We start from the raw sequence: 56,187 nt of genomic DNA, 5'->3' as shown, positions 1-56,187 counted from the left end.
GGGCGGCGAACGCCTGGGCGACGGCACCTCGGGCCTGGCCGAGGAGCTTGCCGGCGGCGGCCTTCTGGTTGCCCGGCACGCTGCGCATCAGCGCGTTGAGTCGGGCCAGCGGGGAGGCCTCGCCGGTGTGCTCGGTGCGCACGGTTTTCAGGGCCGCGGAGTCGTTCGCGGCGTCAATGGCGGCGAGTGCGGCGTCGACGGCCGCGCTCACGACTGGTTCAGAGATCTCAGTGGGGTCAGACACAAGGCATAAGTTTAGTGCCGCTAAAGCCCCCGGGCGCCCATCTGGTTGCCGAGCGCAGCGGGGTAGACCACCTCGGGATCGAGGGGCTTCTCAGGCGGCGCCTTCGTGTCCGTGGTGACGCCGCCGGACTTGGAACCGGTGCGGCGGGCGATGACGCGGGCCAGCCAGGAGAGCAGTAGGTTCATCGTCAGGTAGATCGCGAGCACGACGAGGAAGAAGGAGAAGGAGTACCGGCTGCCGAAAAAGTTCGTCAGGTTGTACAGCCCGCTGCGGAGGAGCTCCTCGTAGCCGACCACGAACGCCAGGGACGTGTCCTTGAGGAGCACGACGAGCTGCGCGATGATGATCGGCAGCATCTGCCGGAACGCCTGCGGGAACTCGATCCGGAACCGGGTTGCCACGGGCGTGAGCCCGATGGCCAGCCCAGCCTCGCGCTGGCCGCGAGGCAGGCTTTTGATGCCGGCCCGCAGCGCCTCGCCGATGATCGCGCCGTTATAGACGGAGAGGGCGGCGACACCGGCCCAGAAGGAGCCGGTGGAGAAGACGAGGAGGATGAAAAGCATCATCAGCAGTACGGGCATGCCGCGCACGAATTCGAGCACGACCGTGGTCGGGATCCGAATCCATTTAGTGTCGGAGACGCGCCCGAAGGAGAACAGCACACCGAGCACCAGGGCGAACGCGGCGGCGACGCCGGCCATTCGGAGGGTGTTCAGCGCTCCGCGGCCGAGCGTGCGCCAGACCTCGCGGTCGGCGAAGACGTCCCACCGGGAGACGTCCCAGAGGCCCGGCTGAACGGCGCCGTTGGCGCTGGTCTTGGGCGCACCCAGCGCCAGGATCAGCCAGACCAGGCCGGCGGCGATGACAAGGCCGGCCACCACGGAGAACAGCCGGGAACGGAAGATGGCCTTGGGGCCCGGAGCGTCGTAAAGCACGGAAGTCATCGGAGAACCGCCACCTTCTTCTCGACCCGACCGGCGATCAGGCCGAGCGAGATGGTGACCAGGAGGTAGAAGACTGCGACGGCGAGCAAGATCGCGAGCACCTCATCGCCGCGATCGTTGGTGATCTTACGGGCGGCGCCGAAGAGTTCGAAGACGAAGAAGGCACCGGCGACCGAGGTGTTCTTCGTCAGGGCGATGAACACATTGATGAGCGGCGGGATGACCATGCGCACCGCCTGGGGCATGACGACGAACGAGAGGGTCTGCGTGAAGGTCAGACCCACGCTGCGGGCGGCCTCGGCCTGACCCACGTGCACACCGTTGACGCCCGAGCGCAGGGCTTCGGCGACGAACGGCGAGGTGTAGACGGTGAGTCCGATCGTGGCGAGCACGAAGTAGCCTGGGCTGAACTGGAGGTAGGGCAGGATGTAGGCGCAGAAGAACAGCACCAGCGTGAGCGGGGTGTTGCGCACGATCTCGGTGTAGACGGTGGCGAATCCGCGCAGGGATGCGACGGGCGAGATGCGCATGGCAGCGATGATGATGCCGAACACGAGCGCTCCCGTGCCGGCCAGAAGCAGAAGGCCCAATGTATTTCTGAAGCCCTCCAGAAACAGGGGCAGGTTTTCGATGACTGCTTCCACAACTCACCTCCTCTTCTGTAGTGACTATCTGGATGTCGTGCGGGTGGGTCGTGCGGGTACCAGGAAAAAGGTGCTGGTCGAGGCGGCCGCCTGTGCGGCGCGGCCGCCCCGATCAGCAGGTGCTGCTTTCGGCGACTAGTACCGGTCGACTGCCGGCGGGGTCGGGGTCTCGAGCACGGTACCGGCGGTCGCTTCCCAGGCTTCGGCCCACGTGCCATCCTCGTACGCCTCATCGAGCACATCGTTGATGAAGGTGCGGAACTCGGTGTCGTCCTTCTTCAGGCCGATGCCGTAGGGCTCCTTGGTGAAGGGGTTGTCGACAACCTCGAACTCACCGGCGTTCTGGTCGGCGAGGCCGGCCAGGATAACGTTGTCCGTGGTCACGGCGACAACCTCGCCGCTGCGGAGCGGGCCCAAGCAGTTGGAGTAGGTGTCGGTCGCGATCACGTTGTCGGAGTACGCGGCGATGTTCTTCTCCGACGTCGAGCCGCTCACGGTGCAGACGGGCTTGCCGGCGAGGTCCTCCGGGCCGGTGATCTTGTCGGGGTTGCCGGCGAGCACAAGCAGGTCCTGGCCGGCCTGGTAGTACGGTCCGGCGAAGTCGACGACCTCCTTGCGGGTGTCGTTGATCGTGTAGGTCGCGACGACAAGGTCAACCTGGCCGTTCTGGAGGAAGGGCTCGCGGTTGGCCGAGACGGTCTCGGTCCACTTGATCTTGTCGGCGGAGATGCCGAGTTTCGCGGCGATGAGCTTGCCGATCTCGACGTCGAAGCCGACCGGGTTGTTGTCCGGGCCCTTGAGGCCGAACAGCGGCTGGTCGAACTTGGTGCCGATGGTGATCGCCCCGGCCTCGTTCAACGCGGCCATGGAGGTGCCGGCTTCGAACTCAACCGTTTCCTCGACCGGTGCGGCCTCGGGCGTCTGGGCGGAATCGGTACATCCGCTCAACGTGAGAACGCTCGCGAGGGCAATGGCCGAAATCATTAGACCTTTAGTGAGTCTCATGGGTATCTCCTGATTGCTGTGTCGTCCTGCACACCGGTTAGTGGGCAAGTATTTTGGAGAGGAAGTCCTTCGCTCTCGAGCTCTGTGGGTTGGTGAAGAACTGCTCGGGCGTGGTCTCCTCGACGATCTCGCCCTCGGCCATGAAGATGACCCGGTCGGCGGCGCGGCGGGCGAAGCCCATCTCATGCGTGACGACGATCATGGTCATGCCGTCGTTAGCCAGGTTGATCATGACCTCGAGCACCTCGTTGATCATCTCGGGGTCGAGCGCACTGGTGGGCTCGTCGAGCAGGATGACCTTCGGGTCCATGGCGAGAGCCCGTGCGATCGCGACCCTCTGCTGCTGTCCACCGGAGAGCTGGGCAGGCATCTTCTTGGCCTGGTTGGCCACGCCGACGCGCTCGAGGAGGACCATGGCCTTTTTCTCGGCCTCGGCCTTCGACAGGCCGCGCACCTTGATCGGCCCGAGGGTGACGTTCTCGAGGACGGTCTTGTGGGCAAAGAGGTTGAACGCCTGGAACACCATTCCGACGTCCGCGCGCAGCTTGGCCAGCGCCTTGCCCTCGGCCGGCAGCTTGACGCCGTCGATCGTGATGACGCCCGCGTCGATGGTCTCGAGCCGGTTGATGGCCCGGCAGAGGGTGGACTTGCCGGAGCCACTCGGCCCGATCACCACCACGACCTCGCCGCGGTTGACCACGGCGTTGATCTTCTTCAGCACGTGAAGGTCACCGTAGTGCTTGTCCACGTCACTGATCACGACGAGAGGCTCACCGCGCAACACCGTGATGTTGGACGTCGCCGGCGCAGATTCTGTAGGCTCCATGTCCCAAACCTAGGCTAGAACAGGGTTTCTCAGAACCACCAAGCCGGTGGTTACCGAGCTGTGATAATCAGCTGCGCTGAGCAAATGCGCTTTCATACAGGCAAACACTGGCGGCCGTCGCCAAGTTCATCGATTCGGCGTGACCGTAGATGGGAACAGAAATGGACCGGTCGACCACGGCGAGATCTTCGTCGGTCAGTCCGCGGGCTTCGTTGCCGAACAGCCACGCCGTCGGAGCGACCAGAAGCCCCTCGGTGCGGGCAGCGAGCAAATCGGTGCCCTTGACGTCGGCGGCGAAGATCTGCAGGCCGGCGGACCGGGCCCGTTCGCGCACGTCGGAGAGCGTCGCGCTGACGGCGACGGGGAGGTGGAAGATCGAGCCGGTCGAGGAGCGCACGACCTTCGGGTTGTACAGGTCCACGCTGCGGCCGGTGAGGATCACGGCGTCGGCGCCGGCGGCATCCGCGGCACGGATGATGGTGCCGGCGTTTCCGGGGTCGCGCACCTCTTCGAGGATGGCGATGAGCTTGGGCTCGTTGGCGAAGATGTCCTTGACCGAGGTGGGAAACTGACGGCACACCGCGATGAAACCCTGCGGCGTGACCGTGTCGGCCATCGTTTCGAGCACCTGCTCGGTGACGAATTCGAGCTCGGCGCCCACCTCTTGGGCGACCTGGGCGATCTCGGGGTGCCGCTCGAGGGCGGTGGGGGTCACGAAGAGCTCCACAACAAGGTCGGGCCGGAAGTTGAGGGCCTCGGAGACCGACTGGGGGCCTTCCAGGAGGAACAGCCCCGCCTCGGAGCGAGCGGCTCGATTCGCCAGTTTCGCGACAGCCCGCACGCGCGGAGAACGGGGATTATCTAACATGCCTCCAGCTTACTTGCCGGGGCGGGGCGGCTGTGTTCCCGCTCGGGGCACACGCGGCGACCCGGCGAACCGGCCCCGGGCACGCAAAACGGGAGCGGGCGCGGGGCCCGCTCCCGTGGAGAGTGCGTGATAGTGCTGGTGCCGGCTGACAGCTACGCGGCGACCCGGGGTGCCGACGTGTCGGCGGGCAGTGCTGCCTTGGCGCTCTCGACGATGGCCGCGAACGTGGCGGGCTCGTTGACGGCCAGCTCGGCCAGGATGCGACGGTCGACCTGAATGCCGGCCAGGGCGAGACCCTGGATCAGACGGTTGTAGGTCAGGCCGTTCGCGCGGGACGCAGCGTTGATCCGCTGGATCCACAGGCGACGGAAGTCACCCTTGCGTGCACGACGGTCACGGTAGCTATAGGTAAAGGAGTGAGTGAGCTGCTCCTTGGCCTTGGTGACCAGACGCGAGCGCTGACCGCGGTAACCCTTGGCGCGCTCGAGAATAACGCGACGGCTCTTATGGGCGTTTACGGCCCTCTTGACTCTTGCCATTTTCTTAGTTCCTTACGGGGTACGGGTCTAGCGACCGAGAAGCTTCTTGATGACCTTGGTGTCGGCCTTGGCGAGCACCTGGTCGTGGTTCAGGCGGGACTTGCGCTGGGTGCTCTTGACCTCGAGGTTGTGGCGCAGGCCGGCCTGCTGCTTCATGATCTTGCCGGAACCGGTGACCTTGAAGCGTTTCTTCGTCCCGGAGTGGGTCTTCATCTTAGGCATCTTTTTCCTCCAGTTTCGCTGCCTTATCAGCAACTTTGTCAGCCTTGTCGGCAACCTTTTCTGCCCGATCGGCAGCCTTGTGTGCGTTGATCTCGGCCTTGGCTTCCGCTTTGTTCTTCAGCGGGCCAACGACCATGACCATGTTTCGACCGTCAATGGTCGGGCTCGATTCCACGGAACCGAACTCGGCGACATCCTCGGCAAATTTTTGGAGCAGACGTACGCCCTGGTCGGGACGGGACTGTTCGCGGCCACGGAACAGAATCATGGCCTTGACCTTGTCACCGGCCTTCAGGAAGCCCTCGGCGCGCTTGCGCTTGGTCTCGTAGTCGTGCTTATCAATCTTGAGACGGAAACGAACCTCTTTCAGGATCGTGTTCGCCTGGTTGCGCCGGGCCTCCTTGGCCTTCTGCGCAGCCTCGTACTTGAACTTGCCGTAGTCCATGATCTTGGCAACGGGCGGCTTCGAGGTCGGTGCAACCTCGACGAGGTCAAGATCGGCCTCCTGTGCAAGGCGCAGCGCAACATCGATGGCCACGACCCCAACCTGCTCGCCGTTAGGACCAACGAGACGGACTTCGGGGACGCGGATACGGTCATTTGTACGGGGATCGCTGATGCGTCTCTCCTCTTCTCATGCATCGTGGCTACAGCCAGGAGACGGATGTCGCCCGGAGACGAAGAGAGGAAAAACGCGTCTGGATTGTCGGAGAAAACTGCCCGAATACCACAGACGACACCCTGTCTACCCACGTGGAGCGGATTCCTGTTGGAGTCCAGCGCCGCGAAGGCGGAGTGCAACTACCCGGTAACCTATATGAAGCGGTATGCGCGGGTGGGAGATTATCCACTTTCGTACCGAGACTTGCATCTCGGAGCCCGGTCGAGTCTAACAGAGGAATGCAGTGACCAACAGCAACGAGCAGGATGCAGCCCAGGCAACACGCGATATCGCCGACGTGCCGGCCGTGGAGATCATCACGACGGCATCCGTTCACCTGATGAGCGCCGCCGCGGTCAAGGTGGGCCTGGCCGACGACCCGGAGAACCAGACCGACCTCGACGAGGCGCGCAAGCTGATCACGGCCCTCGCCGGCCTGATCACCGCCGCGGCCCCCGACATCGCCGACATGCACGCGCGCAGCCTGCGCGACGGTCTGCGATCGCTGCAGCTGGCCTTCCGGGAGGCCTCGGCCATCCCCGACGCGATCGGCCAGGGTCCGGGAGAAAAGTTCACCGGGCCGGTCAACTAGGGACGAACAGCCGGCTCGGATGGGTCGCGGTGCGGCTCCCTGAAGTGACCTAGCACCGTAGAAAACCCGTCGACTCCGGCGGGGGTTTCTGTGGTCGAATTGGTTCGGGCCAGAGCCGCTACGGGGCCACGACCTCAGGTCTGGCAGCGCGGGCACCAGTAGGTGACCCGCAATTCGAGCTCGGTGCGGCCGAGCCGGCCCTGCTCGACCGCGGTACCGCAGCGCCTGCAGGGCTGGCCGGCGCGGCCGTAGACCCAGCTCTGCATGCCGCGCCGGGCATTGCCGGTCGTGATCCGCTCCGTGCGGTCACGGTTCGCCAGGATCAGGCGGCGGGCGAGGGCGACGAGGCCCAGGACATCCGTCACCTCGGCCACCGGCCGGGACGGCAGCAGGCCGCGAAGAAAACCCAGCTCGTTCACGTAAACGTTGCCGAGCCCGGCGAGGTTGCCCTGGTCGGCGAGCGCCACCGCGATGGGTTGCGCGGGACGTGATTCGAGGCGACGCACGGCTTCGGCCGCATCCCAGTCGGGGCCGAGGAGGTCAGGTCCGAGGTAGTCGAGGAGCGCGGCCTCCTGATTGAGCGGCACCACCTCGAGCAGCCCGAGTTCGAAGCCCACAGCCACCCACTCCACCGTCTCGAGAACGATGCGCGCCTGGAACGCGGGGCGGCGCCAGGCGCTCCCATGACGGTAGAGGTGCCACGACCCCTCCATTTTCAGGTGAGAGTGGATGCTGGCCTCCCCTACGCGCATCAGCAGGTGCTTCCCGCGACTGAGAACCTCGTGCACGGTCTGCCCGGTCAGGTCGACGGTGGCGAACGCCGGCACCCGCACGTCGCAGCGGGTGAGCCGGGCTCCGTGCAGGGCCTGGTCGAGGTTCCACGCGGTGCGGTAGACGGTGTCACCCTCAGGCATGCAGCTTCACTCCCCGCGGGGTTACGCCGAATCCGGCCGCGAGCAGGGCGGTGCCCACCGCTGTTCCGATCACGAACACGCCGTTGACGGTCTCCACGCCGAGCTTCGGAACCCGCCCAGCGGTGACCGTGCCGGCAAGGGTCGCCGCGGCGAGGGTCAGGACCGCAGTCGGTCCGCCATTTTCGACGGCGGGTTCACGGTTCCCGTCGGCACGGTTCCCGTCGGCACCGTTCCCGTCGGCACCGTTCCCGGCCGCTTTGTTCCCGGCCGCTCCGTCGAACGCGAGCACGGTCTTGCCGCCGCGTTCGACGTAGAGCACCAGGGCCCCGTCGACGAGCACGACCAGCGCGCCGGCCTTCCGTCCGGGGCGGTGCCCGGTGCCCTCGGGCAGCGGAGGCCAGGGCAGCACCGAGCCGTAGGGGTTCGCCGGGTCGGTGGCGGCGAGGGTGATCGCCACCGGTTCCGGATGCTGTGCCTCGGCGACGTAGGAGCGCAGCCGGTCGATCGTGCCGACCGTGGCGAACTGGGCGGCCCCGAGACCCTCGATGAAGTAGCCGCGCCGGCACCGCCCCATCTCCTCGAAGCCGCTGAGGGTGCGGTAGACGAGGGCGAAGCCGCCCGTCACGCCCTCCCCCATCACCGCGCCCCGGGTGACGATGCCGTAGCGTTCGAGCAGGGTCTCGCCAAGGGCGTGCGCCCGACGGGTGGGCGAGTCATCGGCGACCGGAACGATCGACCAGCGCCCGGATACGGTCGGTGGCCCGGTGCGGGACGGGAGGGTGCCACGCGCGGGGATGCGGCCGCCGTGCAGCCGGGCTCGCGGGGCGGCCCGGCGGGTGCTGTGCGCCGCGCGCCCGCCGGAGAGCAGGGCGCGTACGGGGGCGAAGGTGTCGTTGCCCACCAGTCCCGCCCAGACCAGGTCCCAGAGGGCGGCGGCGAGGCCGGCGTCGTCCTGGCTGCCGACGGCATCCGCGAGTTGACGGAAGAAGAAGGCCCCGCCGCCGGCCAGGGTGGTCAGAATCTCCTGCTGGAGCGCAGTGGTCTCCAGCGGGGTGGGCAGCGGCAGGGTGAGCGGCGCCGTGTCGCGCAGGTGCATGCTGATCCAGCCGTCGTTGCCGGCCAGCGTGCCGGCGCCGGCCCAGAGCACCTCGCCCGTGTTGGTGAGCTCGTCGAGCATGCCCGGCCGGTAGTCTGCGACGCGGGAGGGCAGCACAAGCGTCTCCCAGGCGGATGCCGGGATGCGCGCCCCCTCCAACTGTTCGATCACGGATGCGACCCCGTCGATCCCGCGCAGGCGCCCGCCCACATGCTGCCAGGCCGGCAGGAACCGGCCCATTGTGACCTGGTCGACCGGCTCGACCTCGTGCCGGAGCGCGGCCAGGGAGCGGCGGCGGAGGCGCCTCAGCACCTCGGCGTCGCACCACTCGCTGCCGGTGCCGTGCGGCCGGAACTCGCCCTCGAGGAGGCGGCGGGCCCCGGCCAGCCGCCGGAGGGCGACGAGCGCCACGGCCGGACCGAGCCCGAAGCGCGCGGCCACGTCGGTGAGAGTGAACGGGCCGTGGGTGCGGGCGTACCGGCTGACCAGGTCGCCGAGCGGGTCCGGCACCGGCTCGGTGAACACGGCCGGGACCCCCTGCGGCAGGGGGACGCCGAGGGCGTCGCGAAGCCGGGCGGCGTCTTCGATGGCCGCCCACCACTGCTGCCCGGCGAAACCGACCGGGATGATGCGCCGGGCGTCGAAAAGCACCTGCAGGCCCTCGGCGGCGCCCGGTGACACGGCGGGGTCGAGGCGGGCGGCCACCTCCGCCGTGGTGAGCGGTCCGAGGCCGCGGAGCAGGTCGGCGATGCCCTCGACTCCGCGCGCCTTCCGGTCGGCCGGCAGCCGCTGCAGTTCCAGGTCGGTCTGCTCGATCACGGCCGGGTCGAGCAGCTCGCGCAGCTCCACCCGACCGAGCAACTCGGCCAGCAGGCTGGAATCGAGCGAGAGGGCGGTGGCGCGCCGCTCGGCGAGCGGGGAATCTCCCTCGTACATGAACGCGGCCACGTAGCCGAAGAGGAGGGTGCTCGCGAACGGGCTCGCGGCATCCGTCTGGGTCTCGACCAGGCGCAGGGCGCGACTGTCGATGCGACGGGTGAGGGCCAAGAGGGCGGGCAGGTCGTAGACGTCCTGCAGGCACTCGCGCACGGTTTCGAGGATGATCGGGAAGGTCGGGAAGGTGCGGGCCACGTCGAGCAGCTGCGCGGCCTTCTGGCGCTGCTGCCAGAGCGGTGACCGCCGGCCCGGGTTGTAGCGCGGGAGCAGCAGTGCCCGCGCGGCGCACTCGCGGAACCGGGCGGCGAACAGGGCCGACCCGCCGACTTCGTCGGTGACCATCTGTTCGAGCTCGGTCGGGTCGAAGACGAAGAGGGAGCTTCCGGGTGGGTCGGACTCGGTGTCGGGGATGCGCACGACGATGCCGTCGTCACTGGCCACGCAGGCCCCGTCGAGACCGTAGCGCTCCCGCACCCGGGCGCCCACGGCGAGGGCCCAGGGCGCGTGCACCTGCAGGCCGAACGGGGAGTGCAGCACCACCCGCCAGTCGCCGAGCTCGTCTCGGAACCGCTCGACGAGGAGGGTGCGGTCGGTCGGGACCTGACCGGTCGCGGCGCGCTGCTCGGCGAGGAAGGTCAGGAGGTTGTCAACGGCCCGCTCGTCGAGGCCGCCGGCCCGGCAGCGTACCCGGGCCTCCGCGTCGGGGAGCGCCGAGACCTCGCGCAGGAACGCGCCGATCGCCTCACCGAGCTCGGCCGGCCGGCCGAGGCCGTCGCCCTTCCAGAACGGCAGCCGCCCCGGTTCACCGAAGGCGGGCAGCACGAGCACCCGGTCGTGGGTGATCTCCTGGATACGCCAGCTCGTCGTGCCGAGGGCGAAGACGTCGCCGACCCGGGACTCGTAGACCATCTCCTCGTCGAGCTCCCCCACCCGGCGGCCGGTGGCCTGGTCGCCGCCGACCATGAAGACGCCGAATAGGCCGCGGTCGGGGATCGTGCCGCCGCTGGTCACCGCGAGCCGTTGCGCGCCCGGGCGCCCGGTGAGGATGCCCGTCTCCCGGTCCCAGACGATGCGGGGGCGCAGCTCGGCGAACTGGTCGGAGGGATACCGACCGGCAAGCAGGTCGAGGGTGGCCTCGTAGGCCGACCGCGGGAGGGCGTGGAAGGGGGCGCTGCGGCGCACGGTGTCGAACCACTCCTCCGCGTGGATGGGTTCGAGGGCGGTTGCCGCCACGGTCTGCTGGGCGAGGATGTCGAGTGGGTTGGACGGCACCTGCAGGGATTCGATCAGGCCGGCGGCCATGCGCTCGGCGGCGACGGCCGCGTGGATGAGATCGGCCCGGTGCTTGGGGAAGATCACGCCCCGGGAGACCTCGCCCACCTGGTGCCCGGCCCGGCCGATTCGCTGCAGCCCGCTGGCCACGGACGGCGGCGACTCCACCTGCACGACCAGGTCGACGGCGCCCATGTCGATGCCGAGTTCGAGGCTGGACGTCGCCACCACGCAGCGCAGCCGCCCGGCTTTCAGGTCGTCTTCGATCAGTGCGCGCTGCTCCTTGCTGACGGACCCGTGGTGGGCGCGGGCAAGCAGCGGCTCGGCCCCGGCGCTCTGGCCGCTGGCGCCCATGAGCGCGGCCGGCGGGCCGGGTGCCGCAGTGCCGACGGGCGCGAGGGCAGGCATCCGCTCGGTCATCACGGCCGGCATCGCGGCGGGCACGAGCTCGTCCTCGAGGCGTTGGGCATAGATCTCGTTGAAGCGCGCGGTCAGCCGTTCGGCCAGACGGCGGGAGTTGGCGAACACGATCGAGGAGGTGTGCGCCAGCACCTCGTCGACGATTGCCTCTTCCACATGCGGCCAGATGGACCCGGTCTGTGGGGCGGCGGCGGCCGTCGAACCCTCCCGCACCGGTGCCGGGCCGACCTGGCTCATGTCGTCGACGGGAACGACCACGCTGAGGTCGAATCGTTTGGTCGACACCGGTGCGACGATCTCCACCGGTGCGGACCCTCCGAGGAACCGGGCGACCTCGGCGGCCGGTCGCACGGTAGCCGACAGTCCGATGCGCTGGGCCGGGCGGGTGAGCAGGTCGTCGAGCCGTTCCAGTGAGACGGCCAGGTGCGCGCCGCGCTTGCTCGCCGCGACCGCGTGCACCTCGTCGATGATGACCGTGTCCACGGCGCGCAACGATTCCCGCGCCGCCGAGGTGAGCATGAGGAACAGCGATTCTGGCGTGGTGATCAGGATGTCCGGCGGCGTTTTGACCAAGCTTCGGCGTTCCGTGGCCGGGGTATCCCCCGACCGCACGCCGACGGTCACCCGGGGCGGGGCGAACCCGAGACGCTCGGCAGCCTGGACGATGCCCACCAGCGGGGCCCGCAGATTGCGTTCCACGTCGACGCCGAGCGCCTTGAGCGGCGAGATGTAGAGCACGCGGGTTCCCGGCGCGGTGACCCGGTCAGGACGCGCCGAGGCTTCCGAGACATCTGCGGCCTCTGCAGTATCCGCGGCCAGGCGGTCGATGGCCCAGAGGAACGCGGCGAGGGTCTTACCTGACCCGGTGGGGGCCACCACCAGCGCGTGCGAGCCCCGGGAGATGGCGTCCCACGCCCCGAGCTGGGCCTCGGTGGGTGCGGCGAAGGCCTGCGCGAACCAGGCGCGGGTGGCCGGGGTGAATCGGTGCAGAACCTCGTTCATACGACTATCCTCGCCGATCCGCCTGAGCCGGGCCACTCGAACCAATTCGACGGAGATTCTGAGCTAAAACGGGTCTTCCCGGATATCCAGGACCGATTTTGCCACAATCTCCGTCGAATTCGTTCGTGGCGTGGGCGGGGGCGCGGGCGGAACGCGGAGCGCGGGGCCCGGAACCCGGAGCCCGGAACCGCCGACGATGGAAGAGGCCGCCTAGGCGGAGGGCAGCAGCTGCACGGTGAGGGAGTCCACCTGGGTGGCGATGACGTCGCTCGATGACCAGCGAGCCGCGAGCCGGGCGAGGGTCGCGTCGAGCTCGATGCGGGTCAGACCGTCCACGAGCTCGAGACGCACAATTAGTTCCGGTCCGGCGAGGCGGGCGGCCGGGTCGCCGGGGGCCAGCTCAACCCCGAGCACACTCAGTTCGGTGGACACGGAGTCGGCAAAGGCATCCGCGACGTCGCGACTGGCATAGCTGGGGGTCCAGGGCAGGGACTGGGCGATGGCCCACAGGGCCGGGCGCCGCACCACGAACTCGGTGGGCGCGGTCGGATCGAGCACGACCAGATCGGTGTTCTCCTGAGCCGCGGCCAGCGCGACGCGCACGCCGTCGGCCGGGACCGGCCGGGCCTGCGTGTTCCACGCCGTCATCGCCGCGACCGAGGAGAACACGGGAAGCACCGTGCGGCCGTCGGGCCCGGCCACGGTGATGATCGACAGTTCCTGGGTCTTGTCGACGCGGAGGCCGGCCTCGGTGGTGCCCGATTGGCCGAGTTCGGTCACCAGGGGAACGAGCAGCCGTGAGCCACGGATGGCGTCGACCACCGTCTCTTCGCCGGCCTCCCGAGCCTGGAAGCGGCGCACGGCCGCCAGCAGCGGCTCGGGCGCGAGCCCGTCGTCGTCGCTGTGCATGTTGGGCTCAAACTGTCGTCCCTCCCACGGTTGCCCGGCGGAGTCGCCCCCTCCGGGTCCGCCGGGAAGGCCGGTGGAGCCGAGGTTACGCGCCCGCGACATCCAGCGCCTCGCTCAGGGTGAACGCCCCCGCGTAGAGGGCTTTTCCGACGATCGCGCCTTCGAGTCCGAGCGGTACAAGTTCGCGCAATGCGCGGAGGTCGTCGAGGCTGGAGATGCCGCCGGAGGCGACGACCGGTCGGTCAGTGCGCTCCATCATCTGGCGGAGCAGGTCGATGTTGGGGCCTTGCAGCGTGCCGTCCTTGGTCACATCGGTGACGACGTAGCGCGAGCAGCCAGCCTCCTCGAGACGGGCGAGCACCTCCCAGAGGTCCCCTCCCTCCCTGGTCCAGCCGCGGGCGGCGAGGGTGGTTCCGCGCACGTCGAGCCCGACGGCGACGGCGTCCCCGTGCCGGGCGATGACCTGCGCCGCCCACTCCGGGTTCTCCAGTGCCGCGGTGCCCAGGTTGATCCGGCTGACGCCCGCGTTCAGGGCCGCGTCCAGCGACGCGTCGTCGCGGATCCCGCCGGAGAGCTCGATCTTCACGCCCGTGACCTCGCGGATCACAGTGCGGATGACATCCGTGTTGTTGCCGCGACCGAAGGCCGCGTCGAGGTCGACGAGGTGGATCCACTCGGCGCCCTGGCGGGCCCAGTCAAGTGCCGCGTCGACGGGGTCGCCGTAGTTGGTCTCGGTGCCGGCTTCGCCCTGGGTCAAGCGAACGGCCTTGCCGTCGGCCACATCCACGGCGGGCAGCAGAACGAGACGGAGGGAAGGGGTATGCACAGTCATGGGTGTCCTCGGTTGGGAATGGTCGCGGCGACCGGGTCAGTCAGGGAAAAGTCAAGGTCAGTTCTTGACTGTGCCGAGCCAGTTATGGAGCAGACGGATGCCTGCCTCACCGGATTTCTCCGGGTGGAACTGGGTGGCGGTAAGCGGTCCGTTCTCGATGGCGGCCAGGAAAGGTTGTCCGTGCTCGGACCAGGTGAGAATCGGTTTCGGGAACGGCGGCATGACGTCGAGGGACCATTCCTGGGCGGCGTAGGAGTGCACGAAGTAGAAGCGCTCCTGCTCGAGGCCATGGAACAGCGTCGAGCCCTCCCCCGGCGTGACCGTGTCCCAGCCCATGTGCGGCAGCACCGGCGCCGTCAGCTGCGTCACGGTGCCGGGCCATTCGCCCAGCCCCTCCGTGTCCACGCCGCGTTCGACGCCGTGCTCGAACATGATCTGCATGCCCACGCAGATGCCCAGCACCGGGCGTCCGCCCGCGATCCGGCGGTCGATGATCTCGTCGCCGTGCACCGCCTTCAGAGCCTGCATGACGGCGCTGAACGCGCCCACGCCGGGCACGACGAGCCCGTCGGCCTCAAGCGCCTGACGGCGGTCGCCGGTCAGCGTCACCTCGGCCCCGGCGAGTTCGAGTGCCTTGACGGCGGAGTGCACGTTTCCGGTGCCGTAGTCGAAGACAACGACGCTGGTCACAGCGCACCCTTGGTCGAGGGGACGCCGGACACCAGCGGGTCGAGCGCCTTCGCCTGGCGGAACGCGCGGGCGAACGCCTTGAATTCGGCTTCGGCGATGTGGTGCGGGTCGCGGCCGCCCTGCACGGTGACGTGCACCGTGAGGCCGCCGTTGAAGGCGATAGCCTCAAACACGTGGCGCACCATGGAGCCGGTGAAGTGGCCGCCGATCAGGTGGAACTCGAAACCGGCCGGCTCGCCCTGGTGCACGAGGTAGGGGCGCCCGGAAATGTCGACGACGGCCTGTACGAGGGCCTCGTCGAGCGGCACGACGGCGTCACCGTAGCGGGAGATGCCGGATTTGTCCCCGAGAGCCTGCTTGATCGCCTGGCCGAGCAAGATGCCGACGTCCTCGACCGTGTGGTGCACATCGATCTCGATATCGCCGCGGGCGCGCACGGTGAGGTCGGTCAACGAGTGTTTCGCGAAGGCCGTGAGCAGGTGATCGAAGAACGGGACCGACGTCTGGATGTCCGACTCACCGGTGCCGTCGAGATTGAGCGACAGGTCGATGCTCGACTCGCTGGTCTCGCGCTGCAGGTGGGCGAAACGGGGCGAGGTGGTCGCGAAAGAGAAGCTCATACGACTAGTTTATTGGCCCGCGCCGTTCACGGCCGCCCAAGCGCCTCGAGGGCGTCGAGGAACGCCGTGGTCTCGGCCTCGGTGCCGGCGCTGACCCGCAGGTGGCCCGGGATGCCGACGTCGCGCACAAGGATGCCTTCCGCCAGCAGCGCCTCGAAGGTGGCCCGAGGGTCCTCAACGCCGCCGAACAGCACGAAGTTGCTCGCACTGCGCAGCGGAGTGTAGCCAAGCCGGGCCAGTTCGCTCACGATGCGGTCCCGCTGCCCGCGGATGTCGTCGACCATGGCAAGCATCGCGGGCGTGTGGACGAGCGCGGCGACCGCGGCAGCCTGGGTGAGCGCGGACAGGTGGTAGGGCAGACGAACCAGGCGGAGGGCATCCGTCACGGCGGGATCGGCGGCCAGATAGCCGACGCGCACACCGGCGAAGGCGAACGCCTTGCTCATGGTGCGGGACACCAGCAGGCGCTCCCGGCCGGGAAGCAGGCTCAGGGCGGTTGGCGCGTCATCCGTCCCGAACTCGGCGTACGCCTCGTCGACGACAACGATGCCGTCGCTCGCATCGTAGACGGCCGCGATCGTTTCCAGGGACAGGGGCGTGCCGGTGGGGTTGTTCGGCGAGCAGAGGAAGACGAGGTCAGGGGCAACCCGGTCGACCCACTCGAGCGCCGTGGCCGGGGAGAGTTCGAACTTTGCGTCACGACCGCCCGCGATCCAGCGGGTGCCGGTGCCGGAGGCCAGCAGAGGGTACATGGAGTAGGTCGGCGCGAAGCCGAGCACGGACCGACCCGGGCCGCCGAAGGCCTGCAGCACCTGCTGAAGAACCTCGTTGGAACCGTTGGCGGCCCAGATGTTCTTTCGGGTGAGGCCGTGACCGAGATAACGGGCGAGGGAATCCCGCAGCTCGGTGAACTCCCGATCGGGGTATCGGTTCACGGTCGTGACCGCCACGGCCAACGCCGCCACGATGTCCTGCGCCACCTCAGCCGGGATGCCGTGGGTGTTCTCGTTCACGTTGAGAGCCACCGGCACGTGCAACTGCGGCGCCCCATAGGGAGTGAGTCCGCGCAGATTATCGCGAAGGGGCAGATCGTTGAGACTGGTCACTCCCCCAATATTACCGGGGTGAGACCGGCGGGGGCTCGCCGCGGGTAGTTCACAGGTCGTTCGGAAGCGCCAGCCGCTGACCGGGCTGCACGCTGTCGGACGGCAGCTGATTGAGGCTCACAATCTCGGCGATCACCTCGCGCGGATCGGACGTGGGCGCGATTGTCTCGGCAAGTTGCCAGAGCGACTGCCCCGACTTGATGGTGACGTAGTCGAAGGCCGAGGCCACGTGAGCGACGGTCGAGTTCTCGGCGGCGGCGATGCCTCCGTTGAGGGCGACGGCCAGGGCCACGGCCACGAGCGGAAAGGCAGCCAGGGACGTGAAAACGACGCGACCGCGCCGGGTGAGTCGGAGCCGGGTGCGTCCGGTCGCGATGGGGGCGCCTCGTTCAAGTGCAGTGCTCATGTGATACCTCCTGTGAGAAGACGCATCCGACTCTCGGCCGGGAGAGCCGGATGCGAACTTATGTTCCGAATGTATATTCGATTATTCGAACAATCAAGCTTTATTCGGTAGTTTCTGAAATATTTATTCCGACTCACTCGAATACATGTTTGTATAATGAGCTCAACGCGGATACAGTTTCGATTGTTGATTGACACTCAATCAGGCACCCCCGACATTCGCGTGAATCGGCGGCATTCGCTGCTTGCTGCCAGCGCATCAATCAAAACGAGGAGCGACGAACGTGGCACAGAACACCAGCGGTCCCCGCGACAAGGGCGGCACCAGACGGCGCAAGAGCCTCAGCGAGAAGCAGCTCGCCATCCTCGACGTCATCCAGCGCTCGGTCAGCCAACGCGGCTATCCGCCGAGCATGCGCGAGATCGGCGACGCCGTCGGCCTGTCGTCACTGTCGAGCGTCACCCACCAGCTCAACCAGCTGGAACTGAGCGGTTACCTCCGCCGAGACCCGAACCGTCCCCGAGCACTGGAGGTGCTCATCGAGATTCCGCAGTCGCCCGAAGACACGACGGCCGGAGCCTCGGAAAGTTTCCACACCGGAGTGCAGGTCGGCGACGCCGCCATGGTTCCGCTCGTCGGTCGCATCGCCGCCGGCATCCCGATCACCGCCGAACAGCAGATCGACGAGATTTTCCCGCTACCCCGCCAGCTGGTGGGCAAGGGCGATCTGTTCATGCTCAAGGTGTCGGGCGAATCGATGATCGACGCCGCCATAATGGACGGCGACTGGGTCGTCGTGCGGCAGCAGAAGACCGCCGAAAACGGTGAAATCGTTGCAGCCATGCTCGACAACGAGGCAACCGTCAAGGTCTTCCGCCAGCGCGACGGGCACACCTGGCTACTGCCCCGCAACACCAACTTCGAACCCATCGTCGGCGATCACGCCGAGATTCTGGGGAAGGTTGTGGCAGTGCTGCGGTCGGTTTAGGGCATCAGCAGTCAAGCACATCAGCATTTCAGGCGGACTCTTGGTCTCAACGGTTTCGACCAGCGTCGTGGAGACGCGCGAGTGTTGAGTCACCATGGTTATTTCGGTCGGGTCTTGTGAGCCGGGTCTTGTGGGCCGGGCACGAACACTGTTCTTGGTGTCGTGCCCGGCTTTTGTGTGGGTGGAGGCGGGGTCAGGCGGAGACGGAGGAGGTCAGGCGGGCGCGGAGGATGCGGGTGGCGGCGAGCATGTTGTGCAGGGACTGGACGGTTTCGGTGTAGCCGCGGGTTTTGAGGCCGCAGTCGGGGTTCACCCAGAGCCGGGTGGCCGGGATGGCCGCCGCGGCGCGCTCGAGCAGGTCGGTGAGTTCGGACACGCTCGGCACACGCGGCGAGTGGATGTCCCACACTCCCGGGCCGATACCGTGGTCGAAGCCCTGGGACCGGATATCGCCCACCACCTCCATGCGAGAGCGTGCCGCCTCGATGCTGGTCACATCGGCGTCCAGGTTGCGGATCGCGTCGATGACCACCCCGAACTCCGAGTAGCAGAGGTGGGTGTGGATCTGGGTGGCCGCGGCCGCACCGGCCGTCGCCAGGCGGAAGGACCCCACCGACCAGTCGAGGTATTCCGCCTGGTCCTTCTGCTTCAACGGCAGCAGCTCCCGCAGCGCGGGCTCGTCGACCTGGACGATCTGAATGCCGGCCGACTCCAGGTCGGCGATCTCGTCCCGGAGGGCCAGGGCCACCTGCCTGGCCGTCTCGCCCAGCGGCTGGTCGTCGCGCACGAACGACCACGCGAGGATCGTGACCGGACCGGTGAGCATCCCCTTGACGGGCTTGGGCGTCAGCCCCTGCGTGAACGCCGACCACTCGACCGTGATGGGCCGCGGCCGGGACACGTCACCCCAGAGGATCGACGGGCGCACGCACCGGCTGCCATAGGACTGCACCCAGCCGTTCTCGGTGACCGCGAAGCCGTCCAGGTTCTCGGCGAAGTACTGCACCATGTCGTTGCGTTCCGGCTCCCCGTGCACGATCACGTCGAGGCCGATGTCTTCCTGCAGCGAGACGACCCGACGGATTTCGGCGCGCATCAGGTCCCGGTAGTCCGCGGTGCTCAGCACCCCCCGTACCAGCTGCGCCCTGGCCCGACGGATGTCCCCGGTCTGCGGGAAGGATCCGATCGTGGTCGTCGGCAGGAACGGCAGCCCGAGGGCCATCTCCTGGGCTGCCACTCGGGCTGCGTAGGCGCCCCGGGTGAAGTCGCCCGGAGCGAGCGCGTCGGCGCGCACCCGAACGGCGCCATCGTGGACTCCGGGAGCCACCCCCCGCGCGTCGAGGGCCGCGGAGGCCGCAGAGAGGTCGATCTCGATGGCACGGCGGCCCAGACTGAGGCCGCGGGCGAGTGTGGCAACCTGCGCGACCTTCTGATCCGCAAAGGCCAGCCAGGTCTTCAGGTCGTCGTCCAGCGCCGATTCGTCGTCGACGTCGTGGGGAACGTGCAGCAGCGAGGTAGAGGTGGAAACCGAGATCCGCGGCGAGAGGCGGACCAGGCCGGCCGCCGTGTCGAAGGCGGCGGCCAGGTCGCCGCGCCAGATATTGTGGCCGTCAATGACGCCGGCCACGAGAGTGGTCGTGTTTAGTCCGGGGGTCTCCGCCGGCACGCTTCCCCGCACGAGGTCAAGCCCGATGGCTTCCACCGGGGTGATGGCAAGAACGGGTAGGGCGTCGTCGAGGCTGCCGTACGGCGCGGCGACAAACAGGGCGGGACGCTCGGCGAGGGCGCCGAGGGTGTTGTAGGCGAAGCGGAGGCCGGCGAGGGCATCCGTTCTCGGGATGTCGATGCTCTCGCTGACCAGGGCAGGCTCGTCGAGCTGCACCCATTCGGCTCCAGCGGCGCGCAGCCGCTGCAGGAGGGCGGCGTAGACCGGCACAAGGTCGTCGAGGCGGTCAAGCGGACTGAATCCGGCCGGGGCCTCGTCGCTGGGCTTGCTCAGCAGCAGGAAGGTGACCGGGCCGACGATGACGGGCCGGGTCAGGAATCCGGCCGCCTTCGCCTCCTCGAACTCGCGCACCAGGCGGGTGCCGGCGAGGGTGAACTCGGTCTCGGGGCCGATCTCCGGCACCAGGTAGTGGTAGTTGGTGTCGAACCATTTGGTCATCTCCAGCGGCGGATTCTCCCCTTCGCCGCGGGCGAGGGTGAAGTAGCCGGCCAGGTCGAGGTGGCCGTCCGCGCCCCGCAGATGCGCGAACCGGGCGGGGACGGCGCCCACCGTGCTCAGGGCATCCAACATCTGGTCGTAGTAGGAGAAGGATTCCGGGATGGACGAGTCGTCCCGGCCGAGTCCCAGCTGCACGAGGCGCTTCCTGGTGCTCTGGCGCAGGGCGGCCGCGGTCGCTTCGAGCTCGTCGGCGCTGACCGATCCGGCCCAGAACGCTTCGACGGCCTTCTTCAGTTGGCGGCGCGGCCCGATGCGCGGGTAGCCCAGGATGGTGCCGGCGGGAAAGGCGGGAAAGGCGGAAGTGTGGGTCATGAGTTCTCCTTGACGGGGTGAGGGGCAGGCAGTGCGGAAGCAGGCAGGGTGGGGGTGAGCAGACCGCAGCCGTCGAGCACGGCGAGCACGGTCTCGTGCTGGTTGAAGGCGTAGAGGTGCAGCCCGGGGGCACCGCCGGCGATGAGTTGCCGGGCCAGTTCGGTGGCCTGACGGATGCCGATCTCACGCTGGCCTTCCTTCGTCGGCTCCACCTCGAGCGCGATCGCCAGCTCGGACGGCAGTTCCTCGCCGGACAACTCGAGGATGCGGCGCAGGCGGGCCGGGCTCGTGACCGGCATGATCCCGGGCAGGATCGGGAATTCGACCCCGGCGGCACGGGCTCGCAGGATGAAGCTGAGGTAGTGGTCGGCGTGAAAGAAGAGTTGCGTGATCGCCAGGTTGGCGCCGGCGGCCTGCTTGGCCAGGAGCGCGTCGATGTCCTGGGTGGCCGACCGGGAACGCGGGTGGCCGTTCGGGAAGGCGGCCACGGCGATGCGTACCTTCTCCCGTTCCCGCTTGATCGTGCGGGCGGCAGGGAGTCCCGGGATCACGGCCTCGCGGTACGGCACCCGCTCGGCCTGCACCCGGTGGATCAGCTGCACCAGTTCCGCGGCGCTGCCCAGGTCGCCGAGGAAGGCCTCACCCTCCCGAATGCCTTCCGGCGGGTCGCCACGCAGGGCCAGGAAGCTCCGCACCCCGGCGTCCAGAAACTCCCGGATCAGCTGGCTCGATTCCGCGTTGGACGAGCCCACGCAGGTGAGGTGGGCCAGCGGGTCCACGGTGGTGGTGCGCAGGATGTGGGTGAGCACGTCCAGGGAGGAGCGCCGGGAGGAGCCGTTCGCACCGTAGGTGACCGAGATGAATTCCGGGCCGGCCGCGGCCAGCCGCTCGATAGTGGCGTGCAGCACGGAGGTGGCAGCATCCGATGTGGGCGGATACAACTCGAATGAGAACGGGATTTTCCGGCATGCAGGATCCGAGGTGTGGGGCATTGCTCCTCATTCGACAGTTGCCAGTGTCAGTCACCGGGGGCCGGGCGACCGCGGACCGCCCGGCAAGCCAGGCGGGCGTTCGCGGGCGGGTGCCGGGCTCGGCTGTCGCTCCATGCCGCCGGTCGGGAGACCGGCGGCAACGATTGAGAAGACTCTAACAAGCACGCCCGGTGCCCGGCAGGTCTGTGACCGAATATGTCATCAGCTGGCGCCGGAGCGGCTCAGGCAGGCCGGAGGAGTGCGGACATCGGCAGGCGAAGGCCTGCCGAGGTACGCGGAGCGAAGCCGGCGGGTCAGCCGGTGACGGCCGGCGGCACGGCGAACGGCTCGAACAGCGCCCGAATCTCATCAGTCACCAGAGCCGTAACCTGGGTGCCGGTCTCGGCGTACTCGGTGGACAGCACCGTGCCCTGATCGTGCAGCACCGCGATCAGGTCGCCCCGCTCGTAGGGGATGAGCAACTCGAGCCTGATCGACGGCCGCGGCAGCAGGTCCGAGATGGTCGCGAGCAGTTCCTCGATGCCCTCGCCGGTGCGGGCCGAGACGAAAATGCCCTTCGGCCAGAGTCCGCGCAGCACGAGCCCGTCATCATCGCTGATCAGGTCGCTCTTGTTGAAGACGACGACCTCCGGGATCTCCCGGGCGCCGACCTCGGCGATGACCTCGCGCACTGTGGCAAGCTGGCTCGCCGGGTCAGGATGCGAGCCGTCGACGACGTGCACGATGACGTTGGCGTCGGCGACCTCCTCGAGGGTGGACCGGAACGCCTCCACCAGCTGATGGGGCAGGTTCCGCACGAACCCGACGGTGTCCGTCAGCGTGTAGAGCAGCCCGTCGGCCGTCGTCGACTTGCGCACCGTGGCGTCCAGGGTGGCGAACAGGGAGTTCTCGACGAGCACGCCGGCCCGGGTGATGCGGTTGAGCAGGCTCGACTTGCCGGCGTTGGTGTAGCCGACAATGGCGACGGATGGCACAGCGTTGCGCTTGCGGTTGGCCCGCTTGGCCTCGCGAGCGGGTTTCATCTCGAGGATCTGCTTGCGGAGGCGGGACATCCGGGTGTGGATGCGCCGGCGGTCCAGCTCGATCTTGGTCTCGCCGGGGCCGCGCGAACCCATGCCTGCACCGGCGCCGCCCACCTGGCCTCCGGCCTGGCGGGACATCGAGTCGCCCCAGCCGCGCAGGCGGGGAAGCAGGTATTCGAGCTGGGCGAGTTCGACCTGGGCCTTTCCCTCGCGGCTCTTGGCGTGCTGACTGAAGATGTCGAGGATCACGGCGGTGCGGTCGATGACCTTCACCTTGACGACGTCCTCGAGGGCGCGCCGCTGGCTGGGCGCCAGCTCGGTGTCGGCGATGACGGTGTCGGCGCCCATCGCCTTGACGATGCCGGCCACCTCTTCGGCCTTGCCCTTGCCGAGGTAGGTGCTGGCGTCGGGCTTCGCTCGGCGCTGCATGAGGCCGTCGAGAACGGTGGCGCCGGCGGTCTCGGCCAGCGCGGCGAGTTCGCGCATGGAGTTCTCGGCGTCCGCGACGGTCCCGTGCGTGTACAGGCCGATCAGAACGACGTTCTCCAGCCGGAGCTGGCGGTACTCGACCTCGGTGACGTCCTCGAGTTCGGTGGAGAGGCTGGGCACGCGGCGCAGCGCGTTGCGGTCCTCGCGGTCCTGCTGCACGCCGTCGTGACCCTCGTCGTCGTGCGACGGGCCGGATTCGGCCTGCAGAGCCTGCGCGGAGCCGCTGCGGAACAGCGAATAGCCGGCAGCCTTGCTATCAGCGCTGGCGAGAACGCGGGCGACCACGTCGTCGGTGTCGTCGGGCAAATGTGACTCAGTCATTCCTTTAACAATACTTCCTCGATGCACGGTAAGTTCCCTCTATGCCTTCCGACCACTACTTCACCCCGGCACCCGACAGCACCCTGAAACTCCGCCAGGTGACCGTTCGATTGGGAGGCCAAGAGCGCGAGCTGACCACAGCCAATTCGGTCTTCAGCCCGGAGCACATCGACACCGGCACCCAGGTGCTCTTGAACAGCGCGCCGACCCCGCCGCCCGGCGGCGATTTCCTCGACCTGGGCTGCGGCTGGGGTCCGATCAGCCTGCACTTGGCCCTCGCCTCACCCCGCGCCACGATCTGGGCCGTCGACGTCAACGAGCGGGCGCTCGACCTGGTGCGGCTGAACGCGGAGGAGCTCGGCCTCACCAACATCACCGCGGTGCGGCCCGATCAGATGCCCGCCCACGTGGCGTTCCGCACCATCTGGTCGAATCCCCCGATCCGGGTCGGCAAAACCGAACTGCACACCATGCTGCGTACCTGGCTGCCGCGCCTGGAGCCGGGTTCGGATGCCTGGCTCGTCGTGCAGCGCAACCTCGGCTCCGACTCCCTGCAGCGCTGGCTCGACGGCGACCTGCCCGCCGAATTCAGCACCTCACGGCACTCCATCAGCAAGGGCTTCCGGGTCCTGCGGGTGAAACGCCAGGACTAGACCGCGTCGCGGCCCATCGCCCCGAGCTAGTTCTCAGCCGAGGCGGAAGACCCCGTCGAACACGAGTTCCGCCGGACCCGACAGTGAGACGTGCTCGCCGTCCTCGGTCGGAAACATGCGCACGCCGAGCGTGCCGCCGGTGACCTCGACCTGCCACTGGTTCGGGGCACCCGCGCCTGCCCAGTGCCGGGTGGCGAGGGCCGCCGCGGCCGCCCCCGTACCGCAGGAGAGTGTTTCGCCGCTGCCGCGCTCGTGCACGCGCATCCGGATGCGGCCGACACCGTTCACGACGAGCGGATCGCCCGGAAGCACGAACTCGATGTTCGCCCCGGCCGCCGGGTCAGGGTCGAGCTGCGGCACGAAGGTGAGGTCGACGCCTGCGAGCTCGTCGTCGTCGGCCAGTGCCACGACCACGTGCGGGTTGCCCACGTTGATGCCGAGACCGGGGCGGGCCACGGGCAGGTCCTTCGCCCGAACGAGCGGTTCGATACCGTCGAGGCGCCACCGGCCGAGGTCGACCTGGTAGCCGGTTGCGCCGCGCTGCACGTCGCGCACTCCCCCGCGGGTGCCGATGCAGAGCGTGTCGCCGCGGTCGAGCGAGGTCAGGCCCTGCTCTACCAGGAAGCGGGTGTAGACGCGGATGCCGTTGCCGCACATCTCGGACACCGTGCCGTCGGCGTTCCAGTAGTCCATGAACCATTCGGCCGCGTCGTCCTCGGCGAGGGCGATCGCACCGGCGGCCAGGCTCGTGGAGCGCACCGCGCGGATGATGCCGTCGGCACCGATGCCGAATCGGCGGTCGCAGATGGCCCGGATCTGGCTCGGGGTAAGGTCGATCTGCCCGTCGGGATCAGAGAAAAGCACGAAGTCGTTCCCGGTGCCGTGGCCCTTGGTGAAGTTCAGATCAATACCCATGCCGTCCAGTTTAGGAGGCCGGGTCGGCCGCCCAGTGCTCGGCCGGCTGTTCCGGGTCGGCCAGGCGGGTCAGCGCCCGGTCAACCCGATCCGGCGCGTCGAAGTCGATCCAATGGGTGTGCGGGGAACGCTTGAACCAGCTCACCTGCCGTCTCGCGTACCGGCGGGTGAACTGCTGCGTCACCTGGATAGCCTCCGCCCGGCTGAGGCTGCCCGTCAGCTGCCCAAGGGCCTGGGCGTAGCCGATGGCCCGGCTGGCCGTGACACCGGTTTCGAGTCCGCTCGGGATCAGCCCGCGCACCTCCTCGACGAGCCCGCGGGCCCACATACCCTCCACCCGGGCGTCGAGGCGGGGGGTGAGCTCCGCGCGCTGGGCGCGGAGGCCCACTGTGACCGCGGGCATCCAGTAGACCGGCTCGTCGGGCAGGGCGGCGGTGTGCGGCCCCCCGGTCAGCTCCACGACCTCGAGGGCGCGCACGAGGCGCCGACCGTTGCCGGCGCCGATGCGGGCGGCGGCGACCGGGTCCACGGCCTTCAACCGGGTGTACAGGGCACCAGGCCCCTGCTCGATCAGGTCGGCTTCGAGTCGGGCGCGCAGCACGGCATCCGTGCCGGGGAACTGGAAGTCGTAGACCACGGCGGACACGTAGAGCCCGGAGCCGCCGACCAGGATGGGCACGCTGCCGCGCGCCACGATGTCGGTGATCGCGGCGCGGGCCTCCGTCTGGTAGCGGGCGACGGTGGCCTCGTCGGTGACCGACAGCACGTCGAGCAGGTGGTGCGGGACGCCGCGGCGCTCCAGCACGGTGAGCTTGGCGGTGCCGATGTCCATGCCGCGGTACAGCTGCATGGCGTCGGCGTTGACGATCTCCGCCCCCCGACCGGCCTCGGCCAGGCGTTCGGCGAGGTCGAGCGAGAGGTCGGACTTGCCGGTGCCGGTGGGTCCGACGACAACGATCAGCGTCGGGTGGGCGCCGGTCACCGGGTTCGGGCCGGGCACCTGCCTAGCGCTCCCCGTCGGTGACGTCGTAGATCGGCGTGGTGCTGGAACTGGCCACCGCGGGCGAGCCCACGGCCCGGTCGGGTAGGCGCAGGGTCGGCAGGCCGAGGGAGACCGAGCCAGACCCGCCTGCTGCTCCGCCGTGACTGGGCACGCCGCAGGACTCGGCTTCGAGGCGGTCCCAGGCGTCGCCGGCGATGGTGCGCCGGATGCGCAGCGGAGCCCCGTCGACGGAGTCGGCGATCAGGTGGAAGGGGGCCGCCTGGGTGACCGTGACGGTCACGAGGTCGCCCGGACGGGGCAGTTCCGAGCCTTCCGGCACGTCGAAGTGCACGAGCCGGCTGTCAATGGCGCGACCGCTGAGTCGACGGGTGTCGGCGTCCTTGCGGCCCTCGCCGTTGGCGACGAGCAGTTCGACCTCGCGACCGACCACAGCCTGGTTCTCCTCCCAGGAAATCCGCTCCTGCAGGGCGGCGAGGCGCTCGTAACGATCCTGCACGATCTCCTTGGGGACCTGGTCGGGCAGCGTCGCGGCGGGGGTCCCGGGCCGGATGGAGTACTGGAAGGTGAAGGCGGTGGCGAACCGGGCCAGCTCCACGACCCGCAGGGTCTCCTGGAAGTCCTCCTCGGTCTCGCCGGGGAAGCCGACGATGACGTCCGTGCTGATGGCCGCGTGCGGCATCTGCGCGCGCACGCGGTCGAGGATGCCGAGGAACCGCGCCGACCGGTAGGAGCGGCGCATGGCCTTGAGGATACGGTCCGAGCCGGACTGCAACGGCATGTGCAACTGCGGCATGACCGACGGCGTCTCGGCCATGGCGTCGATCACGTCGTCGGTAAAGGCAGCCGGGTGCGGGCTGGTGAAACGGATGCGTTCCAGCCCCTCGATCTTGCCGGCCGCGCGCAGCAGCTTGCTGAAGGCGAGACGGTCGCCGAACTCAACCCCGTAGGAGTTGACGTTTTGGCCGAGCAGGGTGACCTCGATCGCCCCGTCGTCGACGAGGGCCTGGATTTCGGCGAGGATCTCGCCGGGACGGCGGTCCTTCTCCTTACCGCGCAGCGCGGGCACGATGCAGAACGTGCAGGTGTTGTTGCAGCCGACGGAGATGGAGACCCAGCCGCTGTAGCTCGAATCGCGCTTCGTGGGCAGGGTCGAGGGGAAGGTCTCGAGGGAGTCGAGGATTTCGAGCTGGGCCTCGCCGTTGTGCCGTGCACGCTCGAGCATGCTCGGCAGCGACCCCATGTTGTGCGTCCCGAAGACGACGTCGACCCAGGGTGCCTTCTTGAGGATGACGTCCTTGTCTTTCTGGGCCAGGCAGCCGCCGACGGCGATCTGCATGCCGTCGTGGCGGCGCTTGACCGAGGCCAGCTGCCCCAGGTTGCCGTAGAGCTTGTTGTCGGCGTTCTCGCGGACGGCACAGGTGTTGAGCACGACGATGTCGGCTTCCTCCCCGCCGGCCGTCACGTAGCCGGCCGCTTCGAGCGACCCGCTGAGCCGTTCGGAGTCATGCACGTTCATCTGACAGCCGAAGGTGCGCACCTCGTAGGTGCGGGCCCGGCCCTCAGCATCGTGCGCCGCCTGGCTTGGAGCAATCAGAGTCGGCGCGCTCAGGGCCGAGGTGCGCAGGGCCGCGGTACGCAGGGCCGACTGCTGCGGGTCCAGCGTCTCGGCGCTGGAGAATGGGGGCGTAGCGGTGCTGCTGGTCATAGTGGGTACCAGCTTACGCGTGGCACCTCCGAAACCGGGCCGGGTTGCCCCGACCCGCTCCCTACTGGAACCGCACCCGCGATGGCGAACCACCGCGGGAGGCAAGGGCGGCCTTCACCGCCACGCGCACGATGGACGAGGAATAGCCCTTGCGCATCAGGAACGCGTTGAGTCGACGGTCGATGGTCTGGTCGTCGAGCCGCCCGAGCTGCCCCACCCGCTTGACGGCTATTTCGATGGCCCGTTCCGTCTCGTCGTCGGGCATTTCGTCGAGCTTTTCCAGGATGAGGTCCTGATCGAGCCCACGGCGGCGCATCTCCGCCTGCACACCGGAGCGCCCCAGGCCCTTGCGCTCGTGGTGGCTGTGCACGATCTGATCGGCGAGGCGGCCCTCGTCGATGTAGGACAACTCGATGAAGCGCTCGATGATCTCTTCGATCTCGTGCTCAGCGACCTCCGTACCGCCAAGAACTGCGCGGGCCTCGGCCACCGACAGGGACCGGCCGCGCAGCCGCTGGCGCAGCACCCCCTCGGCGTGCTCGCGATCGGCGGCGGCCCGGGACGCCACACCCTCGGGGGTGTCGTCCCCGTCGTCGGCACCGACACCAGCACCGGCACCAGCACCGGCACCAGCACCGACACCGACACCAGCACCGACACCGGCAACGCTGTCGACTGCGGGGCCGCTCGACGCCGCCGGACCACCGTCGCCGAGATACGTGACCGGCGCCAGTTGTTCGTCGGCGATCGGCGCCGCCTCGAGCTCGGCCGGCCGGGTCGCGGCGGTGCCGCGGGCCGCGCTCTTGCGACGTGCCGCACTCAGCGACGCGACCTCGTCGGCCGGCTCGAAGTGGACCATGCGCTACGCCCCCTTGCGGGCGGCGAGCTTGGCCTGGAGGGACTCCGCCTTGGCGGCTGCGGCCTCCTTGGCTGCGGCTGCGGCGACCAGGGCGGCTGCGGCGTCGATTGCGGCCTGCGCCTTCTTGGCGGCCGCACCCTCGGGGCTGATCCCGAGCTTGAAGAGGATCTTGTTCTCGATCTCGTTGGCCATATCCGCTTCACGCAGCAGGAAGTTGCGCGAGTTCTCCTTGCCCTGGCCCAGCTGGTCGCCGTCGTAGGTGTACCAGGCTCCGGACTTCTTGACGATGCCGTGCTCGACACCGAAGTCGATCAGGCTGCCTTCCCGGGAGATGCCGATGCCGTAGATGATGTCGAATTCCGCCTGCTTGAAGGGCGGTGCCATCTTGTTCTTGACGACCTTGACCCGCGTGCGGTTACCGACGGCCTCGGTGCCGTCTTTCAGAGTCTCGATACGGCGGATGTCGAGGCGCACCGACGCGTAGAACTTGAGCGCCTTGCCACCGGCGGTGGTCTCGGGGCTGCCGAAGAAGACCCCGATCTTCTCGCGCAACTGGTTGATGAAGATCATGGTGGTGTTGGTCTGACTGAGGCCACCGGTGAGCTTGCGCAGGGCCTGGGACATCAGACGGGCCTGCAGGCCCACGTGCGAGTCACCCATCTCACCCTCGATCTCGGCGCGGGGAACCAGCGCGGCGACGGAGTCGATCACGATCAGGTCAATGGACCCGCTTCGCACGAGCATGTCGGCAATTTCCAGCGCCTGCTCACCCGTATCGGGCTGGGAGACGAGGAGCGCGTCGATGTCGACTCCGAGCTTGCGGGCGTACTCAGGGTCCAGAGCGTGCTCGGCGTCGATGAAGGCGGCGATGCCGCCGTTCTTCTGCGCGTTCGCGATGGCGTGCAGGGTGAGCGTGGTCTTTCCCGACGATTCCGGACCGTAGATCTCCACGATGCGACCTCGGGGCAGGCCACCTATGCCGAGGGCCACGTCCAGCGCGATCGACCCCGTGGAGATCGTCTCGACGGGGGCGCGCTCGTCGCTGCCCAAACGCATGATCGAACCCTTGCCGAACTGGCGGTCGATTGCTGCAAGAGCGGTGTCGAGGGCTTTTTCGCGATCTGCTGATGATGCCATGAGTGATCTCCTTCGGTCGTGCATTCCGGCGCCTATAGGCTGTCGCGTTTGGCTACCGGGACGACCCCGACACCCGCTTTCAACAAGGCATGTGCTCTCTGTCGCTGACACAAACCGACTGTACGCGGCACGTCCGACAGAGCCGGGAACGGGGAGCGGCAGTGGATAAGCCGTCTTCGACTCCTGCTGTGGAGGAGTATATCAAAATGCGAACACGCATTCGAGAATTCCACGGAATCCAGGGCGTGTCGAGCGAAAACTAGCTGCGGGCGGCGGGGAGTCCCGCGCCGTACCAACGGGCCTTCGGGACATCCGTCTCGGCGCAGAGGGCAAGCCAGACGTCGCGCGCCGAAGCACCGCCGGCCAGAGCCTGGTCGGCGGTGCATCCAAACGGGGTCAGGATGAGATCTCGAGTGAGCACGCGGCCGTAGCCTTCGCCGAACTCGTCGCTCAGAGCCTGACGGAACTCACTGAGCCGCATGGGATGGAACTAGCGCACCATCATGTCGTCGTAGTTGGCCACGAGCTCGTCGGGCACAGTGTCGGGGAACCTGTCGATTCCCTCGATGATGGCCAGTCGGTCGCCGACTTCCCGCATGATGACCGAGATCGGGGTCTCCAACGCTTCTGCAACGGAAGCCAGAATCTCGGAAGACGCTTCCTTCTGGCCACGCTCCACCTCGCTCAGATACCCGAGGGCCACACTGGCCCTGCTGGCTACCTGACGGAGTGTGCGCCCTTTCTGCAGGCGGAAGTCCCTGAGCACATCGCCGATTTCCTGTCGAACAAGAATCATCGGAACCTCCTTCTCGTACTGATTATGTGTTGCTTATCGAGTACCGTTTTATACTTCTGGCGCCCACTCAACCGGGTGGTTGCGTGTGTTGGATCGCAAGAGTACTACAACCTTGAACACCCTGACACTACCGATATCGACTGGGCTTTTCTTGTGAATATGCTCGTTGTAACCACGGAATTCGGGGAACTATTCCACCGCGTCACGGGCTAACAGCTGCCACACAGCTTCGACGGCCGCGGCCACGGAGGCCGCTCGAACGAGGGCACGGTCTCCGTGCAGCCGGAGCGGGATGACCGATATTTCTCCTTCACGAGCCAGCCCGAGGAACACCGTTCCCGGCTCGTGGCCACCCTGGCCGTCGGGCCCTGCCACACCCGTCGTGGCGATGCCGATGTCGGCGGGCCGGCCGTCGACGGCGAGGCGCGTACGCACGCCCTCCGCCATCTGCAGGGCAACCTGCGGGTGCACCGGGCCGTGCTCCTCGAGCAGAGCCGCGTCGACGCCGAGGAGGGTGTGCTTGAGCGCACTCTGGTACGCCACCACTCCCCCGTTGACGACGACGGATGCGCCGGGGATGCGGATGAGTTCGGCTGTCAGCGCCCCGCCGGTAAGGGACTCGGCCACGGCGATAGTGAGGCCGCGGCGGGTGAGCTCGGCGACGAGGCGCGCGGTGGCATCCGTCGCCCCGGGTATGTCAGCAGGTGACAGGGCCTCGTCGAATGCCGGAGGAATCGGATCAGCCACGGTCGTGCTGGAGCCGGTTCTCGCGCCGCGCGGCCACGAGGTAGTCGAAGCCGGTGACGACGGTAACGATGAGGGCGAGGGCCATGGCCGTCCAGTTGACCCAGTAAATCCAGTCGCCCAGCAGCAGCCAGAGGGGCACGAGGGCGAGGGAGATCGCCACGGACTGCAACACGGTCTTGAGCTTGCCACCCCGTGACGCCGGGATGACCCGGTCCTTCAGCATGACGAACCGGAACACCGTGATGCCGACTTCGCGCACGAGGATGACGATGGTCACCCACCACCACAGTTCGCCGAGGATGGAGAGGCAGACCAGGGCTCCGCCGGTGAGCACCTTGTCGGCGATCGGATCGAGGATCTTGCCGAGGTCGGTGACCAGGTTGTGCCGACGGGCGATGGCCCCGTCGATCCCGTCGGTGGCGATGGCCACGATGAACAGGGCGGCCGCCCACCAGCGTAGCGCGCCGTCCTGGCCGGCGTCGGCGAGGAGCATATAGATGAACACCGGCGCGAGCAGGATGCGCACGATCGTGATCAGATTCGGGAGATTCCAGTTGCTGGGCCGGACGACCGGCGTGGATGGTGTGGCCATGGGTCAGTCCCTGTCGGTCAGTTGCCAGGCGTCTTCATCGGGAGATGCGTCTTCTTCAAGGTACCCCTCCGACATTTTGGCGACCGGGTCGTCGGCGTAGCGCGGATCGGGCGGGCCGGGCGTGTGCTGGGCCGCGGACTGGTGAGCTGCGGCGGCCTGAGCGGTGGCCGTGGCGGCGTGGTGTTCGGCGTCGGAGCCGCGCAGCAGGGCCAGCACGCCGGGCAGCTGCTCCACGGAGACGAGCACGTCGCGCGCTTTCGATCCCTCGGAGGGACCGACGATTTCGCGGGACTCGAGCAGGTCCATCAGGCGGCCCGCCTTGGCGAAGCCGACCCGGAGCTTGCGCTGCAGCATCGACGTGGACCCGAACTGGGTCGACACGACCAGTTCCGCCGCTGCGAGGAGCACCTCGAGGTCATCTCCGATGTCGGAGTCGATTTCTTTGCGGGGGGCGACCATGGAGACATCCGGCCGGTAGTCGGGGCGGGCCTGCAGAGTGACGTGCTTGACGACGCGTTCGATCTCGGCCTCGTTCACCCAGGCCCCCTGCACGCGGATCGCCTTGGAGGCTCCCATCGGCAGGAACAAGGCGTCGCCCTGCCCGATCAGCTTGTCGGCGCCCGGCTGGTCAAGGATGACCCGGGAATCGGTGACGCTGGTCACGGCGAAGGCGAGGCGGGAGGGCACGTTGGCCTTGATCAGGCCCGTGACGACGTCGACGCTGGGGCGCTGGGTGGCGAGCACGAGATGGATGCCCGACGCGCGGGCCAGCTGGGTGATGCGCACGATCGAGTCTTCGACGTCGCGCGGTGCGACCATCATCAGGTCGGCGAGCTCGTCGACGACGACCAGGAGGTAGGGATACGGCTTGAGGCTGCGCAGGCTGCCGGCGGGCAGCACGATCTCGTTGTTGACGACGGCCTTGTTGAAGTCGTCGATGTGGCGGAATCCGAAGCTGGCCAGGTCGTCGTAACGCATGTCCATCTCCTTCACCACCCACTGCAGCGCCTCGGCGGCCTTTTTCGGACTGGTGATGATGGGCGTGATCAGGTGTGGAACCCCCGCGTAGGCAGCCAGCTCGACCCGCTTCGGGTCGATCAGCACCATGCGCACGTCGCTCGGCTTGGCCCGCATGAGCAGGCTCGTGATCATGGAGTTGACGAAGCTGGACTTGCCGGAACCGGTGGAACCGGCGACCAGGAGGTGAGGCATCTTGGCGAGGTTGGCGAGCACGAAGCCGCCGCCGACGTCTTTCCCGACGCCGATGGTCATCGGGTGGGTGCTGTTCGAGGCCGCCGGGGAGCGGAGCACGTCACCGAGGGTGACGATTTCGCGGTCGGTGTTGGGGATCTCGATGCCGATCGCGCTCTTGCCCGGGATCGGCGACAGGATGCGCACCTCGTTTGAGGCGACGGCGTAGGAGAGGTTTTTGCTCAGCGCGGTGACGCGCTCCACCTTGACTCCGGGGCCGAGCTGGATCTCGTACTGGGTGACGGTGGGGCCGCGGGAGAAACCGGTCACCTTCGCGTCGACCTGGAACTGGCGGAGCACCTCGGTGATGGACTTGACGATCTCGTCGTTGGCCGCCGACCGGGCCTTGGCCGGCGGGCCCTTGGTGAGGGTCGTGTCCGAGGGCAGCAGGTAGGGTGCGGCGGGCTGGTCTGATGCCGGCGGAACCGGGGCCGGCACCAGGGACAGGGGCGTGTCGGCGGAACCGGCGGCCCCACCGGCCGCGGCCGGGTCGAGTGCGTCGAATCCTGCTCCGGTCAAACCGGGAAGAACCTCGGTCAGGCCCGTCTGGTCGTCGGCCTGGAGCCCGGTCGACGAGCCCTGCGGCAGGTCGATCGCGCCCGTGAAACGTTTGAGGACGTCTTCGGCTCGGAGCAGGTCTTCGAGCACCTCGGTGCCGTAATGGTCCTGGTTGGGACCGGGGGTCGTCGGCGTCGTCTCCAGCGCGGTGTCGAAGCTGCCTCGTTTGTCGCCGCCGAGCAGGGTGCGCAGCGGGTCGGCGCCGTGCGGGCCTGCGGCGTTCGGATCGTCGGCGGGGGTACCGGCGCCGTTCGGGCCGAGCGGCCCGCCGAAGTCAGGGTCCTCCTCGCGCTTGCTCGTGTTGCGCCGCCACCAGGGCAGCGCTCCGGCATCTCCGTCGTCATCGTCGACCCCGTCCAGTTCGACCTGAACGGCCTTCTCATGCTTCGCTTCCCGGGCGGCGGCGCGCTCCTCGGGATCGGGGAGCTGGGCCCCGAACAGCCAGGCATAGAGCTCCCGGCTGCGTTCACCAATGCGGTTGGGCGGGGTCTTGGTGATGATGAAGAGGCTCAGGGCGAGAAGCAGGATGACGACGATGGTGGCACCGATCGCCGTGGTCAGGTAGATCAGGGGGGCAGCGATCATCCAGCCGATGACACCGCCGGCCAGTGCGAGGGTCTCCATGCCGTCGCTGGGGGCAGGCTGGCCACCGAAGATGTGGCAGAGACCCGACACCGAAACGAGTAGCACGGATAGTCCGATGCCGATGCGGCCGTTGTCGTGCACCGAACTGGGTTTGCGGAACAGCCAGACGGAGAAGAGCAGCATGATCACGGGCAGGGCGAACGCGACGCGGCCGAACAATCCGCCGAAGGTCCAGGCGTCGAGGGTCTGGGCGACCGCGTTGTTGATCAGGAACCACTCGATCACGGCGCCGGCGACCGAGAGCAGCACGAGGAAGAAGGGCAGGCCGTCGCGGCGCTCTTCTTTGGAGAGCTTCTCCGGGCCGAGCGCGCGGGCAGCCCCGCCGGTCACGTGGGCCAGGGCCATCCACGACCGCACGAACAGGCTCGGCCTGACCTCGACCGCGGTGAACTTGACCGTCTTCTGAGCGGCGGTGCGGGCTGCGGGCTTGCGCGCCGGGGTGCCGCGCGCAGGCGTGCTGCGGGCGCGACCGTTCGACTTAGTGCTCGTAGCCATGCAACCACGGTACTTCGATCCCCCGACATTGGGGCTTAGGCACGCCAAAACGCCTGCGGGCGGCGATCAGCGACCGCGACATCAGGGCTGGGCGGACGCGCGGCATCCGTCGCCCTCGGCGGGATCAGGCCTCGATCACCAGAGGGACGATCATCGGGCGGCGACGGAAGGCGGTATTCACCCAGCGGCCGACCGTGCGGCGCACGATCTGCTGCAGCGCGAACGGGTCGCGCACCCCGTGCTCGGCGGCTTCCGCCAGGGCCGCCTCGATTTTCGGGCGCACGGCGTCGAACACCGAGGCGTCTTCGGCGAAGCCCTTCGCGTGGATCTCGGGCCCGACGATCACCTTGCCGGTGGCGGCGTCGACCACGATGATAATCGAGATGAATCCCTCCTCGGCGAGGGTTCGGCGGTCCTTGAGGTCGGCCTCGGTGATCTCGCCGACGGTGGAGCCGTCGACGTAGACGTAGCCGAGGTCCAGCTGGCCGACCTTGGTGGCCACACCGTCCCGCAGGTCGATGACCGTGCCGTCCTCGGCAAGGAGCACGTTCGCCTCCGGCACGCCGGTCTGCACCGCGAGCTTGGCATTGGCGACCAGGTGCCGGTATTCGCCGTGCACGGGCAGCACATTCTTCGGCTTCAGGATGTTGTAACAGTAGGTCAGTTCCCCGGCGGCGGCGTGCCCGGAGACGTGCACCTTCGCATTACCCTTGTGCACCACTGTGGCGCCCAGCTTGGTCAGGCCGTCGATGATCCGGTAGACCGCGTTCTCGTTGCCGGGAATCAGGCTGGACGCCAGGATGACGGTGTCGCCGTGGCCGACTTCGATCTGGTGGTCCTGGTTGACCATCCGGCTGAGCACGGCCATCGGCTCCCCCTGCGAGCCCGTGGACATGTAGACGATCTTGTCGCCCTGGATGTTGCCGGCCTTCCTGAAGTCCACCAGCACACCCTCCGGCACCCGCAGGTGGCCGAGGTCGGCGGCGATGGTCATGTTGCGCACCATCGAGCGGCCCAGGAGCGCGACGCGGCGACCGTTCGCGTGGGCGGCATCGAGCACCTGCTGCACCCGGTGCACGTGGCTGGAGAAGCTGGCCACGATCACCCGTCGGGGAGCCCGGGCGATGACGTCGTCGAGGACGGGACCGATGGAGCGTTCCGTGGGTGTGAAGCCCGGGACATCCGCGTTGGTGGAATCGACCAGGAACAGGTCGACGCCCTCGGTGCCGAGACGCGCGAATTCGCGCAGGTCGGTGAGGCGGTTGTCGAGCGGCAGCTGGTCCATCTTGAAGTCGCCGGTGTGCAGCACGGTGCCGCCGGCGGTCTTGATGGCCACAGCCAGGGCGTCGGGGATGGAATGGTTGACGGCGACGAACTCGAGGTTGAACGGGCCGAGCCGTTCCGTCTGGCCCTCCTTGACCTGCAGCGTGTACGGCGTGATCTTGTGTTCCTTGAGCTTTGCCTCGATAAAGGCGAGGGTCAGGCCCGAACCGATCAGCGGAATGTCCGCACGCAGCTTCAGAAGGTAGGGGACGGCGCCGATGTGGTCCTCGTGGCCGTGCGTGAGCACGACCGCGAGGATGTCGTCGAGGCGGTCCCGGATGGGGCTGAAGTCGGGGAGGATCAGGTCCACGCCCGGCTGGTGCTCCTCGGGGAACAGCACCCCGCAGTCGACGATCAGCAGCTTGCCGTCGATCTCGAACGTGGTCATGTTGCGGCCGATTTCGCCGAGGCCACCGATCGGCGTGATGCGGAGGGTTCCCGCCGTGAGCGGGGCCGGGTCGTACACATCGATGGGCACAGGCCCTCCTCGGGGTTCGGTGGAGCGGTTAGCGTGTCGTTCCGGCGACCTTCGGCAGGGCGCCGCCGGCCGCGGCATTGCGGTCCGGGCGGAAGTTGGAGAAGTTGACCCCGGGGATGTTCTTGACCAGGTCTATTTCGTCTTCGATCTGGGCGGCTTCCCACTCCTCCGGGCCGACGAGGGGCAGGCGCACGCGCGGGCTGTTGATTCGGCCGAGGCCGTGCAGGATGTACTTGACCGCGACCGTACCCGGAACGTGCGTCATGCAGGCCCGCACCAGCGGTTCGAGCTGCTGATGCGCGGCGGTGGCCGCCTTCAGGTCGCCCGCATTCACGGCGTCGACCATCTGGCGATACGGGGTGGCGGCGATGTTCGCCGTGACCCCGATCAGGCCGGTCGCCCCGATCGAGAGGTGCGGCAGAACGTTGGGGTCGTCGCCGGAGAAGTACATCAGGTCGGTCTGGTTGAGCACGCGGCTGACCTGGGCCAGGTCACCCTTGGCGTCTTTGACGGCGAGGATGTTCGGGTGCTTCGCGGCCCGCAGGATCGTCTTGTATTCGATCGGGATACCGGTGCGTCCGGGGATGTCGTAGAGGATCACGGGCAGATCCGTGGCATCCGCGATCATGCGGAAGTGGGTGAGAACGCCGGCCTGGGTGGGCTTGTTGTAGTACGGGGTGACGATCATGTTGCCGTCGGCGCCCGCCTTCTCGCTCTGCTTGGCAAGCTGCATGGCGTGGGCGGTCTCGTTGGACCCGCCGCCGGTGATGATCTTCGCGCGTCCGCCCGAGATATCCTTGCCGACCTCGACCAGGCGAATCTTCTCCGCGTCGGTGAGGGTAGACGTCTCACCGGTGGTGCCGGTGACGACGATGCCGTCCGCTCCGGCGCTGATGACGTCGTCGATGTGCTGGGCAACGCCCGCCCAGTCGACTTCGCCGTCGGCGGTGAAGGGAGTCACCAGGGCAACGAGGACCTGGCCGAAGGGATTCTGAGACATAGACACGAAGGACAGGCTACCGGTCAGTGTGCGGCCGCGCACCGCCGCGGCGTCACGTTACGGGGCGACGCGACCGTTCTTGTTGAAGGCGGCGTAGGTGAGCGGCATCAAGGTCGCGAACTGGTCTTCCATCTTCTCGGCGCACATCTCGATCTCGCGCTGCGGGAACGACGGGAAGTGGGTTCCCTCGCGCTTGGTACGCAGACTGAGAAAGTTCATCAGCGACCGGGCGTTCATGGTCACGTACATCGAGGAGAAGATGTTGAGCGGCAACACGATGCGGGCAACCTCGCGGGCCACGCCGGCTTCGAGCATCCGTTGATACGACGCGTAGGCGTGCGCGGAGGCCTCGCGGGTCAGCTGGTCGACCAGCGCGGCCTGCTCGGCCGTGCCGGGCAGGAAGTCGTAGGCGCCGGGCTTGCCGACCTGCACGAGGTTGCGGGTCGGGGCCGGAACGTAGAAGACCGGGTTCAGCTCGCGGTAGCGGCCCGATTCCTCGTTATAGGAGGCGATGCGGTGCCGCATGAACTCGCGGAATACGAAGATCGGCGCCTGCACGTAAAAGGTCATCGAGTTGTGCTCGAACGGCGAGCCGTGGCGGTCGCGCATGAGGTAGTTGATCAGCCCGGCGTCACCCGTGCTCGGGGCGTCGCCGTCCGATTCCTCGAGCAGGGCCTTGGTCAGGGTCTGCTCCCCCTGAGTCGACACCCGTGCGGCGAACAGCACATCGGAGTCGTGGGCGCTTGCGCGCACCAGTTCGACGGTTACATCGGAGCGGAACTCAATTTCAGACACGGCTAAACGATACCTGCTGCACGCGTAACCTGTCGTCACACGGACCCGCCCGGCCCGAGATCCTTGTAACGTCGCAGCATGAGTTCGACCTCCGCCCTGATTCTCGTGCTGGTTCTTGTCTCGGGCACCACCGTGCTGGGCCTCTTCTGGCGGTCCCGCCAGGGGCGCCCCATCGTGGTCACCCCGGCGGCTCCGGAGGCGCTCGGCGTGCCGGACGCGCTCACGCCGGCGGATGTCAGCAGCCGGGTTCCGTTCGGCGCGAACGCCACGCTCGTGCAGTTCTCCACCAGTCACTGCGCCCGCTGCCCCGGCACCCAGGTGCTCCTCGCCGGCCTGGCCCGGTCCCGTCCCGGCGTCGCGCACCTGGACGTCGACCTGACCCACCGCCGCGACCTCGCGAACCGGTTCGGGATCCTGCAGACCCCGACCACACTCATCCTCGACGGAACCGGTCAGGTGCGCGCCCGGATCGGCGGCGTTCCGAACCGGGCCGGCGTCCTCCGGCAACTCGACGACCTCACCGGGAGCAGCCATGCCCAGTTCGCCCGCTGAGCCCCGGCCGCAGCCCTCCGCGCGCCGGGCCCGCCCGGATCGCCCGGACCTCGACCCGCGCGGACCACGCTTCGGCGCCGCGATCACGGCCGTTCTGCTCCTGGTGGTGGTGTTCCTGTCGCTGACCGGGGCATCCGTTGCCGCCTTCGTCCTCCTCACGATCCTGGCGGCCCTCTTTGCCTGGGGTGCGTTCGCCGGCGCCGGGCGGCACCCTTACGGCGTGCTGTTCAAGACCGTCGTGCGGCCGCGGCTCGGCCCGCCCACCGCACTGGAGAAAGCGGCCCCGCCGACGTTTGCGCAGGGGGTAGGGCTGCTGGTCACCGTGACCGGCGTGGTGCTCGGTCTGGCCGGGCTGACGCCCGCTGTGGGCGTCGCTGCCGGCGTCGCGTTCGTCGCGGCGTTCCTGAACGCCGTGTTCGATTACTGCCTCGGCTGCCAGTTGTACCTGCTCCTGGTGCGTGCCGGCATCCTCGGACGCGGGCCGACGCCGCTGGCCGGGAGCTGACGGCCGCCGCAGCTCCATCCCTGATCATTGGCTGAGAGTGAACCCTATGTGGGCCGAGGCGACAGTTAGGCTGAAGCTTCACCTCAGGAGGCAACATCATGGCACTCACCAGCGAAGCAACAACTGTCTGGACCGGCGATCTGAAGTCCGGCAGCGGTACCGTCACCCTCGACTCCTCCAAGACCGCCGAGTTCCCGGTCACCTGGCAGGCCCGGTCCGTCGGCACCCCGAACACCACCAACCCGGAAGAGCTTCTCGGAGCCGCCCACGCGGCCTGCTTCTCGATGGCGCTGGCCAACGGCCTCAGCGCCGGCGGACACACTCCGGACAGCATCCAGACCACCGCGGCCGTAACCTTCGAAGCCGGCGTCGGCGTGGTGGGCAGCCACCTCCTGGTCAGCGCCAAGATCCCCGGCCTGACCGAAGAGGAGTTCGCGGTCTACGCCGAGGACGCCAAGGCCAACTGCCCGGTTTCGAAGGCGCTCGCGGGCATCCCGATCACCATCGAAGCCGAGCTGGCGTAGGCGCGGCCCGCACACAATGCGAGTTCTCGTCTCCGGTGCGTCCGGACTGATCGGCACCGAGCTGAGCGCACAGCTGCGCGCGGCCGGCCACACCGTGGCCCGCCTGGTGCGCCGCGATCCGCGCGGGGCCGATGAATTCCGCTGGGACCCGGCCGCGCTGAGCATGGACCAGGGCGCCCTCGACGGCGCCGACGCCGTGATCAACCTGTCGGGGGCATCCATCGCCCGTCTGCCGTGGACGAAGGCCTATCGCCGGGAGATCCGTGACTCGAGGGTGCAGGCCACACGCACGCTGACGGATGCCATGGGCCGGCAGGCGACACCGCCAGCCGTGCTGCTCAATGCGTCGGCCGTGGGCATCTACGGCGACCGTCCGAGCGAGGTGCTCACCGAGAACTCCCCGGCCGGCAACGATTTTCTGGCGAAAGTCACCAGAGACTGGGAGGCCGAGGCCGCACGTGCGCCGGAGTCGACCCGTGTCGTCACCCTCCGCACCGGGCTGGTCATCGCCCGCGGCGGCGCCCTGAAGCCACTTCTGCCGATCGTCAAGCTTGGCCTGGGCGGCCCGCTCGGCCGCGGCACCCAGCACTGGCCGTGGATCAGCCTGCACGACGAGGCCGCGGCCGTCGTGCACCTGCTCACCTCGACGCTGTCGGGTCCGGTCAACCTGGTCGGCCCGACACCGGCCACCGCGAACGACGTCATCCGGGCCGTTTCAGCCGGGCTGCACCGCCCGTTCCTGGTGCCGGTGCCGGAATTCGTGCTGACGCTCGCACTGCAGGATGCCGCTCGCGCACTGCTGCTCGCCGACCAGCAGATCGTGCCGGAGAGGCTGCACACAGACGGTTTCGTCTTCACCCACAAAACCGCGGCCGAGGCCGTGGCCTGGATGCTCAGCCGCCCGTAGTTCTGACGGTTCGCGGCCTCGGACGGCCAAGGCGCCACCCTGCCCGGGGTTCGGGCGCGGTCGGGGATGCGGGCGCGGTCGCAGCGGGCCGAGGGCATCCGTCGCGACGTAAACTCGGAGAATTTCGGGACACGCCGCATTTTTCGGTTGCTCCGGCGGCGTGTCGCGAAAAACTTTGCATTTAGCGCGCGGTGATGGATGCCGGTGAGCTGGTTCGAGGGCCGGGTCATCGATTTTCGACGGGCTCACGCACCGGTGGAGGCTAGGCGCGCTCGAGGGAGATCGCGGTACGGATGGCGCCGCGGGCGCGACGGCGGTCCCCCGATGAGTTGTAGGCCAGGCCGAGCCTGAACCAGGCGCGCCAGTCGTCGGGGGCGGCATCGACGGCCGCCCGGTAGATCGGGAATTCAGCGTCGGCCTCGTCCCGCATGGGGCGTCCGCTCGGCCTGATCGGCAGTTCTTCGACGGGGAGCCCGCCCTCGGCCTCCAGCCGGCGCACGAGCCGCTCGGAGTTGCGCCCGAACCGGAGTTCGGCGACCAGCGCCCAGACTCCGACCAACGGGAGCACGAGAAGCGCCACCCCGATCACGATGCCGATGATTTCGCCGCTCTGCAGGAATAACACCGCTCGCCAGCCGACGAGGACCAGGTAGAAGACCAGCAGCAGGGCCATCAGGCCGGCGGCAAGCCGGCCCTTCATACGGCGGCCTCACCCGGGTGGGCAGTTGTGGCCGTCGTCGGCGCACCCAGTCCGAGATCGATGATCTGGTCAAGCCCGACGGTGACGCCGACGGCCGTGCGGGTGGCCGCCAGGGCCAGCAGGATGCCACGTTCGTAGGATGCGGCCGACAGGGTGTTGTGGCTGATCGTGAGGGTCTCCCCCGCACCGCCGAAGAACACGTCCTGGCGGGCGAGCATGCCGTCGAGGCGCAGGCTGTGCACGGGAATGCTCGACACCTGCTGGCCACGAGCGCGCTGGTCGGTGTGCGGCGCCGACACCGGCCCGATTTCGGCCCTGGCCCGCCCGATCAGTTCGGCGGTGCGCACGGCCGTGCCCGACGGAGAGTCCACCTTGCCGGCCCGGTGGGCCTCGACGATCTCGATCGAGTCGAAGAAACGGGCGACGAGCACCGACAGGCCGGTCGCGATGACCGACGCCATCGAGAAGTTGGGGATGATGACGACGCCGATCTCATTCTGCCCGGCGAGGCGGGCGGAGAGGGCGTCGATGCGGTACTGCGACCAGCCGGAGGTGCCCACGAGCACGCGCAGGCCGTGGTCCACTGCGAAGTCGACCACGCTTTGACTGACCCCGGGCAGGGTCAGGTCGATCACGATCTCCGCGCCGATCATCTCGGAGAGGTCGCTCTTCGAGTTCAGGCCGGCGACGAGGACGTACTCCTCGGACTGCTCGACGAGACCCGAGACCAAGCGGCCCATCGTTCCCGATACGCCGACGATGGCCACCCGTGTTTTCATGGGTCCAATCTATCAATCGCGGGGCATCGAGTTAGCCTTGGGCCATGCCTGACTCCCCCGCCCTTGCCTTCACCGCTGTGTCGGTGACGGATGCCGGCTCCATCGTGCTGCTCACCCAGTACTTCAGCGATCGGGAGTCGGGCTTCCCGGCCGCGCAGGGCCGGTACCGCACCACGTTCCCCGATCCGGTCCAGTTCCTGCCGCCGTCCGGGGTGTTCCTGTTGGTCAGCGAGCAAATGGGACCGGCCGAACGAGCGTTTGTGGGGTGTGGCGGCATCCGTCGTCTCGAGGACTCCCCGGCCGGAAATGTGCGGTTCGAGATCAAGCATCTCTGGCTGCAGCCGCAGGTGCGCGGGCGCGGCTGGGGGCAGTCGCTGCTGACCGAGCTCGAACGGCGCGCCCGGGAGTTCGGCGCCGACGACGTCGTGCTCGACACCAACGCGAGCCTGACCGCGGCCGGAGCACTCTACGCGCGGTCGGGCTACGAGTCCTGCGCGCCGTATAACGACAACCCGAATGCCACGACCTGGTATCGCAAGAGCCTCACCCGGAAGACGGACGGAGCCGGGCCAGCCGAGAGCCGGCCGCCCGGAACCCGCCTATCCACCTAGAACAGGAGCGGGTCCGGCAGACCGGTGCGCAGCTCCACGGGGAGGTGCCCGGTGTCGTTGTGGGTCAGCAGCGTCCAGGGCCGGCCCGGTTTTTGGTGCAGCACGGTGAGGCCGCAGTTCGCCTGGTTGATGCTGATCCACCGCCAGTCCGGGGCGCCCAGTACCTCCCGCACGAACCAAGCGATGACGAAGTTGTGGGTGATCAGCAGGTCGTGGCGTTCGCCGCGGCGCGGCTGGAGGAACTCGGCCACGGCGTCGCCCATCTGCGCGCTGCCGGCCTCGATGTCGGCCTCAGTGACCCTGCCGAAGAACGGCGCATAGGCCGACGGCGTCTCCGGCGCCCTGCCGGAGGGGATGCAGTCGAAGAGCAGCGGGCTGGGCACCGAGGTCAGAGCCGGCAGTCGCTGCGCGATGATTTTCGCCGTGTCGGCGGCGCGCTGCAGCGGGGAGTGCCAGGCGTCCGTGAACGGCACGCCGCCGAGACGCTCGGCGATCAGCTGAGCCTGCCGGGTGCCGCGCGCGGACAGAGGCCCGTCGGGCATGCCGTGCTCGGCATCCTGCTGTTCACCGTGACGAACGAGGTAAATGTAATGGTGCAAGGGGATCTCTCTCAGTCAGGAGCCGCACATCAGCGTGTGGCCCCGGCTTTGGGTCTCGGTGGTTCTGGGCATTCAGTATCTGGGCACTGAGTTTTTGGGCTCCGAGTTTTTGGGTACCGAGTTTCTGGGCTCGACCGTTCTGCTCAGGAGGGCACGAAGGTCGGCAGGATCGCGGCGAAGACGTCGTCGTCGAGCGCGCCGACCGCGGAGATGGAGAGCGAGCCGGCGGCCAGTTCGGCGGCGAGGTTCTGAACGTTGTCGGCCGTGACGCGCGCGAGCCGGCGGAGGGCCTCGTCGAGGTCGATGAACTCGCCGAGGGTGATTTCGGCGCGGCCCAGCCGGGACATCCGGGTATCGGAGTCTTCAAGGGCGAGAGCGGATGCGCCGGACAACTGACCCGCGGCCCGCTTCATCTCGTCGGCCGTGACGCCGTTGTCGGCGAGTCGGTGCAGCTCGCCCAGCATCAGCTCGGCCACCTGGCCGGACTTCGCCGGGGTGCAGCCCGCGTACATGCCGAACAGTCCCGCATCCGAGTAGCCGGGCGCGAAGGAGTAGACCGAGTAGGCCAGACCGCGCTTCTCGCGGATCTCCTGGAACAGGCGCGAGGACATGCCCCCGCCGAAGATCGAGGTGAGCACGCTCATGGTGACGCGCCGCTCGTCGGTGGCCAGGAGGCCGGGGAAGCCCATCAGAATGTTCGCCTGTTCGAGCGGGCGGCGCACGATGGTGACCGGATCACCCTGACTGAGGGCGGCGGGGGCTCCGGACCGGCGGCCGACCGGGGGCGCGAAAACACTGAGGTCCCAGCCGGCGAGGGCGAGGGACCGGGTGACTGCTGCGACCAGCACGTCGTGGTCGACCGCGCCGGCCACGGTGACGACCAAGTCTTGTGGGCGGTAGTTCGCCCGGTAGTGCTCTAGAACGGCGGCATGGGTGGCCGCACGGATCGTGTCGGGACTGCCGCCGATCGGGCGCCCGAGCGCGTGATCTCCCATGACCGCCTCGAAAAAGCGCTCATTGGCGACGTCGGCCGGGTCGTCGTCGGCCATGGCCAGCTCTTCGAGGATGACGCCCCGCTCGTTCTCAAACTCAACCGGGTCGAGCAGCGACGACGTGAGCATGTCGGTGAGCACCTCGACCGCCATCGGCAGGTCTCGGTCTTGCACCTTGGCGTAGTAGCAGGTGTATTCCTTGGCCGTCATCGCGTTGTGCTCACCGCCGACCGAGTCGAAGGCGATCGCGATGTCGAGGGCGGTGCGCTTGGCGGTGCCCTTGAACAGAAGGTGTTCCAGAAAGTGGGTGGACCCGAAGTGGCCGGGCTCCTCGTCGCGGGAGCCGACCGCGACCCAGAAGCCGATGGTCAGGCTGCGGCTGCCGGGAACGTGTTCCGACACGATGCGCACACCGCTCGGCAGCACGCTGCGGCGCACCAGGGAATCACCTGCCGCGCGGAACGAGAGTTCGGGCAGATCCAGAGAGAATTCGACGGCACCGTTCATGACTAGACCACCTTACGTCACGGCGCCGACGCGGCCCGGGTGCCGACACCGGTGTTCGGCCGGCACCGGTGCGTCAGGCCGAGATCCGGTGTTCGGCCGGCACCGGTGCGTCAGGCCGAGATCCGGTCGAGGTCCACCATGTCGCTGCGGGTCAGACGGATGCCGGCCGCCGTCACGAGGGCGTCGACCTGTTCGGGCTGGCTGGCACTGGCCACCGGCGCCACGACCGGCCCCCGTGCGAGCAGCCACGCGATCGCGATCGCCGCCGGCGGCGCCTCGTGCTCCTCGGCGATGCGGTCCAGCACCGCGAGCACGCGGAATCCGCTGCGGTTGCGGTATCGGGCGCCGCGGGAGCTGCGAGTGGTCTTCTCCAGATCGGTCTTCGACCGGTACCGGCCGGCCAGAAATCCGTGGGCGAGCGCGAAATAGGGGAGCACCGCCATTCCCTGGGCGCGGGTGACGAGGGCGAGAGAGGATTCGAATGCGGTGCGGTGCAGGAGGCTGTACTGCGTTTGCAGGGCAACGAAGCGGGGCAGGCCGTTCGCCGCGAGAACCCGGGCCTCCATCAGGCGTTCGGCGGAGAAGTTGGAGGCGGCGAGGTAGCGCACCTGACCGCGGCGCATGAGCACATCGACGGCGCCGAGGCTCTCTTCCAGCGGCACGGTCGGGTCGTCGAAGTGGAAGTGCAGCAGGTCGATGTAATCCGTCCCCAGCCGGTCGAGGGAGGCGTGCACGGCGCCGATGATGCTGCGGGAGGAGAGCCCGGGGTTGTCGAGGTTCTTGCCGATCTTGGTGGCGATGACGGTGCTGTCGCGAGTTCGGCGCGAGCGCAGCCAGGACCCGATGATCACCTCGCTGCGGCCGGAGGTGTAGCTGTCGGCCGTGTCGAGGAAGTTGCCGGCCAGGTCGCGGTGGCGGTCGAGGATGCGGTGGCTCGTGGCGCCGTCTGCCGTCCACCCGAACACGCTCGTGCCGAGTGCCAGCGGGTGCACGGTGAGGTCGGTGTCGGCAATCGTGCGGCGGAGCGCCAGGGGGGACGCCCCGGTCGCGGGGGCGGCCTGCGGGACGTACAGATCCGGGATCGCGAGCGGGGGCGGGGGCGAAAAAACCGCCTGCGGGGCGGTCGGGCTGGACGTCGAGATCGGAGCCGGGCCCTGTCCGGTCGGATGAGCGGGCAGGCTGGTGGTCGTACGGCGGGAACCATGCATGCCCGGACGCGGCATCCGTCGTCTCCCTTCGGTTGAGCCGAGGTTATCCCCGGGGCCGAACGTTGCGAAGGACACGCCTGGACCGTTACCAAACCGTGCGCGCATTGGGCCTGAACCCCGCCGCCGGAAGCGGAGAACCAGTTCCCAGAGTGTGAAGTTAGAATCGGGGGAACCGATTCCTGAGTAGCGGCCGCCCAGGCAACGCCCCCCGCCTGCCCGAATCATCCGCGAAAGAAGGATCCATGACGCAGCTCGCCGGCGTGTCCACGCCCGAGGTACTGAAAGAAGCGCGCAGGCGACGCACGTTCGCCGTGATTTCGCACCCCGACGCGGGGAAGTCGACGCTCACCGAGGCCCTGCTGCTGCACGCGCGGGCCATCACCACGGCCGGCGCCACGCACGGCAAGGCCGGCCGACGCGGCACCGTCTCCGACTGGATGGCGATGGAGCAGGCCCGCGGCATCTCCGTGACCAGCGCGGCGATCCAGTTCGAGTACCGCGACACCGTGATCAATCTGGTGGACACCCCCGGGCACGCCGACTTCTCCGAGGACACCTTCCGCGTGCTCTCCGCCGTCGACGCCGCAGTCATGCTCGTCGACGCCAGCAAGGGTCTCGAGGTGCAGACCATGAAGCTCTTCGAGGTGTGCAAGCAGCGCGGCCTCCCGGTGATCACGGTCATCAACAAGTGGGACCGTCCCGGTGCCGAGGCGCTGGACCTGATGGACGAGATCCGGGAGCGCACGGGACTCCTACCCACTCCCCTGACCTGGCCCGTCGGGATCGCCGGTGACTTCCGCGGCGTGATCGACCGGTCCTCGCACGAATTCATCCGCTTTCACCGCACCGCCGGCGGAACGAAAGCCGCCGAACCCGAGCGCTTGCGTGTGGCCGTCGCGGCCGCCGAGGAGGGCGCAGCCTGGGTCACCGCCACCGAGGAGTCCGAGCTGCTCGCCGAGGAGAGCCAGGACCACGATGAGGCCCGCTTCCTCGCGAACGAGACCACCCCGGTGCTGTTCGCCGCGGCCGTGCTCAACTTCGGCGTGCAGCACATTCTGGACACCCTCGTGGACTTCGCGCCGGCCGCGGAAGCCCGGGAGGACGCATCCGGTGGCCACCGCCCCGTGGACAGCGCCTTCTCCGGTTTCGTGTTCAAGGTGCAGTCCGGTATGAACGCCTCGCACCGCGACCACGTCGCGTTCGTGCGGGTCTGTTCGGGTCAGTTCCGGCGCGGGATGATCGTGACCCACGCGGCCAGCGGGCGGCCGTTCGCCACCAAGTACGCGCAGCACCTGTTCGGGCGCGAGCGGGAGGTGGCCGACGAGGCCTGGCCCGGCGACATCGTCGGCCTGGTCAATGCCTCCGCCCTACGGGTGGGCGACTCGATCTTCGAGATCGAATCGGTGGAATACCCGCCGCTGCCGATGTTCGCGCCCGAGCACTTCCGGGTGGTGCGGTCGGCGGACTCCAGCAAGCACAAGCAGTTCCGTCGCGGCATAGACCAGCTTGACCACGAGGGTGTCATTCAGGTGCTGCGGTCGGAGCTGCGCGGCGACCAGGCGCCGGTGCTCGGCGCGGTCGGGCCGATGCAGTTCGAGGTTGTGGAGGAACGGATGACCCACGACTTCGGCGCCGCCATTCGCACCGAGGCTCTGCCCTACCAGCTGGCCCGGCGCACCGACCGCGCGAGCGCCGAGATCCTCGGCCACGACCGCCAGGTCGAGGTGCTGATGCGCTCCGACGGCACGCTGCTCGCCCTGTTCAGCACTCCGTGGCGGCTGCGCAACACCGTGCGCGACCACCCCGAGCTGATGCTGGAAGACCTCGCCACGGGCAGCAACGAGGTCCCCGCCGCGTACTAGGCGAGTCGGTCCTGATTCGCAGGCCAGCAGCCCGAACGAATTCGACGGAGATTCTGCCGAAAACCGGCCCAAACCGGCCGGAAAACCGGATTCAGGCCAGAATCTCCGTCGCATTGGTTTGACGCCGCGAGGGCAGCGGCCAGCACGAGGGCAGCGGTCAGGCGGATGCCGTCGGGCATGGGGTCAGCGGGTCAGGTCGCGCGGCGGCTCCGTGAACTCGTCTCCGCCGTACTTTTCGTTCGCGACGCCCATCATCTCGGGCCACATCCGGTGCCGGGCCGTGGCCGCCTGCCCGCTCTCGAAATATGTCTCCCGCTGGTCTTCGCCGACCCCGGACACGTTCATGACGCCCACGATGGTGGCGACCTTCGTGCTCGCACCGGCCATCCAGGTGTCCCTGTTCTCATCGGTGGTGCCGGTCTTGCCGATCATCGGCACCTGCGGGTCGGTGTCGTAGTACGACGGGCTACCCGAGCCTCTGGTCATCACGCGCTCCATCGCGTAGCTCATGGCCGCGGCAACCTCGGGGGTGACGGACTGCGTGCAATTCGACTGCGGGGCGGGAAGTTCGGCTCCGTCGGGGCCGGTGATCCGGTCGATCACGATCGGCGTGCAGGTGACGCCATTGTTGGCGATCCCCGCGTAGGCGGCGGCCATCGTCAGCGGCGCGATCTCGTTGGTGCCCAGCACCGCGGAAGCGCCCTGTTCCAGCGCGCCACCATCGGCGCGGTGCACGCCGAAGGCTTCGGCCGTCTTGCGGATGCCGCAGAGGTCGAGTTCCTTGGCCATTCCGATGAAGCCGGTATTGATCGAGTCGATGGTCGATTCCAGGGCGGAATAGGAGGAATCGTCATCCCAGGAGGAGTCGTTGCCGGGCGCAAAGCTCTCGCCGTAGTCCTGGGGACCGTTGCAACTGTCCCCGAAGGTTCCCCACTCGTCGCGTTCCCAGGCGCTGACCGAGTCGGCGAGCGAATTACCCTGAGTGAGCCATTCGGCGAGGGTGAAAACCTTGTAGGTCGACCCGGTCTGGAATCCGTTGGAGCCGCCCTGGTCGAGATCGGTGTTGTAGTTGATGCCGGTGAAGTTCGCTCCGGTGTCGGCCGGGTCCTGGCTATAGTCCTTGTTCTGGGTCATGGCCAGCACCCGCCCTGTACCGACGCCCACGCTCGTGATCACGCCGCCGACATCCCAGTCCTCGAAGGTCTTGGGCACGTTCTCGGCCATGGTGCTCTCTGCCGCGCTCTGCAGGACGGGGTCGAGGGTCGTGTACACGTTGTAGCCGCCGAGCCGGAAGTTGGCCAGGCGGGCATCGGCATCCGCCCCGAAGGCCGGATCGTTCCGGAGGGTCTGGAGCACCAGGTCGCAGAAGTAGGCGCTTCCGCCCGCGGTGCGGCACCCCGTGCTCGGTTCGGTGATGGTCGGTTCGATCGGAGCGCTGATCGCGGCGTCGTGGTCCGCCGTGCTGATCTTCTCGTTCTCCTGCATCTCGTCGAGGATGTAGTCACGGCGTTCTTTGTTGGCCGCGTACCCGTTGGCGGCGCCGTTGGTCGTGCTGTCGGGTTCGTCGAGCTGGAACTTGACCGGGTTGTTCACGATCGCGACGAGGCTCGCGGCCTGCGGCAGCGTCAGCGCGGCCGCGGTCGTGTTGAAATAGTAGTTGGCGGCCGCCTCGATGCCGTAGACGGATCCACCGAAGCCGGTGATGTTCAGGTACTGCCGCAGGATGTCGTCCTTGGAGGACTTCTTCTCCAGACCGACGGCGAGGCTCATTTCCTTGAGTTTGCGCCACGGGCTGGTCTCCGTGGCCGCGTCGTAGCAAATCATGCGCTCGGCGTCGTCGGAAAGGGCCTCGCACTGCTGCACGAGCACATTTTTCACGTACTGCTGGGTGATCGAGGATCCGCCGCGGACGTCGCCGGTGAACAGCGTGGTGACGGCGCCGGTGAGGCTGCCCCAGATGTTCACGCCGCCGTGCTCGTAGAATCCCGGGTCCTCGCCGGAGGTCGCCGCATCCTTCACGTACTGGCTGATCGCATCCGAACTCACTTCGACCCGGTTCTGGTCATAGAAGGAGGCGAGCAGATAGGGCGAACCGTCACTCGCGGTGGCGTAGATGTTGCTCTTCTGCGACAACCGACCGATTGACAGGTCGTCGGGCAGATTGACCACGGCCACGATCGCCGTCGTCGCCAGCAGGGCCACGACGACACTGAGCGCGATCAGCACACGCGAACGCCGTCGGGACCGACGGGCGTTTTTCCTACCGGACATTTCAGGGGTCATGAGCGCCGAGTCGTTTCTGGTTGCGAAGGAAGCGGGAGGGCCACCGGGCCGAACGGCCCGGCGGCCCGGCGGCTACAATCAGGCGTCGACGACGACCGAGGTGATGACCGGGATGCGGCGGTACTTGCGCTGCATCCAGCGGGTCAGACTCTGCGTGAAGATGTCTTCGAGCTCTGCGCCGTTGACGATCTTGACCTTGTTCGCGGCGCGCAGGGCGTCATCGATGGACTTGGTCGCGCCCTGGATCCACTCGTTGTCCTGCACGAAGCCGCGGGCGATGAACTCGACCGGCTCGGTGAGAAGCCCGGTTCGGGTGTCGAGGATGCCGAGGATCGTGACCGCGCCGTCGTTGGAGAGCTGCACGCGGTCGGCGAGAGCCTCCTCGGAGCCGCCGCCGCCGACCGTCATACCGTGCACGAAGACGAGCTCGGCAGCCACGCGGCCGGTGACTTTCGCGACACCGTCGACGAGGTCGACGACCACGCCGTCTTCGACGACGAGGACCTGGTCCTCGGGGACGCCCGTGCGGATGGCCAGATCGGCATTGGACTTGAGGTGGCGCCATTCGCCGTGGTACGGGATGACGTTCTTGGGTTTGACGATGTTGTAGACATAGACGAGTTCGCCGGCCGACGCATGGCCGGAGACGTGCACCTTGGCATTGCCCTTGTGCACGACGTTGGCACCCCAGCGGGTGAGGCCGTTGATGACCCGGTAAATCGAGTTCTCGTTTCCGGGGATCAGCGAACTGGCCAGCAGAACGGTGTCGCCCTCACCGATCTTGATGGTGTGCTCGCGGTTGGCCATGCGGGCCAGCGCGGCCATGGGCTCACCCTGCGAACCGGTGCAGATGAGGACGACCTTGTCGTCCTTCATCCGGTCGAAGGCCTTGACGTCAACCAAAAGGCCCTTGGGCACCTGCAGGAAGCCCAGTTTCTCGGCGATGCCCATGTTGCGCACCATCGAGCGGCCGACGAAGGCCACCTTGCGGTTGTGGCGGGCGGCGGCGTCGATGACCTGCTGGATGCGGTGCACGTGACTGGCGAAGCTGGAGACGATGATCCGGCGAGGAGCGGTGCGGAAGACGGCGTCGATGGCCGGGCGGATGTCTTCCTCGGTCACCGTGAACCCGGGAACCTCGGCGTTGGTCGAGTCGGTCAGAAACAGGTCGACGCCCTCTTCTCCGAGCCGGGCGAAGCCGGGGAGGTCGGTAAGGCGGTTGTCGAGGGGGAACTGGTCCATCTTGAAGTCGCCGGTGACGAGCACGAGGCCGGCCTCGGTGCGGATCGCGACGGCGAGTCCGTCGGGGATCGAGTGGTTCACGGCGAGGAACTCGAGGTCGAACGGGCCGGCCTTGCGGCGCTGACCCTCCTTGACCTCGATCAGGCGCGGCGTGATGCGGTGCTCTTCGAGCTTCGCTGTGACGAAGGCCAGGGTCAGCTGTGATCCGATGACGGGGATGTCCTTGCGCTCGCGCAGCAGGTACGGCACGCCGCCGATGTGGTCTTCGTGGCCGTGGGTGAGCACGATGGCCTCGATGTCCTGCAGGCGGTCGCGCAGCGACGAGAAGTCGGGCAGGATCACGTTGATGCCGGGCTGGGTCTCTTCGGGGAAGAGAACGCCGCAGTCCACGATCAGGAGCTTGCCCTTGTGTTCGAAGACCGTCATGTTGCGGCCGATCTCGCCGAGACCGCCGAGCGGGGTGACGCGGAGGCCGCGCCTGGGCAGCTGCGGCGGCGTGGACAGGTCGAGCGGGTGCTTGGTCAAAAAAACTCATTTCTCAATGTGAAAACGCGCGCGTCGCGTGCGTGTCTCGCGTAGTGGACCGTGGTCGGGTCCTGGTGAACGGATGTTCTGGTGAACAGATCGTGCAAAGTCTGGATTCGGGCGGCCGCGCCCGGGGCGGACGCTAATGTCCGATCGGGTCGGAGTCGAGGCTGAGTCCGAAGGCGGTGGCGTCAGGTCCGTGAAGTCATCGACACGGCAGTCGAGAGGGCACGGATGATGCTCATGACGCCTCATTCTATCGCAGCCTGGTCAGCCCCTTCACCGCTCCCCTGCCCAGCCTTCTCGAAGGCAGCACCGGTAGCGTCAGCCGCATGTTTGCCTCAGAGCTCTATTCGACCCCACTCACCCTCATCGACGGCACGGAAACGACCTTCGGCCAGTTCGGCGGCAAGGCCGTCCTGGTCGTGAACGTCGCCTCGAAATGTGGGTTCACTCCGCAGTACGCCGGTCTCGAAGCGCTCTACCAGAAGTACCAGAACGAGGGACTCGTTGTGCTCGGCCTTCCCTGCAACCAGTTCATGGGACAGGAGCCAGGGGCCGAGGCGGACATCGAGTCGTTCTGCCAGAAGAACTACGGCGTCACCTTCCCGCTGAGCGTGAAGGTCGACGTGCGCGGCAGGCACCAGCACCCGCTCTACGCTCAGCTGACCAAGTTCAAGTCGGGCCTGCTGCCCGGTCTGATCAAGTGGAACTTCGAGAAGTTCTTGGTGAGTCCCGAGGGTGAGATCGTCAACCGCTTCGCGTCGACGGTCGAGCCGGAGTCCGACGAGATCGTGCAGGCGATCGAGAAGACCCTCGCGGCCAACGCCGCCTAAGAGCCCACCGAGCCGGTTGACGCCCCTGGCTCCCCCGGGGTGGATGGGCCCAGGACGAGCCCGCGCGTGTGGTCAACTCAGGACATCCGTCGCCCTCGTGAACCTGCCGCCCCGGACCAGTGCGGAACCGGCGTGGATGCCCGGCGTGGCCAGACGTATCTCCTGACTAAGCCACAAGGCGCCGCGGATATGCCGCAGGGCTTACGCGGTTCGGGCAATCAGCGGTCGCCCCGCGCTGCGCCGTGAACGAATTCGACGCCGAACAGAGGCAGCTAGTGGTCCACCGAGTCGGCCGGAGCCGATCCCGTCGGAAATCCCGGTTCCGGCGGGACGGTCGCCGCCCGCCGCAGCACCGCTTCGGCGTGGCGCAGCAGGGGTGCGTCGATCATGCGCCCCTGGTAGGCGAACACGCCCCCCTCTCCCGCGGCCGCCTCCAGGATCTGCCACGCCGCCGTGACCTCGGCAGGCGTGGGCCGGTAGGCGGCCCGGATGACGGGCACCTGGCTGGGGTGGATGCAGGCGGTGGCGCGAAATCCGCTCGCGACCGCATCCACCACCTCGGCCTGCAGACCCTCGAGGTCGGGGATGGCCAAGAACACGCCGTCCACGGCCGCCTTGTCGTTGGCCCCGGCCGCCAGGAGCACAGCGGACCGAGCATGGCGGGCGATGGCGCGGTAGCTGCCGTCGGGGAACCGGCTCGAGCTGCCGCCGAGCGAGGCCACCAGGTCGTCGGCACCCCACATCAGCGCCACCACATTGGGCTCGGCCGCAATCGAGGGGGCGGCGAGCACCCCCGCGGCGGTCTCGCAGAGTGCGATCACCTCGAACCGGGCGAGAGCGGCGAGGTGGGCGGCACTCACGGTCTTCGGCAGCATCACGTAGCGGTACAGGGTGTCGTCGAGGGCGGCGAGGTCAAGCTGGAAGTCGGGCGTGTCGGCCGGGTTGACGCGCACGACAGTGCGTTCGGGGTCGAGCGGATGGCTGACCAGCAGGCCGCGAGCGCGTGCCCGGTTGCCGGGCAGGAGCGCATCCTCCAGGTCGAGGATCACGGCATCCGCCCGCTCCGCCGCCTTGCGATACCGGTCGGGGCGGTCGGCCGGGCAGAACAGCAGCGCGGGTCCAAGGTCGAAGCTCATTGAACGGCCGCCCGGCACCAGACCAGCACCGTGCGCTCGGCCGTGGCCACCACGTCGCCCTCCTGGTTATGACCGGTGTGCCGAAGCGTGACCAGCCCCTGGCCCGGCCGGGACGCCGACAGCCGGCGGGCGGTGACGATCGTGTCGGAGTAGAGGGTGTCGCCGTGGAAGAGCGGATGCGGGAACGTCACCTCCCCGAAGCCGAGGTTCGCCACGATCGTGCCCTGCGTCAGCTGCGCGACCGAACTGCCCACCAGCGTCGCCAACGTGAACATCGAGTTGACCAGGCGCTGCCCGAACGGCTGGGTGGCCGCCCACGCCGCGTCGAGGTGCAGTGCCTGCGAGTTCATGGTCAGCGTGCTGAAGAGCACGTTGTCGGCCTCGGTCACCGTGCGACCGGGGCTGTGCCGGTAGCGGGCCTCGAGGTCGAATTCCTCGTAATACAGCCCGCGCTGCTCGATCGTGCGTCGTTCGTCGCTCATTTTCCTCCCGCCTAACCGGTGAACCCAAGCGCCCGCGAGATGACCATCAGCTGAACCTCGGTAGTGCCTTCACCGAGCTCGAGCACCTTCGAGTCGCGGTAGTGCCTCGCCACCGGGTTCTCGTTCAGGAACCCGTAGCCGCCAAAGATCTGGGTCGCGTCGCGGGCGTTGTCCATGGCGGCTTCGCTTCCCACCATTTTGGCAATCGAGGCTTCCATTTTGAAGGGGTGTCCATGCACCATTTTCATGGCCGCGTCGTAGTAGGCGAGGCGGGCCGTGTACACGCGAGCCTGCATCCGTGCGATCTTGAACGCGATGTGCTGGTTGGAGCCGATCGACCGGCCGAACACATTGCGGGTGTTGGCGTAACGGATGGACTCCTCGAGGCAGCCCTGTGCCGCACCCGTGCACAGCGCGGCGAAGGCGATGCGCCCCTCGTCGAGGGTCTGCACGAAGTTGGCGAAGCCGCGGCCGCGTTCGCCGAGCAGGTTGGCCTCGGGCACGCGCACGTTCTCGAAGAGCAGCGGATGCGTGTCGGAGGTGTGCCAGCCCACCTTGTCATAAGCCGGCAGCGCCGTGAACCCCGGGGTCGGGGTGGGCACGAGGATGGCCGTGAGCTCCTTCTTCACCGAGCCGTCGGGGCGCTCGGACTCGCCGGTGACAGCTGTCACGGTGACCAGCCGGGTGATCTCGGAACCGGAGTTGGTGATGAACTGCTTCGTGCCGTTGATCACCCATTCACTGCCGGAAAGCTCGGCCGTGGTCTTCGTGCCGGCGGCGTCGGAGCCGGCATCCGCCTCGGTCAACCCGAACGCGGCGAGCGCACGCCCGCTGGTCAGCAGCGGCACCCACTCCTGCTTCTGCGCCTCGGTTCCGCGCCGGTAGACGGGCATGATGCCGAGCCCCACGCCGGCCTCGAGGGTGACGGCGATGGACTGGTCGACCCGGGCAAGCTGCTCGACCGCGAGGCAGAGCGCGAAGTAGTCCTGGCCCTGGCCGCCGTACTCCTTCGGGAATGGCAGGCCGAACAGGCCCAACTCCCCCATCTGGGCGATGATGTCATAGGGCAGGCTGCGCTTGGTGTCGTACTCGTAGGCGGCCGGCGCTACGACCATGTCGGCGAAGTCGCGCACGGTGTCGCTGAGCTGCTGCTGCTGCTCGGTCAGTTCCTGTTTCACGTTGGGTCTCCCTTGACTGGCGTGGCTGGTGGTGTGGCTTCCGTCCCGGTGGTCACGGCGGTGGCGGCGACTGTGGCGACGATCTGGTCGAGGCGCACGAGGTCACCCGGGCGCACGCCGATGGTGAGCCGGCCATCCGTTTCGGCCAGCAGATGGTGCTCCATTTTCATGGCCTCCACGGTGAGGATGCGCTGGCCGGCGACGATCAGGTCGCCCGTGGCGAGGTGCACGGCAACCACGGTCCCGGGCATCGGCGAGCGCACCTCCGGCCGGGCCGCCCCGGCCTCTCCCCCGGCCCGGTCGAGGCCGGTGAGGCGGTCGACGAGCTGCTCGGCCCGGGAGCGGTGCACCAGCTCGGTGCCAAAACCGCTCTGGCCGAGCCAGAGGCGCGGGCCGTCGGACACGAGCTGCAGCACCTCAAGGCGGCCGCCCAGTTCACAGGCGAAGGTATCGGCGTGGCCGGTGACGGGCGCGAGTCGGCCGGGAACGGGCATCCGTTCGTCGACGGCCACGGTCAGGCCGTCCGGGCCGGTCAGCACGGCAACGTCGACGGTTTCGGTGGCGCTGACCCGCAGGCTGTAGTGCACCGGCCGGGCCGGACCGAGCCGCCAGCCGCTCGGCTGTGCCCACAGGCCGGCGGCGGCGCTCGTCGTGCCGGTGCCCGCGGCGTCGGCGCCTGCGGCGGCAGTGCGGGCGGTGGCGGTGGCGGTG

At 68.1% G+C, this 56,187-nt stretch carries 54 protein-coding genes (1 of these 54 only partly in view); 10 read left to right on the top strand and 44 right to left on the bottom strand.

Going from position 1 to position 56,187, the window contains the following annotated elements; genetic code table 11:
* From pheS to infC, 9 genes are all read right to left on the bottom strand, one after another.
* Window positions 1–244 carry the start of a phenylalanine--tRNA ligase subunit alpha gene (gene pheS, locus E3O28_RS09970; RefSeq protein WP_104101244.1) on the bottom strand. The gene continues 797 nt to the left of window position 1, outside the view, so only the first 244 of its 1,041 coding nucleotides appear in the window; the start codon lies at window positions 242–244; its stop codon lies off the left edge, out of view.
* A 20-nt stretch (window positions 245–264) separates the two neighbouring features.
* Window positions 265–1,188, bottom strand: coding sequence for an amino acid ABC transporter permease (locus E3O28_RS09965; protein WP_104101242.1), 924 nt, complete (start codon window positions 1,186–1,188; stop codon window positions 265–267).
* Window positions 1,185–1,832: an amino acid ABC transporter permease gene (locus E3O28_RS09960; RefSeq protein WP_104101240.1), complete on the bottom strand. Its 648-nt coding sequence runs from the start codon at window positions 1,830–1,832 to the stop codon at window positions 1,185–1,187. Before E3O28_RS09960 ends, E3O28_RS09965 begins: the two co-directional genes overlap by 4 nt.
* Before the next feature lie 135 nt (window positions 1,833–1,967).
* On the bottom strand, window positions 1,968–2,837 hold the full coding sequence (locus E3O28_RS09955; protein WP_104101238.1) for a glutamate ABC transporter substrate-binding protein: 870 nt from the start codon (window positions 2,835–2,837) through the stop codon (window positions 1,968–1,970).
* Between the two features lie 37 nt (window positions 2,838–2,874).
* Window positions 2,875–3,663: an amino acid ABC transporter ATP-binding protein gene (locus E3O28_RS09950; protein WP_104101236.1), complete on the bottom strand. Its 789-nt coding sequence runs from the start codon at window positions 3,661–3,663 to the stop codon at window positions 2,875–2,877.
* Window positions 3,664–3,730: 67 nt separating this feature from the next.
* A complete protein-coding gene (locus E3O28_RS09945) occupies window positions 3,731–4,531 on the bottom strand; it encodes an RNA methyltransferase (RefSeq protein WP_104101233.1) in 801 nt (266 codons plus the stop codon).
* A 152-nt stretch (window positions 4,532–4,683) separates the two neighbouring features.
* Window positions 4,684–5,070, bottom strand: coding sequence for a 50S ribosomal protein L20 (gene rplT / locus E3O28_RS09940; protein ID WP_104101231.1), 387 nt, complete (start codon window positions 5,068–5,070; stop codon window positions 4,684–4,686).
* 27 nt (window positions 5,071–5,097) lie between these two features.
* Window positions 5,098–5,292, bottom strand: coding sequence for a 50S ribosomal protein L35 (rpmI, locus tag E3O28_RS09935; protein ID WP_104101228.1), 195 nt, complete (start codon window positions 5,290–5,292; stop codon window positions 5,098–5,100).
* A complete protein-coding gene (gene infC, locus E3O28_RS09930) occupies window positions 5,285–5,911 on the bottom strand; it encodes a translation initiation factor IF-3 (RefSeq protein WP_104101226.1) in 627 nt (208 codons plus the stop codon). Before infC ends, rpmI begins: the two co-directional genes overlap by 8 nt.
* Window positions 5,912–6,197: 286 nt before the next feature.
* On the opposite strand from infC, the gene E3O28_RS09925 reads away from it, so the two are divergent.
* On the top strand, window positions 6,198–6,545 hold the full coding sequence (locus tag E3O28_RS09925; protein WP_104101224.1) for a DUF1844 domain-containing protein: 348 nt from the start codon (window positions 6,198–6,200) through the stop codon (window positions 6,543–6,545).
* A gap of 134 nt (window positions 6,546–6,679) precedes the next feature.
* On the opposite strand, the gene E3O28_RS09920 is transcribed toward E3O28_RS09925, so the two are convergent.
* The 8 genes from E3O28_RS09920 to E3O28_RS09885 form a co-directional block, all read right to left on the bottom strand.
* Window positions 6,680–7,459 carry a DNA-formamidopyrimidine glycosylase family protein gene (locus E3O28_RS09920; protein ID WP_104101222.1) on the bottom strand — a complete coding sequence of 260 codons (780 nt, stop codon included), beginning with the start codon at window positions 7,457–7,459 and terminating at the stop codon, window positions 6,680–6,682.
* On the bottom strand, window positions 7,452–12,185 hold the full coding sequence (locus tag E3O28_RS09915; protein ID WP_104101220.1) for an ATP-dependent helicase: 4,734 nt from the start codon (window positions 12,183–12,185) through the stop codon (window positions 7,452–7,454). The genes E3O28_RS09920 and E3O28_RS09915 overlap by 8 nt, the downstream gene beginning before the upstream one ends.
* 210 nt (window positions 12,186–12,395) lie before the next feature.
* Complete coding sequence (locus E3O28_RS09910; RefSeq protein ID WP_104101218.1) at window positions 12,396–13,196, bottom strand: SseB family protein; 801 nt, start codon at window positions 13,194–13,196, stop codon at window positions 12,396–12,398.
* Window positions 13,180–13,926, bottom strand: coding sequence for a bifunctional 1-(5-phosphoribosyl)-5-((5-phosphoribosylamino)methylideneamino)imidazole-4-carboxamide isomerase/phosphoribosylanthranilate isomerase PriA (priA, locus tag E3O28_RS09905; RefSeq protein ID WP_134342198.1), 747 nt, complete (start codon window positions 13,924–13,926; stop codon window positions 13,180–13,182). Before priA ends, E3O28_RS09910 begins: the two co-directional genes overlap by 17 nt.
* A 57-nt stretch (window positions 13,927–13,983) precedes the next feature.
* On the bottom strand, window positions 13,984–14,616 hold the full coding sequence (gene hisH / locus E3O28_RS09900; RefSeq protein ID WP_104101211.1) for an imidazole glycerol phosphate synthase subunit HisH: 633 nt from the start codon (window positions 14,614–14,616) through the stop codon (window positions 13,984–13,986).
* Window positions 14,613–15,236: an imidazoleglycerol-phosphate dehydratase HisB gene (hisB, locus tag E3O28_RS09895; RefSeq protein ID WP_104101207.1), complete on the bottom strand. Its 624-nt coding sequence runs from the start codon at window positions 15,234–15,236 to the stop codon at window positions 14,613–14,615. Before hisB ends, hisH begins: the two co-directional genes overlap by 4 nt.
* Before the next feature lie 26 nt (window positions 15,237–15,262).
* The gene (locus tag E3O28_RS09890) at window positions 15,263–16,342 is read right to left on the bottom strand and encodes a histidinol-phosphate transaminase (RefSeq protein WP_104101204.1); all 1,080 of its coding nucleotides are present in this window, start codon (window positions 16,340–16,342) and stop codon (window positions 15,263–15,265) included.
* Between the two features lie 49 nt (window positions 16,343–16,391).
* Window positions 16,392–16,748 (bottom strand): LysM peptidoglycan-binding domain-containing protein, encoded by a 357-nt coding sequence (locus E3O28_RS09885; protein ID WP_104101202.1) that lies wholly within the window; start codon window positions 16,746–16,748, stop codon window positions 16,392–16,394.
* Between the two features lie 283 nt (window positions 16,749–17,031).
* Between E3O28_RS09885 and lexA the strand changes: the two genes are divergently transcribed.
* On the top strand, window positions 17,032–17,736 hold the full coding sequence (gene lexA / locus E3O28_RS09880) for a transcriptional repressor LexA (protein ID WP_104101199.1): 705 nt from the start codon (window positions 17,032–17,034) through the stop codon (window positions 17,734–17,736).
* Window positions 17,737–17,929: 193 nt separating this feature from the next.
* Here lexA and metE read toward each other — a convergent pair whose 3' ends face one another.
* From metE to hflX, 3 genes are all read right to left on the bottom strand, one after another.
* A complete protein-coding gene (gene metE, locus E3O28_RS09875; protein ID WP_134401898.1) occupies window positions 17,930–20,272 on the bottom strand; it encodes a 5-methyltetrahydropteroyltriglutamate--homocysteine S-methyltransferase in 2,343 nt (780 codons plus the stop codon).
* Window positions 20,269–21,264: a methylenetetrahydrofolate reductase gene (locus E3O28_RS09870; protein WP_104101195.1), complete on the bottom strand. Its 996-nt coding sequence runs from the start codon at window positions 21,262–21,264 to the stop codon at window positions 20,269–20,271. The genes metE and E3O28_RS09870 overlap by 4 nt, the downstream gene beginning before the upstream one ends.
* Before the next feature lie 293 nt (window positions 21,265–21,557).
* Window positions 21,558–23,096, bottom strand: coding sequence for a GTPase HflX (gene hflX, locus E3O28_RS09865; protein WP_134415811.1), 1,539 nt, complete (start codon window positions 23,094–23,096; stop codon window positions 21,558–21,560).
* A 41-nt stretch (window positions 23,097–23,137) separates the two neighbouring features.
* Here hflX and E3O28_RS09860 point away from each other — a divergent pair, with 41 nt between their 5' ends.
* The gene (locus tag E3O28_RS09860) at window positions 23,138–23,749 is read left to right on the top strand and encodes a methyltransferase (protein ID WP_104101190.1); all 612 of its coding nucleotides are present in this window, start codon (window positions 23,138–23,140) and stop codon (window positions 23,747–23,749) included.
* 33 nt (window positions 23,750–23,782) lie between these two features.
* On the opposite strand, the gene dapF is transcribed toward E3O28_RS09860, so the two are convergent.
* The 13 genes from dapF to thyX form a co-directional block, all read right to left on the bottom strand.
* Window positions 23,783–24,664 (bottom strand): diaminopimelate epimerase, encoded by an 882-nt coding sequence (gene dapF, locus E3O28_RS09855; protein ID WP_104101188.1) that lies wholly within the window; start codon window positions 24,662–24,664, stop codon window positions 23,783–23,785.
* Window positions 24,665–24,674: 10 nt separating this feature from the next.
* The gene (miaA, locus tag E3O28_RS09850; protein WP_233191418.1) at window positions 24,675–25,664 is read right to left on the bottom strand and encodes a tRNA (adenosine(37)-N6)-dimethylallyltransferase MiaA; all 990 of its coding nucleotides are present in this window, start codon (window positions 25,662–25,664) and stop codon (window positions 24,675–24,677) included.
* 4 nt (window positions 25,665–25,668) lie between these two features.
* Window positions 25,669–27,372, bottom strand: a complete 1,704-nt coding sequence (gene miaB, locus E3O28_RS09845; RefSeq protein WP_104101186.1) for a tRNA (N6-isopentenyl adenosine(37)-C2)-methylthiotransferase MiaB — start codon at window positions 27,370–27,372, stop codon at window positions 25,669–25,671.
* A 61-nt stretch (window positions 27,373–27,433) separates the two neighbouring features.
* The gene (locus E3O28_RS09840; RefSeq protein WP_134415808.1) at window positions 27,434–28,231 is read right to left on the bottom strand and encodes a regulatory protein RecX; all 798 of its coding nucleotides are present in this window, start codon (window positions 28,229–28,231) and stop codon (window positions 27,434–27,436) included.
* A gap of 3 nt (window positions 28,232–28,234) precedes the next feature.
* On the bottom strand, window positions 28,235–29,368 hold the full coding sequence (recA, locus tag E3O28_RS09835) for a recombinase RecA (RefSeq protein ID WP_104101181.1): 1,134 nt from the start codon (window positions 29,366–29,368) through the stop codon (window positions 28,235–28,237).
* Between the two features lie 259 nt (window positions 29,369–29,627).
* On the bottom strand, window positions 29,628–29,849 hold the full coding sequence (locus E3O28_RS09830; RefSeq protein ID WP_104101179.1) for a DUF3046 domain-containing protein: 222 nt from the start codon (window positions 29,847–29,849) through the stop codon (window positions 29,628–29,630).
* 9 nt (window positions 29,850–29,858) lie between these two features.
* Window positions 29,859–30,164: a helix-turn-helix transcriptional regulator gene (locus E3O28_RS09825; protein ID WP_104101176.1), complete on the bottom strand. Its 306-nt coding sequence runs from the start codon at window positions 30,162–30,164 to the stop codon at window positions 29,859–29,861.
* A 189-nt stretch (window positions 30,165–30,353) separates the two neighbouring features.
* Window positions 30,354–30,860, bottom strand: a complete 507-nt coding sequence (locus E3O28_RS09820) for a nicotinamide-nucleotide amidohydrolase family protein (RefSeq protein WP_134342220.1) — start codon at window positions 30,858–30,860, stop codon at window positions 30,354–30,356.
* A 43-nt stretch (window positions 30,861–30,903) separates the two neighbouring features.
* Entirely contained in the window at window positions 30,904–31,503 is a 600-nt protein-coding gene (gene pgsA / locus E3O28_RS09815; RefSeq protein WP_134342204.1) for a CDP-diacylglycerol--glycerol-3-phosphate 3-phosphatidyltransferase, read from the bottom strand.
* 3 nt (window positions 31,504–31,506) lie between these two features.
* Window positions 31,507–34,452, bottom strand: coding sequence for a DNA translocase FtsK (locus E3O28_RS09810; RefSeq protein WP_134375118.1), 2,946 nt, complete (start codon window positions 34,450–34,452; stop codon window positions 31,507–31,509).
* Between the two features lie 124 nt (window positions 34,453–34,576).
* Window positions 34,577–36,253 carry a ribonuclease J gene (locus tag E3O28_RS09805; RefSeq protein WP_194087077.1) on the bottom strand — a complete coding sequence of 559 codons (1,677 nt, stop codon included), beginning with the start codon at window positions 36,251–36,253 and terminating at the stop codon, window positions 34,577–34,579.
* 28 nt (window positions 36,254–36,281) lie between these two features.
* Window positions 36,282–37,259, bottom strand: a complete 978-nt coding sequence (gene dapA / locus E3O28_RS09800) for a 4-hydroxy-tetrahydrodipicolinate synthase (protein WP_134415806.1) — start codon at window positions 37,257–37,259, stop codon at window positions 36,282–36,284.
* Window positions 37,260–37,310: 51 nt separating this feature from the next.
* Window positions 37,311–38,048 (bottom strand): FAD-dependent thymidylate synthase, encoded by a 738-nt coding sequence (gene thyX / locus E3O28_RS09795; RefSeq protein WP_104101167.1) that lies wholly within the window; start codon window positions 38,046–38,048, stop codon window positions 37,311–37,313.
* Window positions 38,049–38,126: 78 nt separating this feature from the next.
* Between thyX and E3O28_RS09790 the strand changes: the two genes are divergently transcribed.
* From E3O28_RS09790 to E3O28_RS09775, 4 genes are all read left to right on the top strand, one after another.
* Window positions 38,127–38,600, top strand: a complete 474-nt coding sequence (locus tag E3O28_RS09790; RefSeq protein ID WP_134342208.1) for a thioredoxin family protein — start codon at window positions 38,127–38,129, stop codon at window positions 38,598–38,600.
* A complete protein-coding gene (locus E3O28_RS09785) occupies window positions 38,581–39,105 on the top strand; it encodes a DUF4395 domain-containing protein (protein ID WP_104101163.1) in 525 nt (174 codons plus the stop codon). Before E3O28_RS09790 ends, E3O28_RS09785 begins: the two co-directional genes overlap by 20 nt.
* 98 nt (window positions 39,106–39,203) lie before the next feature.
* Window positions 39,204–39,629 carry an OsmC family peroxiredoxin gene (locus E3O28_RS09780; protein WP_104101161.1) on the top strand — a complete coding sequence of 142 codons (426 nt, stop codon included), beginning with the start codon at window positions 39,204–39,206 and terminating at the stop codon, window positions 39,627–39,629.
* 16 nt (window positions 39,630–39,645) lie between these two features.
* Window positions 39,646–40,536, top strand: a complete 891-nt coding sequence (locus E3O28_RS09775) for a TIGR01777 family oxidoreductase (RefSeq protein ID WP_134415804.1) — start codon at window positions 39,646–39,648, stop codon at window positions 40,534–40,536.
* A gap of 262 nt (window positions 40,537–40,798) precedes the next feature.
* Here E3O28_RS09775 and E3O28_RS09770 read toward each other — a convergent pair whose 3' ends face one another.
* The gene (locus tag E3O28_RS09770; protein WP_104101156.1) at window positions 40,799–41,236 is read right to left on the bottom strand and encodes a tetratricopeptide repeat protein; all 438 of its coding nucleotides are present in this window, start codon (window positions 41,234–41,236) and stop codon (window positions 40,799–40,801) included.
* Window positions 41,233–42,015, bottom strand: coding sequence for a 4-hydroxy-tetrahydrodipicolinate reductase (gene dapB / locus E3O28_RS09765; protein ID WP_104101153.1), 783 nt, complete (start codon window positions 42,013–42,015; stop codon window positions 41,233–41,235). The genes E3O28_RS09770 and dapB overlap by 4 nt, the downstream gene beginning before the upstream one ends.
* 44 nt (window positions 42,016–42,059) lie before the next feature.
* Between dapB and E3O28_RS09760 the strand changes: the two genes are divergently transcribed.
* On the top strand, window positions 42,060–42,626 hold the full coding sequence (locus E3O28_RS09760) for a GNAT family N-acetyltransferase (protein ID WP_134401907.1): 567 nt from the start codon (window positions 42,060–42,062) through the stop codon (window positions 42,624–42,626).
* Here E3O28_RS09760 and E3O28_RS09755 read toward each other — a convergent pair.
* The 3 genes from E3O28_RS09755 to E3O28_RS09745 all read right to left on the bottom strand — a co-directional run bounded on the left by E3O28_RS09755 (window position 42,623) and on the right by E3O28_RS09745 (window position 45,932).
* Window positions 42,623–43,225 carry a histidine phosphatase family protein gene (locus E3O28_RS09755; protein WP_104101149.1) on the bottom strand — a complete coding sequence of 201 codons (603 nt, stop codon included), beginning with the start codon at window positions 43,223–43,225 and terminating at the stop codon, window positions 42,623–42,625. The genes E3O28_RS09760 and E3O28_RS09755 overlap by 4 nt on opposite strands.
* Before the next feature lie 143 nt (window positions 43,226–43,368).
* Window positions 43,369–44,724 carry a pitrilysin family protein gene (locus E3O28_RS09750; RefSeq protein ID WP_134415802.1) on the bottom strand — a complete coding sequence of 452 codons (1,356 nt, stop codon included), beginning with the start codon at window positions 44,722–44,724 and terminating at the stop codon, window positions 43,369–43,371.
* 110 nt (window positions 44,725–44,834) lie between these two features.
* Window positions 44,835–45,932, bottom strand: a complete 1,098-nt coding sequence (locus E3O28_RS09745) for an aldo/keto reductase (protein ID WP_134415800.1) — start codon at window positions 45,930–45,932, stop codon at window positions 44,835–44,837.
* A 242-nt stretch (window positions 45,933–46,174) separates the two neighbouring features.
* On the opposite strand from E3O28_RS09745, the gene E3O28_RS09740 reads away from it, so the two are divergent.
* A complete protein-coding gene (locus tag E3O28_RS09740; RefSeq protein WP_134415798.1) occupies window positions 46,175–47,794 on the top strand; it encodes a peptide chain release factor 3 in 1,620 nt (539 codons plus the stop codon).
* Between the two features lie 183 nt (window positions 47,795–47,977).
* Here E3O28_RS09740 and E3O28_RS09735 read toward each other — a convergent pair whose 3' ends face one another.
* Both E3O28_RS09735 and E3O28_RS09730 read right to left on the bottom strand, forming a co-directional pair.
* On the bottom strand, window positions 47,978–50,020 hold the full coding sequence (locus E3O28_RS09735; RefSeq protein ID WP_166784792.1) for a transglycosylase domain-containing protein: 2,043 nt from the start codon (window positions 50,018–50,020) through the stop codon (window positions 47,978–47,980).
* A 135-nt stretch (window positions 50,021–50,155) separates the two neighbouring features.
* The gene (locus E3O28_RS09730) at window positions 50,156–51,844 is read right to left on the bottom strand and encodes a ribonuclease J (RefSeq protein ID WP_233191417.1); all 1,689 of its coding nucleotides are present in this window, start codon (window positions 51,842–51,844) and stop codon (window positions 50,156–50,158) included.
* A gap of 332 nt (window positions 51,845–52,176) precedes the next feature.
* Between E3O28_RS09730 and E3O28_RS09725 the strand changes: the two genes are divergently transcribed.
* The gene (locus E3O28_RS09725) at window positions 52,177–52,680 is read left to right on the top strand and encodes a glutathione peroxidase (RefSeq protein ID WP_134415794.1); all 504 of its coding nucleotides are present in this window, start codon (window positions 52,177–52,179) and stop codon (window positions 52,678–52,680) included.
* A gap of 272 nt (window positions 52,681–52,952) precedes the next feature.
* Here the strand turns inward: E3O28_RS09725 and E3O28_RS09720 are convergent, their stop codons facing one another.
* The 4 genes from E3O28_RS09720 to E3O28_RS09705 form a co-directional block, all read right to left on the bottom strand.
* Window positions 52,953–53,816 (bottom strand): CoA ester lyase, encoded by an 864-nt coding sequence (locus E3O28_RS09720; RefSeq protein ID WP_104101138.1) that lies wholly within the window; start codon window positions 53,814–53,816, stop codon window positions 52,953–52,955.
* Window positions 53,813–54,298: a MaoC family dehydratase gene (locus E3O28_RS09715; protein WP_134401911.1), complete on the bottom strand. Its 486-nt coding sequence runs from the start codon at window positions 54,296–54,298 to the stop codon at window positions 53,813–53,815. Before E3O28_RS09715 ends, E3O28_RS09720 begins: the two co-directional genes overlap by 4 nt.
* Before the next feature lie 11 nt (window positions 54,299–54,309).
* A complete protein-coding gene (locus E3O28_RS09710) occupies window positions 54,310–55,476 on the bottom strand; it encodes an acyl-CoA dehydrogenase family protein (RefSeq protein WP_104101134.1) in 1,167 nt (388 codons plus the stop codon).
* Window positions 55,473–56,187, bottom strand: a 715-nt coding sequence (locus E3O28_RS09705) for a biotin/lipoyl-containing protein (RefSeq protein ID WP_134415792.1), incomplete at its 5' end; no start/stop codon positions are given. The genes E3O28_RS09710 and E3O28_RS09705, both read right to left, overlap by 4 nt.

This window comes from Cryobacterium sp. TMT2-14 (genome assembly GCF_004402465.1).
GTDB classification, from domain to species: Bacteria; Actinomycetota; Actinomycetes; order Actinomycetales; family Microbacteriaceae; genus Cryobacterium; species Cryobacterium sandaracinum.
The sequence above is the reverse complement of the archived record's forward strand: the minus strand, read 5'-3'. Positions and strand labels throughout refer to the sequence as shown.

Excerpts from the sequence above, each read along its gene's own strand:
- E3O28_RS09965 (WP_104101242.1), bottom strand. The coding sequence starts at position 1,188 with ATGACTTCCGTGCTTTACGACGCTCCGGGCCCCAAGGCCATCTTCCGT.
- E3O28_RS09955 (WP_104101238.1), bottom strand. The coding sequence starts at position 2,837 with ATGAGACTCACTAAAGGTCTAATGATTTCGGCCATTGCCCTCGCGAGC.
- E3O28_RS09950 (WP_104101236.1), bottom strand. The coding sequence starts at position 3,663 with ATGGAGCCTACAGAATCTGCGCCGGCGACGTCCAACATCACGGTGTTG.
- E3O28_RS09945 (WP_104101233.1), bottom strand. The coding sequence starts at position 4,531 with ATGTTAGATAATCCCCGTTCTCCGCGCGTGCGGGCTGTCGCGAAACTG.
- rplT (WP_104101231.1), bottom strand. The coding sequence starts at position 5,070 with ATGGCAAGAGTCAAGAGGGCCGTAAACGCCCATAAGAGCCGTCGCGTT.
- rpmI (WP_104101228.1), bottom strand. The coding sequence starts at position 5,292 with ATGCCTAAGATGAAGACCCACTCCGGGACGAAGAAACGCTTCAAGGTC.
- E3O28_RS09920 (WP_104101222.1), bottom strand. The coding sequence starts at position 7,459 with ATGCCTGAGGGTGACACCGTCTACCGCACCGCGTGGAACCTCGACCAG.
- E3O28_RS09915 (WP_104101220.1), bottom strand. The coding sequence starts at position 12,185 with ATGAACGAGGTTCTGCACCGATTCACCCCGGCCACCCGCGCCTGGTTC.
- E3O28_RS09910 (WP_104101218.1), bottom strand. The coding sequence starts at position 13,196 with ATGTCGCGGGCGCGTAACCTCGGCTCCACCGGCCTTCCCGGCGGACCC.
- priA (WP_134342198.1), bottom strand. The coding sequence starts at position 13,926 with ATGACTGTGCATACCCCTTCCCTCCGTCTCGTTCTGCTGCCCGCCGTG.
- hisB (WP_104101207.1), bottom strand. The coding sequence starts at position 15,236 with ATGAGCTTCTCTTTCGCGACCACCTCGCCCCGTTTCGCCCACCTGCAG.
- E3O28_RS09885 (WP_104101202.1), bottom strand. The coding sequence starts at position 16,748 with ATGAGCACTGCACTTGAACGAGGCGCCCCCATCGCGACCGGACGCACC.
- metE (WP_134401898.1), bottom strand. The coding sequence starts at position 20,272 with ATGACCCACACTTCCGCCTTTCCCGCCTTTCCCGCCGGCACCATCCTG.
- E3O28_RS09870 (WP_104101195.1), bottom strand. The coding sequence starts at position 21,264 with ATGCCCCACACCTCGGATCCTGCATGCCGGAAAATCCCGTTCTCATTC.
- hflX (WP_134415811.1), bottom strand. The coding sequence starts at position 23,096 with ATGACTGAGTCACATTTGCCCGACGACACCGACGACGTGGTCGCCCGC.
- E3O28_RS09860 (WP_104101190.1), top strand. The coding sequence starts at position 23,138 with ATGCCTTCCGACCACTACTTCACCCCGGCACCCGACAGCACCCTGAAA.
- dapF (WP_104101188.1), bottom strand. The coding sequence starts at position 24,664 with ATGGGTATTGATCTGAACTTCACCAAGGGCCACGGCACCGGGAACGAC.
- miaB (WP_104101186.1), bottom strand. The coding sequence starts at position 27,372 with ATGACCAGCAGCACCGCTACGCCCCCATTCTCCAGCGCCGAGACGCTG.
- E3O28_RS09840 (WP_134415808.1), bottom strand. The coding sequence starts at position 28,231 with ATGGTCCACTTCGAGCCGGCCGACGAGGTCGCGTCGCTGAGTGCGGCA.
- recA (WP_104101181.1), bottom strand. The coding sequence starts at position 29,368 with ATGGCATCATCAGCAGATCGCGAAAAAGCCCTCGACACCGCTCTTGCA.
- E3O28_RS09830 (WP_104101179.1), bottom strand. The coding sequence starts at position 29,849 with ATGCGGCTCAGTGAGTTCCGTCAGGCTCTGAGCGACGAGTTCGGCGAA.
- E3O28_RS09825 (WP_104101176.1), bottom strand. The coding sequence starts at position 30,164 with ATGATTCTTGTTCGACAGGAAATCGGCGATGTGCTCAGGGACTTCCGC.
- pgsA (WP_134342204.1), bottom strand. The coding sequence starts at position 31,503 with ATGGCCACACCATCCACGCCGGTCGTCCGGCCCAGCAACTGGAATCTC.
- E3O28_RS09810 (WP_134375118.1), bottom strand. The coding sequence starts at position 34,452 with ATGGCTACGAGCACTAAGTCGAACGGTCGCGCCCGCAGCACGCCTGCG.
- E3O28_RS09790 (WP_134342208.1), top strand. The coding sequence starts at position 38,127 with ATGAGTTCGACCTCCGCCCTGATTCTCGTGCTGGTTCTTGTCTCGGGC.
- E3O28_RS09785 (WP_104101163.1), top strand. The coding sequence starts at position 38,581 with ATGCCCAGTTCGCCCGCTGAGCCCCGGCCGCAGCCCTCCGCGCGCCGG.
- E3O28_RS09780 (WP_104101161.1), top strand. The coding sequence starts at position 39,204 with ATGGCACTCACCAGCGAAGCAACAACTGTCTGGACCGGCGATCTGAAG.
- E3O28_RS09775 (WP_134415804.1), top strand. The coding sequence starts at position 39,646 with ATGCGAGTTCTCGTCTCCGGTGCGTCCGGACTGATCGGCACCGAGCTG.
- E3O28_RS09770 (WP_104101156.1), bottom strand. The coding sequence starts at position 41,236 with ATGAAGGGCCGGCTTGCCGCCGGCCTGATGGCCCTGCTGCTGGTCTTC.
- dapB (WP_104101153.1), bottom strand. The coding sequence starts at position 42,015 with ATGAAAACACGGGTGGCCATCGTCGGCGTATCGGGAACGATGGGCCGC.
- E3O28_RS09760 (WP_134401907.1), top strand. The coding sequence starts at position 42,060 with ATGCCTGACTCCCCCGCCCTTGCCTTCACCGCTGTGTCGGTGACGGAT.
- E3O28_RS09750 (WP_134415802.1), bottom strand. The coding sequence starts at position 44,724 with ATGAACGGTGCCGTCGAATTCTCTCTGGATCTGCCCGAACTCTCGTTC.
- E3O28_RS09745 (WP_134415800.1), bottom strand. The coding sequence starts at position 45,932 with ATGCATGGTTCCCGCCGTACGACCACCAGCCTGCCCGCTCATCCGACC.
- E3O28_RS09740 (WP_134415798.1), top strand. The coding sequence starts at position 46,175 with ATGACGCAGCTCGCCGGCGTGTCCACGCCCGAGGTACTGAAAGAAGCG.
- E3O28_RS09725 (WP_134415794.1), top strand. The coding sequence starts at position 52,177 with ATGTTTGCCTCAGAGCTCTATTCGACCCCACTCACCCTCATCGACGGC.
- E3O28_RS09720 (WP_104101138.1), bottom strand. The coding sequence starts at position 53,816 with ATGAGCTTCGACCTTGGACCCGCGCTGCTGTTCTGCCCGGCCGACCGC.
- E3O28_RS09715 (WP_134401911.1), bottom strand. The coding sequence starts at position 54,298 with ATGAGCGACGAACGACGCACGATCGAGCAGCGCGGGCTGTATTACGAG.